The following is a 47,830-nucleotide window of genomic DNA, read 5'->3' as shown; positions in this document are numbered from 1 at the left end:
TGGTGCGTCCTAGTGGATTCGAACCACCGACCCCCACCATGTCAAGGTGATGCTCTAACCAGCTGAGCTAAGGACGCATAACAGCAATCTGTGATGGTGCGTCCTAGTGGATTCGAACCACCGACCCCCACCATGTCAAGGTGGTGCTCTAACCAGCTGAGCTAAGGACGCATCACAGAAAAAGTGGTGGGTTTAATTGGATTCGAACCAACGACCCCTACCATGTCAAGGTAGTGCTCTAACCAACTGAGCTATAAACCCACTTTCTCTTACTTCACTACGCCAGCGCTGCTGACGTGGTCGGCATACTACCCATGCCCCCCAAGGCTGTCAACAGGCCATATGCACAAAGGAGACTGTTTGCCCAGTTCTTGCGCAGCCTGTTGATTTTGCAGGCGAGTTGTCGCTCGCCAAGCCCTGTTACTGAGATCGCGACAGGGTAGTGCAGGCTTCCGGAGTGGCAAAACGGCCATAGATGTAGCGCAATCTCGCCCCCAGCATCAGGGCCGCACTGGTGAGGCCGACGATAAAGCCGATCCAGAAGCCCTGCGGCCCCATCCGCGGCACCAGCCAGTCGGTCAGACCCAGGATCATGCCGGTGGGCAGCCCCAGTCCCCAGTAGGCGACGATGGTGACGTAGAAAATCGCCTGGGTATCCTTGTAACCGCGTAGTGCGGCGGCCGCGACCACCTGCACCGAGTCGGAGATTTGATAAATGGCGGCGAAGAACAGCAAAATGGCCGCCAGGACGATCACCTGCTGATCATCGGTATAGATCGAGGCGATCTGCTCGCGCAGTAGCACCGTCATGGCGGCAGTGGCCGCGGCAATGGCCATCCCCAGCATCAAGCCGGTGCGAGCCGCTACCCGAGCGTGATGGGGCTGCCCTTCACCTATGCTGTGGCCAACCCGGATGGTGACACCCACCCCGATGGAGAGGGGTAGCATAAAGACCAGGCTGGAGAAGTTGAGCGCAATCTGGTGGCTCGCCACCGTCTCGGCACCGAAAGGAGCCAGCATCAGGGCTACCACGGTAAACAGGGTCACTTCGCAGAAGATCGCCATGGCGATGGGGAAGCCCAAGCGAAACAGTCGCCAGATCCGGCTGCCGTTGGGGCGAGCCAGCTGGGAGAAAAGCCGGATCTCGGTGAAGTGACGGGAGAGCTTCACATAGAGGATCATCGCCAGCAGCATGGCCCACAGCACGATGGCAGTAGCCACGCCACAACCCACACCGCCCAGTTTCGGCATGCCGAAGTGGCCGTGAATGAAGATGTAGTTGGCGGGAATATTGACCGCCAGCCCGACAAAGCCGATCACCATGGTAGGCATGGTGTGGGAGAGCCCCTCACTGAAGTTGCGCAGCACCTGGAACATCACGAAGGCAGGCAGGCCCCACAGGATGGCGTGCAGATAACCAGTGGTCTTGGCAGCCATCACCGATTCCACATCCATAAACTGCAACGCCAGCGGGCTGTAATAGAGGGCGATCATCGCCAGCGGGGTGACGATCAGTGCCAGCCAGAAACCCTGATGGACGGCCGGGCGAATGGCTTCGCGTTTACGGGCGCCATTGAGCTGGGAGACGATGGGGGTGAGCGCCATGATGATCCCCTGCACCAGCAGGATCACCGGTAGCCAGAAGCTGGACGCCACCGACACGGCTGCCAGATCGACTGCACTCACCTGACCCGCCATCACGGTATCGACGAAGTTCATGGCGACCTGGGCCACCTGGGCGACCAGAATGGGGCTGGCTAGACGGACGAGCTGCTTCGCCTCGGACCAATAACGTTGCACTGACACCTCCGAGTGGATCAGATAAGAGTAAAAAAGAGCGGAAATCGGGAAGAGCCTTTGCACTTTCGGACGAAAGTGCAAAGGGTGGGGGAGGCATTCTAGCCTGAAATTCAGCCAGGACGAAATAGTTGCCACCCCGGGGGGCAGGATCAGGCGTCTTCGTGATCGCTGATCAGCAGGTTGGCAGCGGCATAGGCAGCCTGCTCGCGCAGTTCGGCGGGTACCCGCTCATCGGCGGCGACCGCGTTGAGGGCTCGGATGGTGGCGGCGATGGCGTTTGGCACATAGCCCTGCTCGCCGGAGCCAATCTGGTTATAGGCGATACGGATCGCTTCACAACATTGATATACCTGCATTTCTTTTTCCTTGTTTACCCGGATGTGAACGGCGTCACTATAGCGATCGGGCGCAAGCTTGTCAGCCTGTACCCTTGTCTCACCCTCTGCCCGAGGTTAACCTGCCCTTTTTGCAGTAGCAGGAGACGAGAGATGTTCACTGGCATAGTGCAGGGGACCGCCGAACTGGTGGCCATCGAAGAGCAACCCAACTTCCGTACCCATGTGATCCGCATGCCCAGCCGGGAGTGGGGGGAAGGGTTGGCCCTCGGTGCCTCGGTCGCCCACAACGGCTGCTGTTTGACCGTCACCCGGGTCGAGGGTGAGCTCGTCAGCTTTGATCTGATGCAGGAGACCCTGCGTCTCACCAATCTCGGCTTGTTGCAGGTGGGGGACAAGGTCAATGTGGAGCGGGCCGCCCGCTTTGGTGACGAGATCGGCGGTCATGTCATGTCTGGCCACATCATTGGCATGGCAGAGGTTACCTCGGTGATCGACACACCCAACAACCGTCAGGTGTGGTATCGCCTTGCTCCCGAGCTGATGAAATATGTGCTGACCAAGGGATACATCGGCATCGACGGCATCAGCCTGACCATAGGTGAGGTGCGCGAGCGGGAGTTTTGCGTTCACTTGATCCCCGAGACCCTGGCCCGCACCAACCTGGGTTGGGTCAAGGCTGGCTGGCAGACCAATATCGAGATCGATCCCCAGACTCAGGCCATCGTCGATACGGTGGAGCGGGTACTGGCGGCGCGCGCGGGTAACTGAAGGCACTGTCCCAGTTATATGTTGAAAGGGAGCATTGTTGCCCAAATTGATGCAGCTTGAATGAAACTAACTGAGGACTCGGTGATCTGATCACCACTACCCTCTATCGAGTCTGCATCATGGGAGCGTCCCTGCCCCCCCATCACCAACGGGTTTGTAGTGGTCTAATCATCTTGGCCACCATCGTAGGGGGAGCAGTTATCACCATGGTCTGCTTAATGACCTGATGAGATCAGGTCGCTATCTCTATAACCTCCATCTACATAATTTCGATTCTATTAATGAAGCTGCTTTAATTTTCCATATTTTATTATTTTTATAATCAGAAATTTATTATTTGATTGTGCTAGTGGGGTCTCTTTTTTATATACTTCCATATGGTGCTGGTGTAATCGTTTACATCGATGTGTGTTACGTCACAATATCCATCGTAATTAGTTCGTAATCTTGTCATGAGGCGAGGGCAGTCTGAGGACATTCTCTCAAGTCAATGGTTTATTATGGACAATGGATGGATATTTGATGAGTATAGAAAGATTGTTTGGATTGAATAGGAATATGGTAATGTTCGGTGCCATATTTTTTCTTTACTTTTTTATAATGGGAGCTTATTTTCCATTTTTCCCGATTTGGCTGCATGATGTCAATGATATCAGCAAGGCTGAAACTGGAATTGTCTTCGGCACTATTTCTTTATTTGCACTTCTATTTCAGCCAGTATTTGGGCTGATTTCTGACAAGTTAGGGCTGAAAAAGCATTTGCTCTGGATAATCATTGGACTACTGGTATTCTTCGCGCCCTTCTTTCTTTATGTATTGGCACCATTGCTGAAATTGAACATCTATCTCGGTTCTATCGTAGGGGGCATGTACATCGGTTTTGTATTTGCAGGCGGGGCTCCAGCCATAGAGGCTTATGTTGAGAAGGTGAGTCGCTCCAGTCAGTTCGAGTTTGGCCGAGCAAGGATGTTTGGCGCAATAGGCTGGGCCCTTTGTGCCTCTATTGTAGGGATCATGTTTACCATCAACAATGAGTTCGTGTTCTGGGTGGGGTCTGCTTTTGCTGTTGTAATGGCGGTTTTATTCTATTTTATCAACCCTGGTCGTGGTAGCACCAGTGAAGTGCTAGATAGTATTGGCGCCAATCAGAAAGGGTTTAGCGTAAAACTGGCAATGGGATTGTTAAAACAACCAAAATTCTGGTTCTTCACCCTCTATGTCGTCGGGGTGGCATGTACCTATGACGTATTTGATCAGCAATTCGCGAATTTTTTTACCGCATTATTTGATACAAAAGAAGAAGGTACTCGTTACTTTGGTTATGTCACTACGATGGGGGAGTTACTGAACGCCAGCATCATGTTTTTTGCCCCACTGATTGTGAATCGAATTGGCGGAAAAAATGCCCTGCTAATCGCTGGGGCCATCATGTCTATTCGAATCATCGGCTCCTCATTCGCCGAGACAGTTAGCCATGTCATTTTGCTGAAAACTCTACATATGTTGGAAGTTCCATTCCTGTTGGTCGGTACATTCAAGTACATCACTAGTGAATTTGATGTTCGCTTTAGTGCGACTATCTGGTTGATTGGCTATCAGTTCTTCAAGCAGCTAGCAACCATGTTTATGTCTGTGTGGGCTGGATCTATGTATGAGGTGATGGGCTTTCGTGAAACCTACTTGGTATTGGGCATTATTGCCGCAACTTTCACCTTTATTTCTGTCTTTACCCTCTCGGGAATGGGAACACTTGGGCTGTTAAAGGGTAGAACGATGGTTTTAAAAAAAGCCGCTAGTTACTAACCGACCATTTTGTAATCAGAGATTTGAAAAAGGTTATAAAAGATGAATAACAGTATGGCGTTACACCAAATCATTTGTCGTGCCGATTGGCAAACACAGGCTGTGACCAGTGTTAATCGTTTACCCACTCATACCCCCATGTTCAGCTGGCGCAGCGAAGCGGATGCCAGGGGGGATCTGGCCTCTTCCTCCCGTCTCTTGCTCGATGGCGAGTGGCGCTTCTCCTTCTTTGCCGCTCCCGAATTGGTGCCCGAGAGCTGGCTGTCGCAGGATCTGGTGGATGCTTGCCCCATTACAGTGCCGGGCAACTGGCAGCTGGATGCCGCCTATCCAGCTGCGCGGCCGCTCACCGATGGCCCCATCTACACCAATATCAAGTACCCCTTTCCCTGCGATCCGCCCCGAGTGCCAGCAGAGAATCCTACTGGCTGCTACTCCCGCGAGTTCGAACTGCCCGCCAACTGGCTGGCAAGCGGACAGAGCCGGATCATCTTCGACGGGGTGAGCAGTGCCTTCCACCTCTTCTGCAACGGTCGCTGGGTCGGTTACTCCCAGGACAGCCGGCTGCCCGCCGAATTCGATCTGACCCCATATCTGCAGAGCGGTCGCAACCGGCTGGCGGTGCTGGTGCTGCGCTGGTCCGACGGATCCTATCTGGAAGATCAGGATATGTGGTGGCTGTCGGGGATCTTCCGCTCCGTCAGCCTGTTGCACAAACCGTCCCGCCATCTGATGGATATGCGGGTGACCCCCGAGCTGGATGCCTGCTATCGGGATGGTCGTCTCAAGATTGCCCTGCAAGTGGCTAATGGGGCCGGTCTGTCGGTGGAGGCCAATCTCTATGACGGTGGCGAGCGGGTCGCGACCCTGCGCCAGCCGATCGGCACCCAAGCCATTGATGAAAAAGGGGCGTATGACGATCGCGCCGAGTTCTGGCTCGATGTGGCTGCGCCGCGCAAGTGGAGCGCCGAGACGCCCCATCTCTATCGTCTGACCCTGACCCTGCTGGACGAACAGGGTCAGGCCATCGAGAGCGAGGCGTGCGATGTGGGCTTTAGGGTGGTGGAGATCTGTGGCGGCCTGCTGCGGGTCAACGGTCAGCCGCTGCTGATCCGTGGTGCCAACCGCCATGAACACCACCCCGCCAGGGGTTATGCCATCGATCGTGCCACCATGGAGCGGGATCTGCTGCTGATGAAGCGGCACAACTTCAATGCGGTGCGCTGCTCCCACTATCCCAACCACCCCGACTTCTATCGCCTCTGCGATCGGCTCGGTCTCTATGTGGTGGACGAGGCGAATCTGGAGACTCACGGCATGACCCCCATGGGGCGGCTGGCGCGGGATCCTGCCTGGAGCAACGCCTTTCTGGAGCGGGCGACCCGCATGGTGGCGCGGGATTTCAACCACCCCTCCATCATCATCTGGTCGCTGGGCAACGAGTCGGGTTACGGCCCGGCCCACGATGCCATGTATGGCTGGATCAAGCGCAGCGACCCGAGCCGTCCGGTGCAGTACGAGGGGGGCGGGGCCGATACCCCGGCCACCGACATCATCTGCCCCATGTATGCCAGAACCCATCAGGATCAACCCTTCCCGGCGGTGCCAAAGTGGGCGCTGGCCAAGTGGATCGGCCTGCCCGGCGAGCACCGGCCGTTGATCCTCTGCGAATATGCCCACGCCATGGGCAACAGTCTGGGGGGTTATGCCCACTATTGGCAGGCGTTTCGCGATCATCCACGTCTGCAAGGCGGGTTTGTCTGGGATTGGGTCGATCAGGGGCTCGACAAATACACCGCAGATGGCCGCCACTACTGGGGCTATGGCGGCGATTTTGGTGATGTGCAAAACGATCGCCAGTTCTGCTGCAACGGTCTGCTGTTCCCGGATCGCACCCCCCATCCCGCCCCGTGCGAGGCTAAGCGCGCCCAACAGCCGTTCCGCTTTGCCCTGCTCGAGCACACCCCGCTGCGGGTGCGGATCGAGAGCGAATACCTGTTTCGGGAAACCGACAACGAGCGGCTTTGCTGGCTGTTGTGTGAGAACGGCCATGTGCAGCAGCAGGGGGAGTTCTCCCTTGATCTGGCGCCACAGGGGGTGGTCGAGTTGACCCTGAGCGAGACACTGCCCGCCTTTGCGGCAGGCTCACTGGCCTGGCTCGATCTGGCCATCGTTCAGCCGCAGGCTACCCCCTGGTCGCAGGCGGATCACAAGGTCGCCCGTCAGCAGTTCACCCTGCCGACCCCCCTTGCTCTGCCTGCTCCCGCCGCTGCCGCCACCCTGAGCGAGCAGCCGGATAGCTGGCGGGTCACCACCGCAAACAGTCAGTGGCGGCTCGACAAGCAGAGCGGCCGCATCACCAGTTGGCAAAAATCGGGGCAGGAGCAGTTGCTGGCGCCGATCATGGATCATTTCTACCGGGCTCCGCTCGACAACGACATCGGCACCAGCGAAGCGGATCACGCTGACCCCAACTCCTGGATTGCCCGCTGGCAGGGCTGTGGTCTCGGTCAGTGGCAACATCGCTGTTTGGGGATTGCGGTCGCTGGAGGGGATATCCGGGTCAGCCATGGCTACTTCCACCGCGATGAGCTGCTGCTGGTGAGTCACTGGCATCACCGCTTTACCGACGATGGCGCCATGAGCCTGGAGATAGAGACCGAGCTGGCACAGGTGCTGCCGTCGCTGCCGCGGATTGGCCTGCTGCTTCATCTGGCCGAGGTGCCAGCGCGAGCCGAATGGCTGGGGCGTGGCCCGCACGAAAACTATCCGGATCGCCTGCTGGGCGCCGATCTGGGGCGCTGGAGTTTGCCGCTGGAGGCCATGCATACCCCTTACATCTTCCCGAGCGACAACGGCTTGCGCTGCGATACCCGCCAGTTGCAGCTGGGTAGCACGACAGTAAACGGCTGCTTCCATTTCAGTGCCAGCCGCTTCAGTCAGCAACAGCTGGCCGCTGCTCGTCACCAGAGCGATCTGGTGGCCGAAGAGGGGTTGTGGGTCTGTCTCGATGGCGCCCACATGGGGGTGGGCGGGGATGACTCCTGGAGCCAGAGCGTGCGTCCCGAGTATCAACTGCTTGAGCGTAGTTACCGTTGGGGCTGCACCCTTTATTAAGTGAAGCCTGCCAGACCATCATGATGAAGCGCCGGGTATCATCCGGCGCTTCTATTTTATGGCGTGTTATAAACATACTTTCTACACCAGGTTAGATTCATGGAGAAGATTCGAGTTCACCAAGCTGGATATCTCATCTGATGGAGATAACAAACTCGTTATTTTCTGGTGTAGAAGCTATCTCATAAAAATCAAGTTTGTAAAAAATGAGCCATGATGTTTCCCTTAGGGAAGTGTTGATTACTTAACCTCATCAGAACGGTTTTGCTATATTTTTATCGGAGGTTACCAAAAAATATTGCAGGCTTCCTCACAGAGAAATATTTATCACGCTCTTTATTAAAGATATTTATATAGAACTGTCACTATCGTGCAACCATGCCTATCAATAACATCAGTATGAGATATAGCCTAGAGGCACAGAGTTTTCGTAATGAATCATTGTAAACACGACTCAGGTATATGTCGTGTCACATACAGCCAACTAATAACAATGCCAGTCATATATAACTGACTGGCATTGTGCATAGATAACGCAATACTAGTATTTAGTATGGCGACATTTTTTAGTCAATATATTTACCACCATACTTCGATATTAAAGCCGAAAGTCGCTTCGTTTTGACTACCGGCTTTATCGCCAGTCAACTTAACAGGTTTGCCATACACATCGCCTTGACGACTCCACTCATTATCCAGTTCGGTGTAGGTGGCAAATAAACGCAGGGTTGGTCGAGCCCAGACAGAGCGGCCAGCTTGGAACATTTGTGCCAACGTTACCTTGGAGAAGTTGTTCACACCTGAACCATTTTGAGCCTTGACGCGCTCGTAACCAATTTCAAGAGCCGTTGCTGTAAAGTCATTCCAACTATATTGCGGACGCATACCAGCACTGAACCAGTCACTGCCGTACTCATTATCAAGCTCCAGGCTTTGATAAGCTATTGAATAAAGAGCACTCCACTTGTCATTAAAAAAGAGATCGCCATGGTTTATAACGCGGAAACTACTGCCATCATGGTCGACTCCAATCGCATATTTTACTGCTGAGGCTCCCTCGGCACTCATCAAACCGCCAGCCAATCCATCGATACCATACTGCATAGCGAGCGTATTACTACCTAGAGCCCACTTCTGCTGGTATAGCATGCTCAGCATTGCACCGCTATCCGTGATATCCTGATTTGGATAACCTTTGTTATCAAACTGTTCGAAATGATCATTCTGGGCGAATACATAGTTCAAACCGAGCGTTATATGAGCACCACTACTTATATTTATATCGGATAGTCGAACATCAAAATGGTGTAACGAACGGATCTCGTCATGGTAGGCCCCATTTTCACCAAGGGCATTATAACTGCTCTCCGGGGTGAAATAGGCGAGATGAAGCTTGGTGCCGCTAACGTCAATATTTTCAATACCAAAGCCCTTGTTAGAGACATCCCAATACTTGACATCGATCATGTGAACTTCATGGCGCTGATAGAATCGCTCCCCGGCCCAGACTACCGCGCCAGGCAAACTTGGCAATATATTATGAGCAGAAGACCAGACCTGTAATGTACCGACATCGCTCCACTTGTCGCCACTGCCAATATAATATGTGAAATCGAAGTAAGCCTCCTCTTGCCGCCACAAGTCAGCCTTGAAACCCAACTCCCACCAGTTCATCTCATTACCAAGACGATAGTTGCCATACCCCTCCTGGGCTCGTAGTACAGCATCCAGTTCTCCTTTACCCCCATTACGTTCATCGTTATTCGTGTTTATATTGCCCCACTTGGCATATCCAATAGTTGTGAAATTTTCAAATGCAGCCTGAGAAGACAAAGGCAGCATCGCTAATAAAAGCAGACTGAAGCAGTTTGATTTTTTTAGTTTCATGTATTTTCCTTACTTGTCAATATTAAATGGATTTTCTTTGCATCGTTAAGAGAATAAAAGGCACGACCTATTTCACCAGGTAACCTAGAGCTATTAATGTGAAAATGATGCGACTATCAGTGAGAACCTAAATGACGAACTCACTTATTTCTTGCAACTTGTTTTTCTCTATATTCAAACTCGACCCAGTGCGGCCAGTATCTCATCGTGAAATTTACCATTGAGCTTATAACTTGATTTATAAATCAGATAGCTCAGAAAAATTAGCAGACTCGGAATGCCTAACATCAAGACCTGCATTCCCAGCACAGTGCCTTCGCTTTGCAAAGTATTTGGGACATAGCCAACTATTGTTAGCCCAATACCAGTCAGGAAGCCGGCAAATGCACTGGCAGCTTTCACCAGCATGGTTTGCACCGAGAAGACGACACTTTCACTGCGCATGCCCATCTTGTATTCACCGTAATCAACCACATCTGCCAGCATAAGAGTTGACATCGCCAAGGCAAAGCCTGAGCCCAACTTCATTGCGGCTCCTGCCATTCCGATCAGTAGTGTATTCTCTGGCATAAAATGACCGGTAAGCAGCAAGATGACATAACTCATCAGTGGGAAAACACAAGCAAGGCGCCAAATCATGGGGCGAGATAGTTTGCTGACGATCAGTGGGAATAACACCAGTCCGATGATCTCGGCAGAGCCCGCAAATCCCATGAAGACGGCGAACATATCTTTATCGCCCATCGCATAAGTGAAGTAGTAGATAGCAAAACTACCGGCTAACTGCATTGCCAAGTTAAAGCACAACACAATACCTATCAAAGCCTTTAGTTGATCATTTTGGAAGATAATCGCTTTTACATCTTTAAAGTTGATCTTCTCAGACACCTTGGTCGCAATAGCGCTATCTTCTTTTACTTTCCATACGGTCAGCAAAGCACTCAAAATGAATATTAGCGCAATAATCATCGATACCTTGGCGAAGCCGGCACCACTATCGCCATCACCCAAAATATCGATAGCTTTCATGCCAAAGGCTCCCATAACAAACCAGGCAAAGCTTGCAAACAGGCGAGGGATCACCACAATCTGCTCTCGCTCTTTCTTATTGCTGGTTAGCGCGGGAATGAACGACCAGTAGGGAATATCCATGATTGTATATGTCATTCCCCAGAGGATATAACTGATAGCTGTATAAATGTATAGTGCGGTTCCTTCAAACTCATGGGTGAAGAAAACAGCTACCATCACGACTGAATTTATCAGGGTACCAATAACGATCCATGGTCTGAACTTACCATAGCGACTGCGAGTATTATCAACAATCATACCCATGATGGGGTCGTTGAACGTATCCCAAATTCTGGCGACTAAAAATAAAGTGCCTACGAATGCAGCTTCAAGGCCAACGACATCGGTATAGTAATACATTAAATAAATGTAAATTATCGAACATGCCAAATCTTTACCAAGGGCTCCTATACCATAGGAAAGTTTGGCGACATTGCTTATACTCATAAAGTTTCATCCTTATTGTGAGTGTCATGTGTGATTTTTCTTGATTAATACAATAACGTGAAATAATGAAGATTTAGTCTAAATATAATGAAAACCCAAAGGGTTATCTTGGCCGGTTTTTAATCATGTCGATGACATCGAGGACGGCCATAATTCAATGGCCGTTTCGCTCTGATTATTTGTGAATCGAGATAATTAAACTGTCAATTTATAACGCTGATATATCGATCAAGATGGCCGTAGTTGGATCAAGAATTGGCATTGCCAGACCTACTTGGCGCAGCCATTCGCCGCTTGATACGATACCAGCAAGGCTCCAGACGGGTTGCTTGTTAACCAGGCCATTATGAAAGTTATTCGGATGCGCGATGACGTTGACGCGATATTGTGTTTGCGCGATTAATCCCGGTATCCGTAAAGTGCCGCTGTGGGCATATGTAGGCATATCTAGCTGTGCAACCATCACTAATGCATGCTTGGCATCAGGAGTTATGACGGCATGGATTTTTTGAGCTTGTTGATCGTCGCTTTCAATACGGTAGGTGATTCCGCTATGAAGCAGGTTTCTATACTGCTTATGCAATGCGATGTATTTTGCAAAGCCAGCTTTCTCTTCGTCCGACTCTTTGACCGGATCGAGCTCTATTCCCATATGTCCAAACAAGGCTGTGATCCCGCGGAAGTCGATGTCGGATACTCTGCGAGTGGCATGGCAATGTCGAGCGCCAATATGAGAGCCCATCACTTCAGGCGGGAAAAAATAGCTAAACCCGCTCTGGATCTCCTGACGTTTGAGTGCGTCATTGTTATCAGATGGCCAGAAACGTTGCACTCGCTTTAGGATCTCATAATCGATACGGCCACCACCGGCAGCACATGATTCAATCTCGATATGTGGATGCCTTGTTTTAAGCTCGTCCATCAGTCGATAGACATTTTGTACCTGGCGTGTTTGGCAAGCTTGTCCGTGGTGAGCAGGCTGGACCGTTTCACGGTTCATGTCCCACTTGAGATAGGCAATATCATAGCGGCTCAGCAGGTCATCAAGACGTTCCAACAAGTAGGCAAAGGCATCAGGATTCTGCAGGTCGATCAGATATTGGTTGCGACCTGTTGGTTGCTCATAGCCATCGAGTTCCATCAGCCAGTCGGGGTGTTGGCGATATAGATCAGAATCTTTGCTGATCATTTCTGGTTCAACCCAGATGCCAAATTCCATGCCCATGGCTTTGACATGTTCGATAACCGGCTGCAAACCATCAGGATATTTCTGCTTATCCAGGTACCAGTCACCCAGTGCCGCCCTATCATTGCAGCGGCCCTTGAACCAGCCATCATCAATGATGAAGCGCTCCACCCCCATCTTGGCTGCCTCAGTGGCCATACACATGATGTAGTCTGGATCATGCTCAAAGTAGATACCTTCCCATGTGTTGAGATGTACCGGTCGGCATGTCTGATAGTTGCGTCGCTGCGGAAAGGTCAGGATGTGCTCACGCACAAACTGGTGAAATTGATGGCTCATGCCATTCAGGCCATCAGCACAATAGGTTGCATAGAGCCAGGGGGTCGTGATGCGTTCATCTTTTTGCAGGCAAATTTCCCCCGGGTAGTAGAGTGCTTCGGCCTGCAAGAAACGACGACCATCAGCCTTTACATCAACTCGCATTCGATGATTACCGCTCCAGGCCAGATGAGCTCCCCATACTTCTCCGTGCTGTTCATCAAATCCTTTGGTGCCGATGATGAGCGCCGGGTAGTGTTCGTGAGACGTACGACCACGGCGGTTCTCTTGCTGGAATCCACCGTGCATCAGGATATGTCGATGCTGTTGGAACTCATTAACCCAACGCCCGTAGAATGACAAACACTCAATGGCGCGCATGGGTAATGGCAATGTTGTCGCGAGCCTGTTTACCGTGAAGGGCTCCTCGCTTTCATTGTTCAGGGTATGGCGCACGGCGACAATGTCAGAAAGAGGATCTATGGTGAGTTCAGTCAAGAGACACAGGCGAGCGACAGGATCATGACTGACAAGGCGTAGGGAATGTTCGTCGTGCTCGACAGACTGAATAGTGAAGACCGGAGACCAATCCTGACCATTTCTATGCCCTTCCAATGCAGGGGAGCTAAAGACGCCCGAACCGGAGTCCGGAAACAAAGTTAACGGGACATCGCAATCCAGTCGGCCAAAAGGCACTGGCCGATCAAGGGATAGGCAGCGCTCCGGGGGCGTCAATGTTAACTTGTTGCCCCAATAGATAATTTCAGCTCCTTGCGTCAGGTTAACGAGCATTTCCGTGCGTCGACCACTTATCTTGCAGATCTTTTCCATTTCTCTACCTTTGGCCTCTGAAAGAGGGGAGTAATTAATGCTGACGGCAGACAGAACAATAAAATGCCGATTAATTAATGTGGTTGGCGCAACAGTAGTGTAAACGATTCCACTGGTGTGACTAAAAAAAATCAATAGCGCTACCTGACTCACAAAAATGGCTTTTTTTTAGCCTTAATTGAATTTTATGGAGGAGTGGTACTGTTTTTTTTAGCACTGATGTCGTAAATGAAGAAAGAAAATAACCAATTGGCATAACATTAATTTATTATTTTAATATGAAGAGGTGTCGACCTCTTTTCTATTTATGGCGATGCACTCTCTTTTCATAGGAGGCACGAAAATTATTCGTGCTTTGCTTATGAAGTTTCTGTTCCGCGAGTAAATCACAGCTGATGTACTGTTTAATCGGAAACGTTTGCCAGAGTGGAACAATGTTCGAGCGGTGGTGACACAGAAATATACCAAGGTGAAGTAGGATGCTGATAAAAATTAAGATTCTTTGTTGGTGGATGTTTTTTGAACTTTAAAATGTATTAGGGGAACAGGGGTGCTCATGGACTGACATCGCAGCAAACCTGAACTCAAGCTGTATTATAAATAGATTTAATTGTGATGCTTGTCACGTTTTCTGAATTCCAGTTAAATGAGCATGCCTGATGCAATAGAGCTCAATGAGGTCTGTTTTGTTTGTGTTTATGGCTGATATAAAGAGAAATGCTATATGTATCAAGCTGATACCAAGGTGGGTTATTTAAATTAATTACATTTATTATTTATTTATTGTGACTTTAAAATTTAATATATAGATCTCAAATGCAGCCCCTCATATATAGTCCTGCCGCTAAAGATATACTCAAGGGTCTATTTATGAGTTTCACACCAAGTAAAGTCCATCAAAGCGTCTGGACTTATCTCTTTTTAGGACAGCAGGCATTATTTCCTGTGGCTTATGCGGCTGGGCAACTCTCCATGCCCGCAGCCAAGCAACCTGAACTTATCCGCTATCAGATCGCAAAGGGAGATACGCTTGGTTCTGTCTCACGCCAGTTTGGCACAACACCTCACCAACTGTTGGCATTAAATGGCAACCTGGCGCTAAACGCCCCTCATTTGCCGGTAGGTGACACTATCAATTTACCGCGTGCGTCCGTTTTACCTGCGCTGTCAGGTGCCAATCCACTGCATTTGACGGCGCCTACGCCAACCCCTGTGGATGTCGAGCAGAAGGTTGCCGAGCAGGCTGCCCGCTTGGGGCAGCTGTTTTCACCTGCCGAGTCAGAGATGCCGGCAGATCAGGAAAACCACAGTGAATTGGTTAAGGGGTTTAAACGAAGTCTGCGGCATCTACCACCTTCCGCGCAGAGCGTTACACAGGATGCGACTGCACCGCATCATGGGTCAGAACAAGAGAAGCAGTATTGGCGTCAGCAACTGGTCACCCATTTTGAAGAGGAGGCCAATGCCTATGCAGCATCCTTGCTGGGGACGATGGGCACAGCCAGAACCCGGGTGACACTGGATGACGATTTCAATATGGTCACTGCCGAGGCGGATCTCTTGTTGCCGCTTGCGGAAGAGCAGCAGACCCTGCTGTTTACCCAGTTTGGTCTACGCCGAAATGGGCAGGCGCGCACCATTGCCAACCTGGGGGTGGGCCAGCGTCATTTCCTAGACCGCTGGATGCTGGGCTACAACCTGTTTGCTGATTATGACCTGACCAACCGGCACTGGCGTGCGGGAGTCGGGGCTGAGGCGTGGCGTGACTATCTCAAGTTGGGTGCCAACTTTTATACACCACTGAGCAGTTGGCGTGACTCCCCACGGTTTGAGGGTATGGAAGAGCGCGCAGCACGCGGTATGGATGTGCGTCTTGAGGCCTATCTGCCGGCCTATCCGCAATGGAGCGCATCGCTCACTGCCGAGCAGTATTTGGGGGAGCGGGTTGACTTGCTGGGCGCAGATCAGCTTGAGCGCGATCCGCATGCCATCACTGCCGGTCTGCACTATAACCCCTTCCCGTTACTCAAGATGGATGTCGAGCAAGTTGAAGCGAGCGGCAGGCAACATGACACCCGTTTTACGCTGGGGCTGGAGTGGAAGCTGGGGGCTACGCTCTCGGACATGCTGAATCCGTCCCGTGTCGACAAGTCGCTGGCAGGTATGCGCCACGATCTGGTTGAGCGTAACAATGACATGGTGCTCGAGTATCGCGACAAGGTACTCCTCAAGGCCTCTCTCAACGACCAGTATTCTGCGGGAGAGGGGCAAGCCCTGACCTTGACGCTCAACATTCAGCATTCCCGCCAGATAGCCTCCATCCAGTGGTTTGGCGAGATCCTGGGGCTCAGTGGACTTGGCCCTGCCGATACGGTTGGGCAGGACAAACGTTCCCTTACACTTCCGGTCTTGCCCATCTATCGCATTGGCCAATCCAATCAATATCCGATCGTTGCCATCGTCACCGACATTGATGGCCATGAAGCCATCGCGGAAGGGGTTGTTGTCGTCTCGGAAGACTCTGGGCTGCAACCCGCTATTCAGTTGGCAGAACACTTTGTTCAACTTCGCCCCGGTGCTCACTACCACGTTGACTGGGGGGTGGTTGACCCCCGTCAGAAGCCTGCCAAAGCGCGAAATGGGATCCCGATTGAGAGTATTGAGGGGGATGTAGAAGCGGACCGCGATGGTTACCAGTACCGCTATCGCCTGACATTTCAGGGGCCTGCACAGGTACTGACGGGGCGTGAGCTGGTTGCGCCTGGGCAACCCAACCCCGGCACTCGGTATCGCCTGGATGTAGAGGTCACCTTCCCGAGTGGGCATGTGGCGAATGACAGCATGGAGTTTGAGTTTATTGATGATGCAACTGTGCCGGGGGCCCCGACGTTGACAGTGACCGACAGCAATGGTGACGACAAGCCAGAGGCCACTGGTAAAGCGGAACCGGAATGTACGGTGACCATTACCTGGCCGGATGGCACGACCAGCACCACAACTGCAGATGAGGATGGCAACTACAGCCTGGAAGCCCCGACGGCGCAGGGTAGTGGCACCATCACCGCCACGGCTACAGACAAGCACGGCAACACGGGGCCGGCTACCAGCGTGAACTACACCGACTCAACGGCACCTGGCGCTCCGACCTTGGTTGCGACGGATCGCAATAGTGACAACAAGCCGGAGGTCAGTGGCAAGGCTGAACCGGGCAGCACGGTGACCATTACCTGGCCGGATGGCACGACCAGCACCACGACTGCAGATGAGGATGGCAACTACAGCCTGGAAGCCCCGACGGCGCAGGGGAGTGGCACCATCACCGCCACGGCTACAGACAAGCGCGGCAACACGGGGCCGGCTACCAGCGTGAACTACACCGACTCAACGGCACCTGGGGCTCCGACCTTGGTTGTGACGGATCGCAATAGCGACAACAAGCCGGAGGTCAGTGGCAAGGCTGAACCGGACAGCACGGTGACCATTACCTGGCCGGATGGCACGACCAGCACCACGACCGCGGACGTGGATGGCAACTACAGCCTGGAAGCCCCGACGGTGCAGGGGAGTGGCACCATTACTGCCACGGCTACCGACAAGAGCGGCAACACGGGGCCGGCTAGCAGTGTGAATTACCTCGCGAGCTTGATGGGAGTGACGATTACCGGGCTGGTTAACGGCTTTCCTGAGGTGGGGTCTGTACTGACGGCCGTGCCTGACTGCGGCTCGAGCGCGTGCCGCACAGGACTGACCTGGCAGTGGCAGATCGAGGAGGAGGTCGGTACTGGACGTTTTGTGGATATCGCTGGGGCGACCAGTGTGACCTATTTACCCGTGCGAGAGGATCAGAAGAAACGGGTGCGCGTCATTGTTGCGGCGCTGTGAGCATCTGGAGTGGCGTTTATCGACGCCATGTAAGTCATTTTTTGTAGCCAAAAGGAAGAGAGCAAGTGATGAGAAAGCAAAAAATCGCGGTATCGATCGCAATGGTAATGTGGGGCGTAGCCAGTGGCGCCAGCGCGCTGACATCGGCTCCAACCGATACTGTGAAGGGGCGACCCCCAACGTTGACTGGAGTGTCATTCAACTATGTCGATGTCAACAACAACGGTCGAGTGGATGTAGGTGACAGCCTCAAAATTGAAGAACAAGGTTTTGATGATCCGGATATGGATGCTCAAGCACCGAGTGAGTACAAGTGGTATCGCGATGGCATTGATATGGGGGTAACCGGTGATAGTTATTCCCTGACTTTGGCAGATCTTGGTACCCAAATCACAGCAGGAGTTATTCCGCAAACCGATGCAACCACGACAGACCCTTATCAGGGGAATGAAGTTGCGGCGGCGGGGGGTTCTCCTGATGGCGATGGTTCTGTTGATGTGGTTGATCCCAATGAGGTGGATGCCGTCGAGATCGTCATTGCGGCCACTGACGCTGCGCTTGCTGGCAATCCGATTGTCTCGACCGAACTCAGGGCCAAGGTCACTACCAGTGCCGGTGGGGTTGGGGTGGCGAGTGATTACAACTACACATGGCAAATTGAGGATGGTGCAGGTGGCAACTACATCAACATTCCTGGGGCTGTCAGTGAAACCTACACCCCAAGCAAGGATGATCAGAAGCGCAAGCTGCGGGTTGATGTCACCAAGAAGTAAAGCCATCACCAGCCCCGGCTGGATGGGCATGATATCCGGACCATCGCCCGCAGCAAGAGGTTGATGGTTATCGGATGGATAACGGGTTCTCCTGCCTTGCCAGGGAAGGTGAGGTGGGCACATCAATCAGTAATACAGGGCGCCCGCGGGCGCCCACCATTTTAATCAGCTTGGCCTGTAAAAATGGCGAGGCTGGCTAGTTACAGCAGGTGATGGTGCTGTCGTAAACCGGAGAGTGTTTGAATGAAGGTGATATCTCGTTATTTGTCATATCTGGCACTGTGGATGGTGCTGTGGCAAACGACAGGAGCAATGGCCGAAAGTGCCAACACCCTGTCGGTGCAGGGGCGTGCGCCAGTGGCATCTGGCGTGACACTGACTGGCCCGGCGGCGCCCTTGGTGGGGGATACCCTGCTGGGAACATATACCTTTAATGACCTAGATACCGACGAGGAACAGGGCAGTGTATTGCGCTGGCTGAATAATAGTGACATCGAACTCGCCAGAGGTGATCGCTATCTGTTGACCGATGCCGAGCGTGGCAAACAGCTTCGCTTTGCGGTCATCCCGGCCACCAATCCGGCGGTGACCGATCCGTCCGAGGGGGTCGAGACAAGCAGTTCGCTCTCTGCGGTGGTGCAGGGGCGGCCAGACCCCGCCAAATCCACCTTCAGTGTCGACAAGTCCACCATAGTGGCGGATGGGGTTGATAACGCAGTTTTGACGCTGACCCTCAAAGACGACAATCAAACACCGGTAATCGGCATCAGTGATCGGGTGGAGCTAGGTTATAGCGGTGTGGATACAGATGTTATCTCCCTGATGGAAAACGACCGGGGCAATGGCATCTATGAGTACATCCTGACGGGGACCAAGTCTGGCGTTGTCACCCTGACGCCACAGCTGGATGGCGCTCCCTTGACCACTCTTCCTCCATCACTGCAGGTGACTCTGGCCGCCAACCCTGCCACCGCGAGAGTGGCCCAGCTGGTGACCACCACTGACAATCAGCCTGCGGATAACGTCAGCGCTGACCTGCTGACTGCGACTGTGCATGATATCGAGGGGAACCCCATGCAGGGCGCTAGCGTGGTATGGTCGCATGGCAGCACCACGGCAACCTTGGGCGCAGCGACAAGTGTGACCGACAGTAATGGTCTGGCAACAGTGACCCTCATCAACACCCGGGCTGAGACGGTCGCCGTGACGGCAAGGGCTGAAGCCAATTCTGGTGACACGGGCATGACCAGTGATGCCAACTTCGCACTCTTTCCGGTGCTAGATACATTAGCCGTGGGGACCAATAATCAGCCCGCCAATAATAAGGCCTTGAACACAATAGTGGCCAAATTCAAAGACCTTGCTGGGTCGGTTCTGGCAAATGTGCCGATCACTGTGCAGTTCAGTGCTGACAAGGGCACCGCCACGTTCGATAACGAGTCGCCATGGACGACCACTACCAATGACGTTGGTGAGGTGATCGTGTCACTGCGCAACAGCGTGGTTGAGGATGTGGAGGTGACGCTATATGCGAAAAATAGCGATACCGTGCAAAAAGCGGCAACGGTCAGCTTTACAGAATTGATGATAACGAGATTCCTCAAGCCGGATCCGGCCACCATGAATTGGCTGGATGCCGACAACTACTGCAATAGCATCGGACGCCGTCTACCGACGGTAGCTGAATTGCAGGCATTGTTTGTCGAGATATCTCCTTCTTCTGGTGAGAATTATGCCTTGTGTCATGTTCATGGATGGCCACTGGCTAACAAGTGTGGTGGCTCTTTCGATGACTATTGGACGAGTGAGACGTACGACCCTCTTGCTGTTAGTGCACATGCCGCCGTCTATATGCACACAGGTCTCGTTGGTGGATTCGGTGACACACAGCCTAGCCAGGTAGCGTGCATACGTCGTTGAGGAGGCCTTGTTTCCCGGAACGATACCGATTGAATGGAACTAACTGGGGATAGTGGTGATGTGATCACCATTATCCCCTCAATTTTGCACTGTCGGTTATTCACGCCATCACTACTGAACAACAAGAGTAATATCCATATACTACAGCTCGTTGAGCTTGGAATGGTTATAAAACCACCCCCGTGCAGAAGTGCAAATATGAAAGCTATCAGAGGCTGGTTGCCGAGTTGTAATATATGTGGCTCTAAAAATAGAGCCTGACGAATTAAACTTCACGTTGTAAAAAGATCATTTTTGGAGATTTGGTCATTTGTAATGTTTATCCATAAAATCAAATTAAATCAATATGTTATGTTACCATCACCTGTCTTGATGAGTGGTTTTTTATTATTTTATTAATCATCATCTTTTTGATGGTTCAACTTAAAATCTCAATCTGCCAAATTTGAAACATCATAGACCGGTCAGATTGGGGATGAAATGGAACAGGATAACAGTTGGAACATCGGTGAGGATGATATTGAGTGGTGGAATAGCTATACTCGATTATTTGTACAAGATATTTATAGCAAAGACCCTAAAAAAAGAATGGCTGGTTTCTATTTTAGACCACTCAGTATGGAGGCAGCTTCATTCTATCATTCCTGTGATCACGATTTGCTTTTGATGATCACCTGTGTACAAATGTCACTTCTTGAAGAGTGTTGCAAGGCATATCATCAAGCTGGACGTCGGCCATGTCAGTTATTTTTTAAGGCTGAACCACGAGTATTACCAAAAATATCTAGCCAGCTAATAGCATTAATGGATAGTCTGCGCTCTCAAAAGATAGAGTTGATTCTTGACTTGAATTTACCATATCATAAAAATGATAAGGAGTGGCAAAAGTCACTATTTAAAATAGTCGATAGTGGCCATATGGTTTGTCTGGGTGGGTATAACTGGAAAGATAACGAACCCAGAGATTTTCAGGTGGTTAAAGAACTATTTAAATATGTCAGGTTAGGACCACCTCCATCTAATTTGGCGGAAGTTAATCACTTTATTGATACCTGCTTCTATGTTAAAGAAAAACTGGCAATGCAACTCATATTAGATAGAGTGCAAAGTCAGACAGATCTGGATATAGCTTGTCGGACACCATTTTTTGCATTGATGGGCGATTATATTTCAACTGCTCATTTAGCAAAAAATCTGGATGATGTCTCCTATAAGGTCATGTTATGAGTGCCATCAAGAATACTACACTTGTTATTGCATTGTGTACATTAACACTCTGTAATATGATTTATCAAGATGTATTCCATACATTGAAAAATGATGGGCATCATCATTCTGAATATAGCATTATCTGGGCACCTAATGCTTATCTGGTTTTTTTTCTATGGGCATTTGGTCGCTGCATAGATAAGACAATCTCACTAATATCAATTTTCATGACAGTAATAGGGTTCAACTTACTCTATTTTAGTAGCCAAAATTATCCTATGGGAATGGGGTCTTATTGGTCATCATTGATAATGTATGCCGTCAATAACACTGTATTTATCATTGGCTTTCTATTTGTGTTGAATTTTTGGCAATCATCAATATCTCTGTTTTCAAAAGACAATGAAGTGCTATCATTTTTATGGCTCCATTTTGGTGGAGCCTTATGTACTCTTATTGCAAGTGTATCTGTCCTGGTTTTCCCTAGTTCCTCAGAAAAATTGGTATATCAGCTGTTTTCCGCAAACCTAATGGCGTTTACCTTTTTTACATCATATCTTTTTTTGTCAGAGCAATTCATTCCTGACAACAAAAACCTGAAGATGATGAACTTTTGTTTATTGGTGTCACTGTCATCAATTGTTTTTTTTATAGTAAATGAGTTTTTTCATACCTTATCAAAGGAAACGTTCGCATTAATCTTGATGGCATCATTTATTTGTCTTTTTATTAAATCCAGACCCTATGTGAGAATTGTTATTGCGGCGTTGGTCTCAGCTTTTTGCGCTGCTGTAAATGTAGCTTTGGATTTATCTCTTTATGACTTCATTTTATTTTACAGTATATGCATTAGTACCAGCATTATCTTGATAATGCGGAAGAAAGAAACACACATTATACATGCGCTGCAGAAAACGGTAGATGAGCTTAGAAAAAGTAAGCTAATAGACCCTTTGACTGGCTTGCTTAACAGAGAGGGATTCAGGAGCGTATTAAGTGAAAAATGTAACACCAATGAAGAGTTTCTGGTCGCATATGCAGACCTTGATAAATTTAAAGAAATTAATGATTTTATGGGACACGCTGCCGGTGACCTTGTATTAAAGATATCTTCAGCAAGAATGTCATCAATCTTAGGTATGAATAGCCCTGTCGCACGCCTTGGTGGTGATGAGTTTGCTTTTGTTATTCCTGGTGAGAAAAGTGTAGCCCTGCCGCGTTGTCAGGAACTAATCGAAAAAATAACGCAGCCCATCGCACTAGGCGAGCGCACATTTTCAATTGGTATTTCTATTGGAGTTAGCGCTTATCCCCATCAAGCAGTTGCAGTAGAAGAGTTGCTTGATAAAGCGGATATGGCCATGTATGCAGCCAAATGCTCCCATGATCGTGCGCCAGTGTATTTTGAAGAAAAGATGGACTACCGAAAAAATCATGAGACATTTTATTTGCAAAGAAGATTTAATATAGAGTTAATGTTGGGGGAATGCTATGCGGTATTCCAGCCGCTACACGATATTGAGCAGGGGAGAATAAAGTCATTTGAAGCATTACTGCGACATCCTAATTTTAGCACGGTTGATATAATTCAGTGGGCTGAAGATTATGGCCATATGAATGCACTGTTTGAACTTATGGTACAATGCGCAGCAAATTTTATTCTAAAGTCAGGTTATCCCGTTACAGTCAACATATCTCCCTCTCAGATCATCTTCAATTGTGGGATAATTAGAAACTTAATGGAAAAGGTGCTCATAGAATGTAAATTGCCACGAGGTTCATTAAATTTAGAAGTTACTGAGTCGGTACCAATCGTTGAGCAGTCAGTGTTCATTAATGCGGTTGGCCAAATAAAAGAACTCGGAGTAGAAGTTTACCTTGATGACTTTGGTACTGGCTATGCCTTTTTTTCTACACTAAGTATGGGGGCTTTTGATGCAATCAAGATTGATAAGAATCTAGTGTCTGGCATTAATAACTCACTATCCATGCAGCGCCTTTTGAACTCCATATTAACTTATGCGAACGAAGCGGGTATGTACGTTATCGCTGAGGGTGTTGAAGAAGAAGACGAGCTTTGGGTGTTGAAAAACTTGGGGGTAAAATATGTGCAAGGGTACTATTTCTCAAAACCAATGAAAGAAGAGGCCATGTTAAGCTACATAAAAAATTGGCTCTAAGCCGATAAAGAAGGCGTCAATCGATATAAAATTAAAAACTATGCTACTTAATATTATTGGCTAGCAAGAATAGCATTACCAAAATCCCAACTTGCCAGCCATATTTACCTTGTAAACACGATACGATGGGTTTCTTAGAAGAACCCAATCGTATTGCCCCGCATGAATTTGCTTCGCCGAGTATATATGAGCATCGGTAAACCTTACATTTAGACCATCATCAAAATCGAATATAGGTTCGGATAGTTCTTTTGAATAAACTACAAAAAAAAACAAATCGTCTTTCTTTTTTGCCAAGATTCCTTTAAAAAGTTTTTTCTCTCCACTAATCTTGTTCCATGCGATTGTTTCTACAATGCCGAATCGACATGTGCTTATATATTTCATCTTTACATCATTTGCCTCTGAGTTATAATTGCACCCCATACCATTGATAACCGGAATAATAATATAAGTATGGAGGGCTATGAAACTAGTCAACGCTATGAACTTTAATGTCTTGATCATTGTTGTCATATCCATAAAGATAAAGACCAGATTTCTTTTGTATATTGTCAGATATTGACTTTTGCTTGCTTTTATTTAGCTCAAAAACGCCACATATCTTTGTTTTTTCACTTAACTGATAGCAGTAAAGCTCACCTGAAGAAAAGAAATACATGATACCTAATGACAGGATCGCTACGCAATACAGCGAGAATAGTGTTTTGAAAAATATTTTTTTAAAATAACTGGCATGATTTTCTTGCGCTATGATCTTTGCGTTAATTTTGGCCATATCAATAATGGCCTCATCTACTTCATCTGAACTTGATTCGGTTGCTTTATTCTCTGTATTTATCTCATTTTTATTTTTTGACGAGTCACAAGGAAGTTGCAGAGCAATCATGCTAGATTGGATCTTGTCTGCTGCGCCATGAAGTATATAACCTCTCCGGTGAACGGTTTCTATCGTAAAAGCCCCATCAGTTTCTTGTAGTACTTTTCTGATGTTTTTTATAGCAACTGCCAATGAATTGGGAGAGACAAACTTGTTAGGCCACCCTTCTTCAATCAGTTCCTCTTTACTGGAAAACTGATTTAATTTTTTTAGTAAAGCGGAAAAAATCAGTATCTCGCTTTTGCTTAATCGAGCAATCACTTCTGAGTTCCATGTGACGTCACCTGAGACGGGGTTGTAGTCCAGCATGCAAAACCACCAATGATTAAATTTTACGTTATAAACAAGGCTCTCATCCAGTGAAAGATAATCCTTAGACCTCTATCTACGGTAGCCGTACTTTTAGTGATTCTATAAGTAACATTACTATAGTTGCAATACTCTTATTCAAGCACCCTGTATATTATTTGTTCTCAATAGTGAGGCATCGCTCATCACAGCTTCAGCATTAATTAGTTTATCTAATCCATTAATTATAGAAAATTTTAAGTGAGGTGTCTCACTATAAACCTTGACACAAATCTTAACCGTTTATTAGTTGCGTAGTTTTAAAACAGATGGAGATGTTTATAAAGCAAAATAAGCAGGATGTAAGAAGTTGCTTTGATTGTCATCTGAATATTTATTGTTGTGGAATATTTCTTGGTTTTATATTCACTTGTTAGTGGTTGTTGATAATGCTGTTAAATATATGCCAGCTTGACAATAAATATCAAGTTATGTCTAGTTTAAATCTGGCTTGATACGTTATGGTAAATAAAGCTATCAAGTGACTGGTAGACATATCTAATGTCGGTTCCTGAGATAATCAGAGGCGGTAACGTAAAAATACAGTTATTAAAGTTGGTGACAACTCTCTGCGATGATCTGGCAAATAGCTACATAGCTATCGGATAATAGATTGATCTAAATTAACCCCCTATTAAATCATATCTTTTCATGTAAATTTGCGTCGAACCAGCATTATATTTAACCAGCATTGTATTCTTTATGTCATGTGAGGATACTCATGAACTCTTTTTATATAGCAGTGATATAAGATTAATTAAGTCGTTATTGCATGGTTTTGAGAATTGAATAATACAGGAGGTGGCCTTTGAAAAGGTTGCCTATTACTGAGCATTCGGAGTGATGAATGAACAATGAAATTACTATGACAGATGAGAGAGGGATGGTGCAACCGACTGAAAAGAAAGGCTTTTTTATTTTTATAAATTTATTATTTTAGCATCACTACATTTTGATTAAAACATAGGATTATTGCTGCTTAGTTATCAGGCATATGTGAATCTGTATTAGTCGAGGTGAAATGATATGTATATAAAAATGGTAAATAGAGATAAGGGAGTTACCTTTGATCTTCAAAATGGCATTGTCGAATACAAAGCATTGGGGGGATTGTTGGTACAGTCTAGACTGGGTAAAAAAGACAGGGATGTATTGATTTATTTGATAAATAACGTAGGGCGATTGATCTCAAAAGATGAAATTTTACATAGTGTATGGACTAATCGTATTGTCTGCGATAATACCGTTTCGGTTTCATTGTCAAATATTAGAAAGTTCTTGAGGAAAGCAGATGAAGATTGCTCATGCCTGACAAATGTCTCTGGGTCTGGTTATATATTCAATCCAGCCAAATCGGGATTTAGATTAGAAAAACAACTGAAAGTAAATGAGTTTGCTGTTTGATTATTGATATTTATTGTCAGTGCTGGTTATTAATTATATTGGTGAGGCCATTGCTGTAAGGGTTACTGTTAGTATGAAATAGTCGTGGCAAGCTACAGTAGCCCAACGCCATTTCACGAAAAATACTGAAGCATGATAAAGTTCAGGTATGAATACGCTGTCATGCCTTATTTTAACTATCTTGCCAATCAGGAATTATATTTTTCGGTTTGTGGAACGTGGAATATTATTGTTTTTATCTATGGATAACTGCAGAAAATTAATGCCTGGTTGTACAGCTCAAAGATGTGATATCAACATGCACGATCTCTATTTGTTCTCGCTGGTCACCAAGACAGAAAACCAGATTGATGAAGACAGCATAACCTCTCGCCTGCTTTTCATATCTGAAACCTCTTCAGCCATCCGAAGCACCGCGTGACTGCATTTAGCTGCAATAACGAGCTTTGTTTAACACCAGTGTGCGGAACCTTATGGTGTCGCGACTGCTCGCACATGCTGTGCGATGACCGCTTTTATCCTTCTACGCCGGTTGGGTGTATCCCGGCAATCCCATCGAGCAGCAGGTCTTGTTCGCGTGAAAGAGGCCCGGTTGAGCGGTAGTAGGGATACAAGGGCTCTATAAGCCTCTTTGCACTGCTTTTTGCAAAACCGTGATGAGGTAAACCATGGGATTAATGACTAGATTTATCAGTAGCAAGGAGTAAAACGACACCCTTGCATAATCACAAAAAAGCATGGGACAGGGATCATGAACAGAGCGCAGGAAGCCGGTTCGTGCTCGCTTCAGGTGGATCTCAGACAGGTCGTTTATGCCTTGTCTGCGTCACTGGATCTGGTAGGAATTGGCGATGTGGCCCATGGTAAACGGGTCGGGATCATGGCGGCCGAGTGTGGTCGGGTATTGGGGCTGGATACAGCTGAATGTTGTTTGTTGTTTGAGCTCGGCGTGCTGCACGATATTGGTGTCTCCTCGACCATCACCCATCACCATCTGGTTAGTGAGTTCGATTGGGAGTCCTCCCAGCGTCACTGCGAGGTAGGATATCAGCTGCTCAAGGATTTCCGCTTGCTGGCCCCGTTGGCACTGCCTATCCGTTATCATCATACCCACTGGCATCTCTTGCGCGAGATGGCCGATGTGGACCCCCGGGTTGCTCGTCAGGCCAACCTTATCTTTCTGGTGGATCGTTGCGATGCGCTGGCTGCCCCATTCTATGGTGATGGCTCATTGTTAATGCATACACACGAGATCCGTGCACGCCTGCAGGATTGCCGTGACGAGTTTTTTGCCACCGATCTGTTGGATGGTTTTCTCCAAGCCTCCCGCTCGGAGGCGTTCTGGTTGCAACTGGAGGTGCGAGCCATCAATGATTACATGCACGAGATGCTGAGGCAGCGGGAGTCCTGCATCACCGATAATGGTGAGCTAAAAGCGTTGGCCAGGATCTTCTCGGGTATCGTTGATGCCAAAAGTCCATTCACTATGACACACTCCCTCGGAGTTAGCCGTCTTTCGCGTGCCCTGGCTGAGCGGCTGGGGGTTAGTAGTGTCCATTGTGACATGCTCGAAATTGCAGGGCTGTTGCATGATCTCGGCAAGTTGAGGGTTCCTGATGAAATATTGGACAAACCTGCCGGCTTGACGCCGGAGGAGCGGGCAATCATCAATACCCACAGTTTCGAAACCTACCAGATCCTGCGTCATATCGAAGGGTTTGAGGAGATTGCCTGCTGGGCTGCCTATCACCATGAGGAGCCTGACGGGGAGGGCTATCCGTTCCATCTGCCGGCATCGGCGATGGCGCTCGAAGCGCGCATCCTGCGGGTAGCCGATATTTTCCAGGCCATGGTGCAGGACAGACCTTATCGACGTGGGCTGCCTGCTCGTGATGCTCTGGCCTTTATGCAACAACTGGCGGCTCAGGGTCGGGTAGATCCTGTCGTGGTGGCGACGTTAGCGGATCATCTGCCACAGATGATGGCTGCGGCCATGCCGGCCAATGAAAACAGATATGCAATCGGTTGATGGGGGAGGAGAGGCTGACCCATCCAGCAGTGAGCCAGCTATGCTTGGAGCAAGCCGTGCGTGGTGCCGGTACTGACGCGCAAGACGCCAGCCTGATTGGACTATGGATAGGGGAATTGATATGGAATCGCTAAAAGCCAGGGATTATATGCAGAGCAGACCTATAACCTTCACTGCAGACATGATGGTGCAGGCTGCGGTCGAGAAATTTTTGAACAGTCATCAGTTGGGAGGGCCAGTGGTGGATGGGCAGGGACACTTGATCGGCTGGATCTCCGAGCAGGATTGCATTGCAGTGATGCTCAAGGAAGCTTATCACTGTGAGCAGGTCGCTCAGGTCAAGGATGTGATGCGCAAGGAGGTACTGACTGTTGAGCCAGATACCAGCATCCTCACCCTGGCGGAGATGATGATGGGACAGAAACCCAAGATCTATCCGGTGGTGGAGGAGGGCAGGCTGCTCGGGGTAATCAATCGCCATAATGTGATGCAGGCTATCCATGCCCAGCTCACCACCTGTTTTGTACACAATCACGGCTAAGGGCTGACCGGATGCAACATGCAACAGAAGCAGGCCAATGGCCTGCTTCATTGTTTTGGGAGATGGTGCGTTCACCCATCCGTAGCCTGGTATGGAGGCTAATTTGCCTCTCCAGTGTCTCATGTTAAGGCTTGCACCTGCTGTCTGTGCTCTTTAGGATCTCCCCCAGCTATCGATATGGCCCCCTTGTCGGGCACTCTTTTAAGGAATTCGTACCTTGTCTCTCTCTATCGAGGCGCTGCGCCGCCGTCTCTCTGCCTGCATGAACCTCGACGCCCGCCGTCTCTCCAGCCGTCTGCACGGTGCCAAGAAGTTGCCCGAGGGCAAACAGGCTGCGGTACTCGAGACCATTGCCGCCGATCTGGATGCGGCGCAGGCGCGTTACCAGTCCCGTTTGGCGGGTGTACCCAAGGTCACCTATCCGGACAACTTGCCGGTCAGTCAGAAGCAGGCGGAGATCGCCAAAGCCATTGAAGAGCATCAAGTGGTGATCATCGCCGGCGAAACCGGCTCGGGCAAAACCACCCAGATCCCCAAGATCTGTCTGGCGCTGGGGCGCGGGGTGAAGGGCTTCATCGGCCACACCCAGCCGCGTCGTCTGGCGGCCCGCACTGTGGCGGCCCGTATTGCCGAGGAGATGGAGTCCGAACTCGGTCACTACGTGGGTTACAAGGTGCGCTTTACCGATCAGGTTAGCGAGCAGACCCATATCAAGCTGATGACCGATGGTATCCTGCTGGCCGAGATCCAGAACGACCGGATGCTCACCCAGTACGACACCATCATCATCGATGAGGCCCACGAGCGCAGCCTCAATATCGACTTCATCCTGGGCTATCTCAAGCAACTGCTGCCCAAGCGCCCGGATCTCAAGGTGATCATCACCTCGGCCACTATCGACCCGCAACGCTTCTCCCGCCATTTCAACAAGGCGCCGGTGATAGAGGTCTCTGGCCGCACCTATCCGGTAGAGGTGCGCTACCGCCCGCTCACCAGTGATAAAAGTGAAGGGCTGGAGGAGCGCGACGAACTGCAGGGGATCTTCGATGCAGTGGAAGAGCTGGCACGCGAGGGGCTCGGGGACATCCTTATCTTCATGAACGGCGAGCGGGAGATCCGCGATACCGCCGATGCCCTGCGCAAACTCAACCTGCGCGATACCGAGGTGCTGCCGCTCTACGCCCGCCTCTCCAACGCCGAGCAGAACAAGGTGTTCCAGCAACATGCCGGACGGCGCATCGTGCTCGCCACCAACGTGGCGGAGACCTCGCTGACGGTGCCGGGCATTCGCTACGTCATCGATCCGGGCACCGCCCGCATCAGCCGCTACTCCTGGCGCACCAAGGTGCAGCGCCTGCCCATAGAGCCGGTCTCCCAGGCCAGTGCCAACCAGCGTAAAGGGCGCTGCGGCCGGGTGGCAGATGGTATCTGTATCCGCCTCTACTCGGAGGAGGATTTTAACAGCCGTCCCGCCTTTACCGACCCCGAGATCCTGCGCACCAACCTGGCCTCCGTCATCCTGCAGATGCTGGCGCTCGGCCTTGGCAACATGGAGGCGTTTCCCTTCGTCGAGCCACCAGAGTCCCGCCATATCAAGGATGGCCTGACTCTCTTGAAAGAGCTGGAGGCGGTGCGCGAGCTGCCCGCCACCGGCGAGCGCGAAGCCAAGTTGCAGCTGACCGAGACCGGTCGCCAGCTCTCGCGCATCCCCCTTGATCCGCGTTTGGCGAAGATGGTGATCAGCGCGGCGCAAACTGGCTGCCTGAGCGAGGTGATGGTGATCACCGCGGCCCTCAGCATTCAGGATCCCCGCGAGCGGCCCATGGAGAAGAAGCAGGCCGCCGACGAGCAGCACAGACGCTTTGAAGACAAGGATTCCGACTTCCTCGCCTTCGTCAATCTGTGGAATTACCTGAAAGAGCAGCAGGATACCCTTGGCAGCAATCCGTTCCGCCGCATGTGCCAGAAGGAGTTTCTCTCCTACCTGCGGGTGCGCGAATGGCAGGATATCCATTTCCAGCTGCGTCAGACGGTGAAAGAGCTTGGTTTTAAAGCCAACCATGAACCGGCAGATTTCAAGACGGTGCATTGCGCGCTGTTGACCGGCCTCTTGAGTCATATCGGCAACAAGGATTTGGAAAAGCCCGAGTTCCTCGGTGCTCGCAATGGCCGTTTCCACCTCTTCCCGGCCTCGGGTCTGTTCAAGAAGCCGCCCAAGTGGGTGATGGCCGCAGAATTGGTGGAAACCTCGCGCCTCTACGCCCGTATCAACGCCAAGATTGAGCCCGAGTGGGTGGAGCCGCTGGCGGGCCATCTCATCAAGTTGCACCACAGCGACCCCCACTGGTCGAAGAAAAATGGCGCCGTGATGGCCAAGGAGAAGGTGACCCTCTATGGTCTGACTCTGGCCAATGAGCGCACCATCAACTTCAGCCGCATCGATCCGGCGCTGTGTCGTGAGCTGTTTATCCGCCGCGCGCTGGTGGAGGGAGATTTCGAGACCCGTCACCGTTTCTTCAGCGATAACCGCAAGCTCTTGGCCGAGGTGGAGGCGCTGGAGCACAAATCCCGTCGGCGCGACATCCTGGTGGATGACGAGGACTTGTTCCGCTTCTACGATGCCCGTTTGCCGGAGGAGGTGATCTCCGCTCGCCACTTCGACAAGTGGTGGAAAGAGGCGCAAAAGCAGGACCCCGAGCTGCTCAACTTCGAAAAAGAGATGCTGATGAAGGGGGATGCGGCCCACATCAGCGATCTCGACTACCCCAACTTCTGGCAACAGGGGCGCCTCAAGCTCAAGCTGACCTATCAGTTCGAGCCGGGGGAGGCCGCCGATGGCGTGACCCTGCATATTCCGCTGCCGCTCCTGAATCAGGTGGAGGTGAAGGGGTTCGAGTGGCTGATCCCCGGGCTGCGCCATGAGCTGTTGGTGGCCCTCATCAAGTCGATGCCCAAGCCGATGCGCAAGAACTTTGTGCCGGCGCCGAACTATGCCGATGCGCTGCTTGCCAGCATCAACCCCGAGCAGGGGCCGCTCTTGGACGAGATGGAGCGTCAACTGCGCCGCATGACCGGCGTCACCGTACCTCGCGAATCCTGGGACTGGGCTGCGGTGCCCGATCACCTGAAACTCACCTTCCGGGTGGTGGACGACAAGCACAAGAAGGTGGCTGAAGGGAAAGATCTGGAAGCCTTGAAAGAGTCGCTGCGTGGCAAGGTGCAGGAGACCCTGTCGCAAGTGGCGGATGATGACATCGAGCAGTCCGGCCTCACCCTGTGGAGCTTTGGCGAGTTGCCCCAGGAGTACAGCCAGAAGCGGGGCGGCTTCGAAGTGAAAGCCTATCCGGCGTTGGTGGACGAGAAGGATTCGGTCGCCATCCAGCTGGTGGAGAGCCCGGTGGTGCAGCAGCAGCTGATGTGGGCCGGTCAGCGCCGGCTGGTGCTGCTCAACGTGCCATCTCCCATCAAGTATCTGCAGGAGAAGCTGCCCAACAAGGCCAAGCTCGGGCTCTATTTCAACCCGTTTGGCAAGGTGGCGGAACTGATTGACGACTGCATCGCCTGCGGATGTGACAAGCTGATCGAGCAGCATGGCGGGTTGGCCTGGGATGAGGCCGGTTTCGAGGCGCTCAAGGAGTATGTTCGCGCCGAGCTCAACGATTCGGTGGTGGAGGTGGCCAAGCAGGTGGAAGCCGTGCTGACGCTGTCCCATGAGATCAAGAAGCGGCTCAAGGGCAAGATGCAGCTCGATACCGCCTTTGCCATGTCGGATATCCAGCAGCAGCTCGGCAACCTTATCCACAAGGGCTTTGTCACCGAGACCGGCTGGCAGCGGTTGCCTGATTTGCTGCGTTACCTGCGGGCCATCGAGCGTCGCCTGGAGAAGCTTGCCATCGATCCCAACCGGGATCGGGTCTACATGCTCAAGGTGCACAGTGTGGAGTCGGAGTACAAGGCGCTGCTGGCCAAGATCCCCAAATCCCAGCTTGTTCCCTCCGAGGTGGCCAATATCCGCTGGATGATCGAGGAGCTGCGGGTGTCGTTCTTTGCCCAGAATCTGGGGACCCCTTATCCGGTCTCCGATAAACGGGTGCTTAACGCCATCGCTCAGTGCTAAGCTGCTATCTAACTGTTTTAACAGCATGATAGCGCGTGATAAGAAGGGGTTGCCGGTCAGGTAGCCCCTTCAAACCGCAAGTCAGGGAGGCAAGGATGCTGGGGGTCTGGTTGAGTGTGGCGCAGGTGGTGATCAGCGGTTATCAACCCATTGCGGAACAAACCTGGGTGCAGTTGAACCCGGAATATTACCCGCTGGCGCGCACGCCACCAGCGATGTTTGTGGCCTGGCGTGGCAATCAGTTTCCGCCGCTGGCCCAAAAGCAGAAGCATGGTCGCTGGCAGATCCTCTTTCCCGCTCGGCTGGTCCCCCCTTTCGATCTGTTCGAGGGGGAGGCGCAGCTCTCCAAAACCTATCTGGCAAGACTGCGGCGCATCGACGAGATGGCTTACGGGGTCGCCCCCGGCCAGGTCGCTGCAACCGTGCAGCATGGCAGTGTTTCACCTTTTGAGCCATCGCAACCCATAGCGCCCTTTATCGCCGAGTTCAACGTTCCTCGTGCCATGCCGGTTCAGTTGGCGGTCGCCCCCCGCTACGAAGCAGAGCCATTGCTGGCGTTGCTTGGTGCCGCAGTTGGCGAGAGGGGGAGTCGCAGTGATGGTCTGCTGGCGGCCAGCGTGTCATCTGATAGCACCACACTGACACTCTCTGCGCCGGCGGTTGGCGAGGGGCGCTCAGTGTGCCATCGGGTCGCGGCGGGTGAGACGCTGTGGCGCATCGCCAATCAGCTATCCAGCAGGGTGGGGGCAGATACTTACAGCTATCTGCTGGCCTTGGCCGCAGAAAACAGGGCGGGCCTCGGTAACAGTATCCGGGTCAAAACCGGGGAGGGGCTCTACTGTCCTCGCGCCGAGACGCTTGCGCAGTTTGATGCGTTGAGTCCGGCCCAGCGGCAACAGCAATTTGCTCGTCTTGAGCAGGGGCATTAAAGCGCGGGATGAGCCTTGTATCCGCTATTGGCCCATGGTAGTATTCGCGCTCGTTTTGCGAGGTGCTGACCGGTCGCAGTTTGCACCATACATTCCTTTAAAAGAGATACATACTATGTCTTTCGTATTCCAAGCTGAAGTCCGTTCTGACCTGGGGAAAGGTGCGAGCCGCCGCCTGCGTCAAGCTGACCAAGTTCCTGCCATCGTTTACGGTGCAGGCAAAGAAGCCCAGTCCATCACTGTTGACCACAAGAAATTCATCCTGGCCCAAGAAAAGCCGGAATTCTATGAGTCCGTACTGACTCTGGTTATCAACGGCGAAGAAGTTAACGTGAAAGTGAAAGCTATCCAGCGTCACCCGGTACGTTACAAGCTGGTTCACCTGGACTTCGTTCGCGTTTAATCACGAACCGTCAGGTAGCAGAAAAGCCACTCTCAGGAGTGGCTTTTTGTTATCTGAAGCATGAGAAGGGGATCTCACGGCCCCCTTCTTTAACGACCCAGTTGCTGCAATGCCTGTTGACAGCGCCGCTCCGCGGCATCCAGCTCCAGCAGCACCATCCTGATATCTTCCATCTGCTGCTGCAGCGTCTCCCGCTTTTCGGTAACCAGCCCGAGCATGGTTTGCAGCTGGGTGCGGCTGCTCTTGTCGGCATCATAAAGATCAAACAACTCCCGGATCTCGGCCAGACTGAAACCGAGCCGCTTACCACGCAGGGTCAACTTGAGACGAACCCGATCCTGCTTGCTGTAGATGCGGGTCTGCCCTTCTCTGGCGGGATTGAGTAACCCTTGATCCTCATAGAAACGGATGCTACGCGTCGTAATATCAAATTCCCGAGCCAGTTCACTGATGCTGTAGCTCCGGGCTTCATCCTTGTTTTTGTTCATATAAACTTCTTGGCGAGCTAAATCCTGCTGGCACCTTACCTAAACGTAAACTGCACTGCAACTCTTGTTCCCATGGCATAGAAAACCTATGTTATGACCATGTAACTAAAAGAGGCGGGCAAATGGATATTGCAATTGTGGCGGCAAAACGTACGCCAATGGGGGCGTTTCAAGGGGCACTGGCAGAGGTGGCGGCCCCGGAGCTGGGGGCCTGTGCCATTGCCGCTGCGTTGGCACAGGGCGGGCTTGTTCCCGAGCAGATCGATGAAGTGTTTATGGGCAATGTGCTCTCGGCAGGTGTGGGACAAGCGCCGGCAAGGCAGGCGATGTTAAAAGCGGGATTGCCAGAGAGTGTGCCTGCTACCACGGTCAACAAGGTGTGTGGCTCCGGCATGAAGGCGGTGATGCTGGCGGCAGATTCCCTTCGTCTGGGCGATAACAAGGTTGTGGTGGCTGGGGGGATGGAGAGCATGAGCAGGGCCCCCTATCTGCTGGATAATGCCCGCAATGGTTTTCGGATGGGCCATCAACAGCTGTTTGATCACCTTTTCCTCGACGGATTGCAGGATGCCTATGATGGCCAGTTGATGGGAATACACGCCCAGCGCAGCGCTGATCATGCCAGTTTGACCCGCAGTGCCATGGATGAGTTTGCCCTTGCGTCGTTGCAGCGTGCCCGCGCTGCGCAGCAAGACGGCGCGTTTGCATCCGAGCTGGCAAGTGTCTATCGCGGTGATCGCTTGTTGCTGGCCGAAGACGAACAACCGGGCAAAGGGAGGCCGGAGAAGATCCCGACCCTGAAGCCTGCATTTGGTAAAGATGGCACCATTACGGCGGCCAATTCGAGCTCCATCTCGGACGGCGCGGCGGCGCTGATATTGATGGATGGTGCCACTGCGCAAGCTTGGCAGGTACCTGTACTGGCGCGGATCGTCGGTTATCAGAGCCATGCGGCATTGCCGGCCGAGTTCACTTCCGCTCCCGTTGGCGCAATATCCAGACTGCTGGCTCGTCTCGACTGGTCAGTGGATGAGGTTGACCTGTTCGAAGTCAACGAAGCCTTTGCCATGGTCACCATGCTGGCCATGAGCGGGTGCGGGATCCCCCATCACAAGGTGAATGTTCATGGTGGCGCCTGCGCATTGGGTCACCCGCTTGGCGCGAGTGGAGCACGTATTCTGGTGACGCTGATCTCGGCATTGAGGTTGCGGAGAGGGAGACGAGGCATTGCGTCTCTTTGTATCGGTGGCGGAGAGGCGACCGCTATTGCGGTAGAGATCCCTTAATCGCCGGTATCCATCGCTTGCAGTTGCTCGTTCACCCAGGTCGTTGCCGCGAGATAAAGGTGGCTTACCTTATCTTCATTCAACCCCAGGCGGGCTGTTCGGGCCGTGACTTTGGGCCAGTTGGCATTCTCGTAGTCTTCACAAAATGCGAGATAGAAACCGAGAGTGCCTTTGCGCTCGAGCAGCGCCAGCCGGATATCCTCGATCAGGGGGATAGTCCCCAGCAGCTTGTCCATCGGCTGCTCCATAAGCACATCCAGTAGCGAAAAGAGACCGGTGATAAACGCTTGCTGAGCCTGCAGGGTCGGCGCATGGGTATGCGCCAGCAACTCGCAGAAACGGGCACGGATCATCGACATCTGGTAGAGCTCGGCACTTTTCCCCTTGCCTGCACTGGTCGCAGCCACCAGTGAAACAAAACGCTTTAGCTGGGTATTGCCCAAGTATATCGCAGCCTGGCGAAACGAGGAGATGGGGTTGGCATGGCCTTTGAGATGATTGACATAGCGCAGCAACTTGAGTGACAGAGAGATATCCTGGCTGAGCAGTTGCTCGATCTTGTTGATATCGGGTTCTGTCTCGTTGACCACATTGAGCAACTGCATGACCACGACCTGGGCGGGCTCCATAGTGGCTTGTTTGACCATCTCGGGGCGGCTGAAGAAAAAGCCCTGAAACAGCTGGATCCCCAGCTTTTTGGCTCGTTCGAACTCAGCCTTGTCCTCAACTTTTTCTGCCAGATAGGTGAGTCCCAGCGCCTGATGGCGCTTGATGAACACCCTGATCTGCAACAGGGGCGTGTCACGCAGATCAAACTTGATGATGTGGATAAACGGGAGGAAGCGCTCCCAATCCGGCGACATGGTGAAGTCATCGAGTGCCAGCTGATAGCCCAGTTTGTGCAACTGCTTCACCTTTTCCAGCAGGGCATCATCCGGAGGGGCATCCTCCAGAATTTCGATCACCACCTTTTCGGGTGGCAGGCACTCGGCCAGTCCTTCCAGTAACAGTGAGTGGGGAAAATTGATAAAGCAGGGGCGGCCACCCAACAGCTGATCGATATTCTGTTGCAGAAACTGCTCGACCACCAACCGGGAGGTGGCTTGTTGTGAGGAGATGCTCGGGAAGACATTATTCAGGCTATCGCGAAAGAGCAGCTCATAGGCATGGGTATTGAGGTCTCTGTCGAGGATCGGCTGTCTGGCTACGTAGGAATACATGCCTTGCTCCAGTATGGGTACTGGGTTGATTTTATGGTGTTGCAGAACACTATGCCAGTTTTGACCCTGTTCGGTAAGGCAATAATTGGCATAGTGTTTTTCTGCAGGGAGGGAACTTAGAAGAGATAACTCATTTGGGCGCCAGCCAGCCAGGCATCTCCCTCGGAGGTGCCCTGGAAGGTGGAGGTGCTCTGCGGGTTGCCCGGTTGCAACTCCATTTTTTCAGTAACATCAACCTTCTTGCCATCGATCAGGGTTAACCCCAGATCCATGGTCAGGTTGGGGGTGAACTGATAACCCATCCCCAGGCTATACCAGATCCGGTCGGCATCAGGAATGGAGATAGTACGGCGATCCGCTGGTACCGGGCTCGCATCGTAAGCAACTCCCGAGCGCAGCTGCCACTGGGGAGTCAGTTGATAGGTCATCCCGATCGCATAGCGCCAGCTATCTTCCCAGTGTTCATCCTTGATATGCATGTTGGGCAGTGTATCCAGATCGGCTTCCAGCTGGACAAATTTGCTCCAGTTGGTCCAGTTCAGGCTGCCATGGATCGCCAGTTTTTCGGTCAGCTGGTGAAATGCAGCAAGCTCTGCCGTTGCGGGTAGCGGAAGATCCAGAGAACCTGTGTCTTTTAGCTCCTTGCCGTTGGGCAGGCCAAGAATGGCATCACCCGAGAGTGTCAAATTGACATCGTGGCGGTATGAGAGCCCAATCCGGGTTTGCTCCGACAACTCCAGCAAGGTGCCGACATTCCAGCCCCATGCCCAGCCATCCCCTTGCAGATGTTTTGCTATCAGATTGCGAGAGGGGAAGGTGCCACCGACTTCGCCCTCGCCCTGAATAGCAGAGATCCCTGCGCCAATTGACCACATCTCATTGATGCGATAGGCAAGAGAGGTTCCCAGATCCATGGTCTTGATATCGGAAACATTGCCAAAGTGGCCGGCACTGTAGTTATCCGGCATCTTGATGCCAAGACCATAGTAAGAGGTGGCCGAGAAGCCGAGGCGCCACTGCTCATTCAGCGGGATGATGAGATAGGCGTTGGGCACCCAGGCCGAGGCCGCGATATCGTGTGCACTCGCATCGGAGGTGACGATGCCGGCTTGCGTCGGCAAACGTGTGTGGCCTTCGATATTGACGTCAGGGCTGACATAGATGACTCCGCCAGAGAGCGCCATCTGATCGAAACGGGTCATGGCTGCGGCATTGCGGGAGAGTACGCTGGCGTTATCTGCAATGGCGGCTTCACCGGCAAAAGCGCGTCCCAGGCCCGTGGCGGATTGTTCAGCCAGCTGGAACCCGGCGGCATGGGTTTGACCCGCGATCACCAGCAGGGCGATGGCGGACGGTTTGATGATGGAATGCATGGGAAAATCCTTGCTGTTACCCGAGGTTTCAATAGGTCATATGGATGGAGGCAGGATTTTATATGGTATGACCAGTAAGGCAACGCTCATGGTGGTTATCCGGAGAAAACAAGATTTAATGCTGGGATGATGTAGTCTAATAGCTTGATTGAAAAAGAAAAATAAACACGTGTGTGCTACAGCTGTGCGCTGAAACTGTTTTTTCGGATAAAAAAAGAGCGCCTGTCGGCGCTCTTTTCGGTGGCGTTCTAATCAGAACTTCATATTGAACTGGGCAGAGGCCAGGAAGGCATTGCCGTGGGAGGAGCCTTTCCAACGCAGAGGGTCTGAGTGGTTACGCAGACCTTCGTTGACATCAACCTCTTTACCGTCCAGATAGGCCATACCAAAGTCAATGCTCATATCAGTATTGATATGGTAGGTCGCGCCAGCGCTATACCAGACACGGTCAGAATCCGGGATGCTCAGGCTGCGGTATTCGGGCTCGATTGGGCTGTTGTCATAAGCAAAGCCAATACGCGCTTCCCAAGCCGGGTTGATATACCAGGTACCGCCGATTGAGTAACGAGTAGAGTCTTTAAACTTCTCATCCTTTTGCAGACATACGCCGCCAGCGCATTGGCCGCTGGTTGCTTTCAGCTCCTGGAAGGCACTCCAGTCAGTCCAGTTGACAGAGTAGTGAACGGCGAATTGCTGATTCAAACGGTGATAACCGGCAAACTCGGCCTGAGCAGGGAGATCCAGTTTCAGATTGCCATCAACAGTGCGGTTCCCTGAAGTGAGCCCCTGGAAGTCACCATCAAAGCTCATATCGACCTGTGAACGGTAGGTCAGAGCAAAGCGATGGTTCTCATTGACTTCGTACAGAGTGCCAACGTTCCAGCCAAAGCCCCAGGTATCGCCTTTCAGGTGAGCCAAGCGAGTATCTGTTGCCAGCGGGCCACCCTGGCTCGGTGGGTTCAGCGGACCCAGCAGACCAGCATAGCGGTTGAGTTCGGCAGCACCGTAAACGGCGTTGATACCGGCACCCACACTGAAGTGCTCATTGATGCGATAGGCGATGTTCGGGTTGATATTGAGAGTCATCAGTTCAGTATCACCGGCACCGGCACCAGCCGGGAAGGTTTTGGAGTACTCGGTAGATAGCCCGTAATTTGAGAAGAGGCCGATACCCCAAGCCCACTGGTCATTCAGCGGCTGAATAAAATAAGCGGCAGGAACGAATGCTGACGGAGCAATACCTGATTCGCTGGCAGGAACTGTACCCAGAGGCGTAGCAACGCTGCCATTCACATCGACATCCGGCTTGATGTAGGTGCCGGAGACAGAAACCGCCATCTTGTCGAAGGTGGTCATGGCAGCCGGGTTACGGGCCAGCACGGAGGCGTTGTCGGCGATAGCCGCTTCACCGGCATAGGCGCGACCCAGACCGGAGGCCGAGTGCTCGTTCAACTGGAATGCCGCGGCATGGACTTGACCGGTGGCCAGCGCGATGGTGGCGGCAATCAGGCTCTTCTTGAAAATAGTTGTCGTCATGGTGTTCTCTCTTGTAGGCAGATTTTTTTGCCGATATTGGCTGCACGTTCAATGCAAACCTCGACAAAATCCGTTTTTATTTCAGCTTCTTCCCAATCAATTCTGGCGTGATTCTATGGATCTGGTAGGAGGTAAGAAATCAGACCAGTGACAGCAGAATACATAAAAGTGATCGATGTGTTAATCATTTGTTTTAACTTGCTGTTTAATTCATCATTTTCAGGGTCTAAAGGCGGAATATTGACCTGGATTGCCGATCTCCGTCACAAAAATAATTTTGTCAATTTTTCGAAATCTTGAGGCAAATGAGTGACAAAGGGGAGTAAACAGGGAGGGAACAGGCAGCGTCTCGTGACCGCCGCCTGCTATTGAGGATGGCTCTGAGGTTGTTAACCAGCGATGTTAAATGTCCCACTGCAGACGTGACTGCAGGGCGTTGGCAACAGGGGCAAGTGGCTCTTTCATCTCGCCAATCAGTACCATATTGGCGCCTTTGAGCTGGACTATCTCCCCTTTGAGGGTGCCATCATCAAAGGTGTCCTGTTGCAGGGTTAATGGCACATGTTTGGGCACTAAAAAGAGAGTGACTGGCCCCATCTTTCCCTGGATCACCATGTGCAAGGCCGGTCCCTGATAAAACGAGCAGTGATTGACATAGGTCACCTTAAGCCCATCCATCCCGCTTAAGGTGGCGCCATACTTCTCCATCTTGGCATTGATGCTATGCAGATTGACCTGCTCATCGACACCTTCAATAAAGGGTTCTTCGCCATAGACATGAGCCATCGCTACCTGTGCGAGGGAGAGGGCCGCAGGAGCCGTTTCTGGCAGCGTGATCCAGCGGGTGCTCATTCCCAGCAGGAAGGCGACCGAGGCAGCCAAGGCGATCTGGCGCCAGGATGTCGATGTCCGGAGCTTGACTGGCGCCGTGCCAAGGGGTCGGGATGGCGGCATCTCATCTGGCGCATCACTGTCTTGCAGCATGGCTTGCCTGAGCAGGATCCGCTCGGCCAGTCCGGCGGGAACCTCTACCTGCATGGCACGCTTGAGGCTTCTGTCGAACTGCTTCATCTCGTCGAGGTAGTTCCGATTAGCCTGGCTTGCTTCAGCGGTTTTGAGAAAGTCCGGTTGTTGATCGTTGGGCTGGATCATGGCGTTGCGGCGAAATTCGAGTTCATCCATGTCCGTGTCCTCTTGCTTGGTTCTTCTGCTCCATCGCCTCCTTGATCTGGTTGCGGGCGCGAAACAGTCGGGTCATGACGGTGTTTTTGTTGAGGCCGAGCATCTCGGCAATCTCCTCACCACTGAATCCTCCCACGACTTGCAGCAGCAGTGGCTCCTGATACTCCTCGGGCAACCGGGCGATGTGACGGTGCAACCACTCGTTCTCCATCTCCTGTTCGCTGTGCAGTGCATCGTGCTGGGGTTGAGGGTGATCGTCGAGATCAACCAGCTCCAGCTGTTTGCGTTCAAAGCGGCGGGCGTTTTCCCGTCTGAGGATGGTGATCAGCCACCCTTTGGCCGCCTTGTCATCCTGCAGGGTGTCGATAGCCTTCCAGGCACGCAGGAAGGTCTCTTGCACCAGATCTTCCGCTACGTTGGGATCCCGGGTCAGCCAGTAGGCATACCGGTAGAGATCGCCATGCAGCGCATGAACCAGTGCTTCAAATTTGGTTTGTTTGTCAGCCATGGGATCAGAGACCGGCGAAGTGGCCGGATCATTTCCACCAATATGCTGCTGAGCACGTTTTTTTCTAAAAAACAGCAGTGCCATTGGGCAATCCTTGTCAGGGGGCGTGGTGGCGGGAGCGGGAACTCCCGTGCGCCAGCAGGTAAATCAGGTACGCAATACCGGCCGTTTCATCAGCCCTGAGGGTACGCGCCAGAGCGCGCCACTCGATGGGCGGGCCAGAAGAGGGCCGTGCAAAACAGGCTCGCTCGAGTGCGGCTAGCCCGTTGCCGAGCCGATTATGCCCAGCGTCAGGCAACTGGCCTAATTGATAATAGGAGACCTGCCAGCGCATGGTCGCCCACTTGATCAGCGCCTTGCGACTGGCATCCGGCTGTTGTTGGGCAAGGGCACGTTGCAGTTGATAGAAGGCGCGCCAGCGGGGCCAGTGGCGCCATAGCGTACGCAGCGCCACGGCCAGCACGACCCACCAAAGGCTCTCTCGCAGTGCCATCTGCGATGTCTGCTGATCAGGTTGCCGATTTGTCGTTGCCTGAAACGTCAGCGTGATGGCAGGCAGGGTGGCCTGCTCAATCCGGCCACTTTGGGTATTAAACCAGGGCAGATCAATGGGGGGCAGCTGGTAGTCGCCGCTCTGCTCCGCGACCAGAGTCTGGCGCCACTGTCGCTCAAACAGCAGCTTGCCATCTCGGTAACGCTCCTGCTGTTGCTCGCCATCGGGATGTGCCTGTATGCCGCTTGGCAGTTGATGGGCCATCAGGGGGGCAAGCTGTATCTGGGCACTGTCACCATTTTCCATGGTCAGGGTGAGGATCCGGATCAGCGGTTCACCCACTTCCCCCTTGGTGGCTGGTTCAAACCGTTGACTCAGGGTCAGCCGGGTGGCCACCGGCGTGGCGGGGGCCTTGTCGACCCTTACCTCGAGCGGTGCCGCGCGGGCCGAGAGTTTTTGCGGCTTGCTCCCCTGCTGCGTGAGCTGCCCCTGCAAGCGGGGCGAGTCGAGGTGCCAGAGCCCAGGCGCTTTTGCCTGAACGAGCCAGCTGCGGGTGAGCCTGCCGGGCAGACCAGCCTGAGCGGGGGCGATCCACTCGTCGCTACCGAGGCGACGGATAGTGAAGTGGGCAGAGCTAAGCTCGCTCAGGGCCGGGTTTTGCATACTGGTGGGCAGCCACAGTGTCAGCCGGTAGATCACCGGCTGGCCGGGATAGAGCGGGCCCTGATGCTCAAGGCTGGCCTGCATCTCGAGGGGCGAGGGGGCTGCGGGTTGCGGCAGCGAGGCAGTTTTCGCCTCTCTCAATGGCAGGGTGAGCGAGGGGGTAAACTCATTTCCCAGCTTGAGCGGGGCAATCACCACCTCGGTATTTGCAGGTGAACCGCTCTGGTGCAGCGGGATCTGCCAGCGAGTCAGTTGTTGTACCGGGGTGGTGACCCGGCTCATGGTCACTCTGCCCACTGCAAACTGGCGCAGTAGGGGGGTGATCTCCAGTTCGCTGCTCTGGCGCTCGCCATCCGCTTCGATGATCAGCAGCCAATCGCTGGGGTCAGCCCCCGGTAGCAGCTCTGCCCGGGGGGGTAAGGCCCAGCAAAGTGGACTCGCCAGTGCGAGCAACAACCCCCATCCTGCCCGCGTCACCAGGGCTCCTCCACCTTGATAAGATCCCGGCGCAGCGCCTCTTTACGCAGTCGCTGCTCCAGTAGCAACACCGGGGGAGAGGAGGGCAAGGGCATTGCCGTCGCCTGCTGAGCTGCCGATGGTTCGGGCTGCTTACTGTTGCTGGTATCGGGAGCGGCTGCCGCAGCGCTCTGTAACAGAGAGAGGTTATAGAGCGCATCTTCATGGCCGGGTTCAAGCGCCAGAGCGGCCAGATAGGCCTCTTTGGCTGCGGCAAACTCCCCCAGTTGCAGCAGGGCATTGCCGCGGTTGTAGTGGGCAGTGGCGCTCGCCGCTTCCTGATAGGCTGAGATGGCTTGCCGGTAGGCACCAGCTCGATACCAGGCGTTGCCGCGCCAGACTGGATCGTTGAAGGTGCGGGCTGCCCGCTGAAAATCCCCCTCTTGATAAGCCTGCATCGCTTGCAGGTCTCCCCTCTCTGTTGCTTGCAGGTCTTGTGGCGCAAGCAGCTGAGCACCCACCATCAGCGCCATCATCAACCGGGCGCCGACTCTGGCCAGCAAGGCCAGTGGTAACAAGGGGATCAGCAGCCAGGGGCCAAGATCCAGTGGTGCCGGGGTGAGGGCCGAGGTCGTGGTGGGGAGGGAAGCAAAGCGGGGTGTGTTGCTGCCAAGCCACTGCAGCTCACCGCCGAGGCGATTGGCCAGTGCGGCAATGGCCTGACTATCGGGGGCGGGCAACTGCGCGGGCATGCGGGCGGCAAACCCCAACTCATTGGCCGGAATGGCGGGCATGGGGGCCGGTTGACCACTGCTGGCAAGCAGAATATCGAGGCGTGCCGACTGGGTGTCGCGGCAAAGAAGGCGTTGCTGGCAGGGCCACAGGGCGGCGATTTGGGTCATCTGATTCCGGGTGAGGTCGTCGGTGATCAGCAGCAGACGCGCTTGTTCTCCAGGGGCCAGCTGCTTCATGGCAAGTTCCACCGCCCGTGCCGGGTTGCTGCCCTGCAGCGGCATGATATCGGGGCGCAAGTCGGGCAGCAGCAGCGAAAGGGCTTGATGATCCCGGGTGGGCGGCATGGCGAGGTAGGCATCGCCTGCGTAGAGGATCAGCGCGATGCGCTCGCCCTGAGCACGGCTCAGCAGTTGCTGCAACTGCCACCTGACCCGGGTCGCCCGATCCGGTTTGAGGTCGGTGGCGGTCATCGAGCGTGACAAGTCCAGCAGCCAGATATCGAGCGGCGCTGCAGGCTGCTGTTGCAGCTCGCCGCGCAGTGCCGGTCCGCTCAGAGCCAAAATGACGGGCAGTGTCGCCAACCAAAGCCAGGGGCGTTGAGGGTGGGATGCTGGCAGCAGATAAGCCTGCATCGCAGGTGCGAGCAGCGTGGGCTTGCGACGACGGCGCCACCCTTGCCAGAGCCAGGGGATGAGTGCGATCAGCCACAGGGGGCGGAGCAAGATCAACTCCATCTGCGTGCGCCTCGTGTCAGCCAGCTACGCACCATGCGAAACTCCAGCCTGCCGTGCCCTGACGGCAGAAGCAACAAGCCACAAAGCAGTGCCAACGGCCAGGGGTATAGCTCGATCACCGGCTGGTACTGGGCAATCGGCATGGGGGCAGGTTCAAGGGCATTGATGGTCACGTTGATGGCATCGAGATCGCTCTGGGTGCGTGCCCGAAAGTAACGCCCCTGGCCTGTCTGTGCCAGCTCTTTCAGGAGCGGCTCGTCCAGTTCGCTGCTGGGATCGGCCTGACCGCTGCCCGCCTCATCGTAGGGTTGAATAAAGGTATCGGGATCGGCCCCGACCCCCAGCGTGTAGATCCGTATTCCCTGCGCTGCGGCGAGTTTTGCCTCCTGCAGCGGGTCGGCATTGCCTGCGGTATTGCGGCCATCAGTGACCAGCAGCAGGGCGGTGGGGCGACCCGGATCTCCATGCTGACGTGCCAGCTGGATGGCTTCGCCAAGGGCGGTGGTTCGGCCGACAAGATCAAAATCGAGCTCGTCGCTCAAGGTCAACAGCGCCGGGATCTCCTGAGTGAGGGGAGAGAGCAGGTAGGCGTGATCGGCAAAGACAATGAGGCCCACCCTGTCTCCGGCCCGTTTGGCGATCAGCGTCTTGATCTGCTGGCGCACCGCCGTTAGCCGTGCTTGCTGCTCGCCGTTATCGAGCATATCAGGGGTGCGCATGCTGTCTGACAGATCCACCGCCAGCAGCAGATCCCGACTCCCTTCATATTGAATAACCGGTTCTCCCCACCACTGGGGGCGGCAGAGGGCGAGGATAAGGGCGCACCAGAGCAGCATGGCGCGCCAGAGCGGTAATCCGGCCTGAGGACGCAGCAGCGCAAACCCGGGGTGAGCCAGATAGCCGCGGCGCAGGGGCGGCAAGCCGAAGCGCACCAGCAAGGGCAGTACCAGCGCCAGCGCAAACCAGGGCCAGGCCAGGATCATGAATGCCTCCGTGCGGTTTTACGCCCCGAGCGGGGAGAGCGTTGCAAGAAGAGGGTCTGACCCCAGCGGCGATAATGTTGCCGCAGTTGTTCGCTCTGCTCGCGAGTCGGGTTCTGGCTGCCATAGAGCCAACTGCTCCAGTGAGACGAAAACTGGCTAAAATTGCTGCCGCCGTGACGATCGACGAAGGCGAGCCACGCCTCTCCCTGCAATCGGCGCGCCTCGGGCCAGCGTTGCAGTGCTTCATGACGCAGGGCCTCCTGTATGCGTGCCACCAGCAGCGCCGGATCTCCCTCCAGCTGATGACACCAGCGGCGGTAACGTATCACTCTCCGGGCAATCAAGACGATCAGCAGCAGCAATAACGCTGTGATCAATAGCCACAGTAGCGCCTGCACTCTGGGATCAAAACTCTGTTCAATCAGATCAGGTCCCGGGTGGATGTCGCGCATCAGGGCGGCCAGCGGCGGAGTGATGGCGTCGGAGGCTGGACTGGCGCTGTCGAGTTCGGCGGGCGAGATCATCCCTGATGACATAGCCCCTCCTGCCACTGCTGTTGCAGCGTCTGGCTGTTATCGAGCAGATAGAGGCGCGGCACCAATGGCAACAGCAACTGCTTGCCGTGGGCCAGCTGCTGCTCGGCGGCATGCCGGTAGCGCTGGGAGAAACCGGCATGGCTCCCATCCAGCCAGCCCTGATAGTGCTGCCCTGGCCGATCGATAGCCACTGGCAGCTGGCCGTCAGGGGGAAGGGCTGCCTCGAGGGGGTCACGGATCTGCCAATAGTGAATATCGTGGCGGCGGGAGAGCAGTTGCAATTGCTGACAGAGCGCCGACTCGCAGGATCTGTGATCGGTGATGATCGTCAGCTTGGCACCGTGAGGCAGCTTCACGCCGGACAAGGTGTCGCCCAGTGAGTGAGAAAGCGCCCGGCGGGCCAGCCCTTGCTGATAGTGATGGCAGAGGGATTCGAGCAGGGGCAGCACGCTGCCGCGCTGGCTCTGGTGATTTGGGATAAGCCCGTGGCAAATCAGGGTGTTGTGCAGCTTCTCCCCTTGCCAGATCAGGGCTGCAGCCAGCTCGCACCCCAGTCGCGCCTTGAGCTGCAGTGTGGAGCCGAAATACATGGCGGGAGAGAGATCGAGCAGCAGCCAGTGCGCCTGATCCAGCTCCTCGCTATAGAGGCGGGTATAGGGACGACCGAGGCGTGCGGTCACTCGCCAGTCGATATGGCGTACCTCGTCACCAGCCTGATAGGCGCGCAGCTCCCGAAACGTGAGTCCGGGAGAGCGGCCCGGTTTGCCGCGTTCGCTGCTGCTTCTGCCTGCGTGAGGTGGCTTCCTGGCCTTGGCCCATAGCCGGATATTGAGCAGCCGTGGCAGCGACAGGGCGATATCGGGATGCAGACCGGGTTCTAGGGGCATGGCACCTGATCCAGCAGTTGAGCGATCAGGATATCGTTATCCAGATTGTCGGCCAGTGCCTGATAGCTGGGAATAAGGCGGTGGCGCATCACCGGATAGGCTTGCAGCTGGATATCTTCCGGTAGCACATAATCTCGTCCGGCAAGCCAGGCTCGGGCGCGGGCGGAGCGAGCCAGCCCCAGCGTAGCCCGAGGGCTGGCCCCCACGGCAATCAATGGCTCAAGGGCAGGGCAAAGGCCGCTGCCCGGGCGAGTGGCGCAGACCAGCTCCACCAGATAGTGCTCCAGTCGGCTTTGCATGGTTACCGCCAGCACTTCGCTGCGGGCACGCTGCAAGCTGGTCTGACTCAGGGTCACTGGTGCCGCGCCAAGCTGTTCGCCGCTGGCGTTGAGCTGCAAGATGGCGAGCTCCATGGTGGGGCTCGGGTAATCCACCATCAACTTGAGCAGAAAGCGGTCGAGCTGCGCCTCCGGCAGGGGATAGGTTCCCTCCTGCTCGATGGGGTTCTGGGTGGCGGCGACCATAAAGAGAGGTGGCAGCCGCCAGCTCTTTTTGCCCACGGTGATCTG

General features: G+C 53.0%; 34 protein-coding genes, 3 tRNA genes and 1 pseudogene. 15 read left to right on the top strand and 23 right to left on the bottom strand.

Features of this window, described 5'->3' with window-relative positions; genetic code table 11:
- From G5253_RS16430 to G5253_RS16410, 5 genes are all read right to left on the bottom strand, one after another.
- A tRNA-Val gene (locus G5253_RS16430) sits at positions 1–77 on the bottom strand.
- 17 nt (positions 78–94) lie between these two features.
- Positions 95–171, bottom strand: a tRNA-Val gene (locus tag G5253_RS16425).
- A 13-nt stretch (positions 172–184) separates the two neighbouring features.
- Positions 185–261, bottom strand: a tRNA-Val gene (locus G5253_RS16420).
- 159 nt (positions 262–420) lie between these two features.
- Positions 421–1,800: an MATE family efflux transporter gene (locus G5253_RS16415; protein WP_266135060.1), complete on the bottom strand. Its 1,380-nt coding sequence runs from the start codon at positions 1,798–1,800 to the stop codon at positions 421–423.
- A gap of 149 nt (positions 1,801–1,949) precedes the next feature.
- Complete coding sequence (locus G5253_RS16410; protein WP_005345813.1) at positions 1,950–2,156, bottom strand: YaeP family protein; 207 nt, start codon at positions 2,154–2,156, stop codon at positions 1,950–1,952.
- 132 nt (positions 2,157–2,288) lie between these two features.
- On the opposite strand from G5253_RS16410, the gene G5253_RS16405 reads away from it, so the two are divergent.
- The 3 genes from G5253_RS16405 (at position 2,289) to G5253_RS16395 (ending at position 7,826) form a co-directional block, all read left to right on the top strand.
- Positions 2,289–2,906 (top strand): riboflavin synthase subunit alpha, encoded by a 618-nt coding sequence (locus tag G5253_RS16405; protein ID WP_266135059.1) that lies wholly within the window; start codon positions 2,289–2,291, stop codon positions 2,904–2,906.
- Positions 2,907–3,428: 522 nt separating this feature from the next.
- Positions 3,429–4,709 carry an MFS transporter gene (locus tag G5253_RS16400; RefSeq protein WP_323137692.1) on the top strand — a complete coding sequence of 427 codons (1,281 nt, stop codon included), beginning with the start codon at positions 3,429–3,431 and terminating at the stop codon, positions 4,707–4,709.
- A 54-nt stretch (positions 4,710–4,763) separates the two neighbouring features.
- Entirely contained in the window at positions 4,764–7,826 is a 3,063-nt protein-coding gene (locus tag G5253_RS16395; RefSeq protein WP_266135058.1) for a beta-galactosidase, read from the top strand.
- A gap of 579 nt (positions 7,827–8,405) precedes the next feature.
- Here the strand turns inward: G5253_RS16395 and G5253_RS16390 are convergent.
- From G5253_RS16390 to G5253_RS16380, 3 genes are all read right to left on the bottom strand, one after another.
- Positions 8,406–9,713: a carbohydrate porin gene (locus G5253_RS16390; RefSeq protein WP_266135057.1), complete on the bottom strand. Its 1,308-nt coding sequence runs from the start codon at positions 9,711–9,713 to the stop codon at positions 8,406–8,408.
- Positions 9,714–9,887: 174 nt separating this feature from the next.
- Entirely contained in the window at positions 9,888–11,231 is a 1,344-nt protein-coding gene (gene melB / locus G5253_RS16385; protein ID WP_227342782.1) for a melibiose:sodium transporter MelB, read from the bottom strand.
- 208 nt (positions 11,232–11,439) lie between these two features.
- Complete coding sequence (locus G5253_RS16380) at positions 11,440–13,566, bottom strand: alpha-galactosidase (protein ID WP_227342784.1); 2,127 nt, start codon at positions 13,564–13,566, stop codon at positions 11,440–11,442.
- A gap of 816 nt (positions 13,567–14,382) precedes the next feature.
- Between G5253_RS16380 and G5253_RS16375 the strand changes: the two genes are divergently transcribed.
- The 5 genes from G5253_RS16375 to G5253_RS16355 all read left to right on the top strand — a co-directional run bounded on the left by G5253_RS16375 (position 14,383) and on the right by G5253_RS16355 (position 23,530).
- A complete protein-coding gene (locus tag G5253_RS16375) occupies positions 14,383–17,448 on the top strand; it encodes an inverse autotransporter beta domain-containing protein (protein ID WP_323137691.1) in 3,066 nt (1,021 codons plus the stop codon).
- A gap of 68 nt (positions 17,449–17,516) precedes the next feature.
- Positions 17,517–18,221 carry a ZirU family protein gene (locus tag G5253_RS16370; protein WP_227342788.1) on the top strand — a complete coding sequence of 235 codons (705 nt, stop codon included), beginning with the start codon at positions 17,517–17,519 and terminating at the stop codon, positions 18,219–18,221.
- A 243-nt stretch (positions 18,222–18,464) separates the two neighbouring features.
- Positions 18,465–20,141 (top strand): Ig-like domain-containing protein, encoded by a 1,677-nt coding sequence (locus tag G5253_RS16365; RefSeq protein ID WP_266135056.1) that lies wholly within the window; start codon positions 18,465–18,467, stop codon positions 20,139–20,141.
- Positions 20,142–20,621: 480 nt separating this feature from the next.
- Positions 20,622–21,368 carry a hypothetical protein gene (locus G5253_RS16360; RefSeq protein WP_266135055.1) on the top strand — a complete coding sequence of 249 codons (747 nt, stop codon included), beginning with the start codon at positions 20,622–20,624 and terminating at the stop codon, positions 21,366–21,368.
- The gene (locus G5253_RS16355; protein ID WP_266135054.1) at positions 21,365–23,530 is read left to right on the top strand and encodes a putative bifunctional diguanylate cyclase/phosphodiesterase; all 2,166 of its coding nucleotides are present in this window, start codon (positions 21,365–21,367) and stop codon (positions 23,528–23,530) included. Before G5253_RS16360 ends, G5253_RS16355 begins: the two co-directional genes overlap by 4 nt.
- A 75-nt stretch (positions 23,531–23,605) precedes the next feature.
- On the opposite strand, the gene G5253_RS16350 is transcribed toward G5253_RS16355, so the two are convergent.
- Both G5253_RS16350 and G5253_RS16345 read right to left on the bottom strand, forming a co-directional pair.
- Positions 23,606–23,917 carry a hypothetical protein gene (locus G5253_RS16350; protein WP_266135053.1) on the bottom strand — a complete coding sequence of 104 codons (312 nt, stop codon included), beginning with the start codon at positions 23,915–23,917 and terminating at the stop codon, positions 23,606–23,608.
- Positions 23,918–24,002: 85 nt separating this feature from the next.
- On the bottom strand, positions 24,003–24,719 hold the full coding sequence (locus G5253_RS16345; RefSeq protein ID WP_266135052.1) for a winged helix-turn-helix domain-containing protein: 717 nt from the start codon (positions 24,717–24,719) through the stop codon (positions 24,003–24,005).
- A gap of 1,065 nt (positions 24,720–25,784) precedes the next feature.
- Here G5253_RS16345 and G5253_RS16340 point away from each other — a divergent pair.
- On the top strand, positions 25,785–26,162 hold the full coding sequence (locus G5253_RS16340) for a winged helix-turn-helix domain-containing protein (RefSeq protein WP_216953524.1): 378 nt from the start codon (positions 25,785–25,787) through the stop codon (positions 26,160–26,162).
- A 259-nt stretch (positions 26,163–26,421) separates the two neighbouring features.
- Here the strand turns inward: G5253_RS16340 and G5253_RS16335 are convergent.
- Positions 26,422–26,693 (bottom strand): annotated as a pseudogene (locus G5253_RS16335) (hypothetical protein); the annotation flags it as partial.
- Between the two features lie 220 nt (positions 26,694–26,913).
- On the opposite strand from G5253_RS16335, the gene G5253_RS16330 reads away from it, so the two are divergent.
- From G5253_RS16330 to rplY, 5 genes are all read left to right on the top strand, one after another.
- Positions 26,914–28,191 (top strand): HD domain-containing phosphohydrolase, encoded by a 1,278-nt coding sequence (locus tag G5253_RS16330; RefSeq protein WP_266135051.1) that lies wholly within the window; start codon positions 26,914–26,916, stop codon positions 28,189–28,191.
- Positions 28,192–28,312: 121 nt separating this feature from the next.
- Complete coding sequence (locus G5253_RS16325) at positions 28,313–28,732, top strand: CBS domain-containing protein (RefSeq protein ID WP_227342797.1); 420 nt, start codon at positions 28,313–28,315, stop codon at positions 28,730–28,732.
- 217 nt (positions 28,733–28,949) lie between these two features.
- Positions 28,950–32,849 carry an ATP-dependent RNA helicase HrpA gene (gene hrpA, locus G5253_RS16320; RefSeq protein ID WP_266135050.1) on the top strand — a complete coding sequence of 1,300 codons (3,900 nt, stop codon included), beginning with the start codon at positions 28,950–28,952 and terminating at the stop codon, positions 32,847–32,849.
- A 95-nt stretch (positions 32,850–32,944) separates the two neighbouring features.
- Entirely contained in the window at positions 32,945–33,778 is an 834-nt protein-coding gene (locus G5253_RS16315; RefSeq protein ID WP_266135049.1) for a hypothetical protein, read from the top strand.
- A 115-nt stretch (positions 33,779–33,893) separates the two neighbouring features.
- The gene (gene rplY / locus G5253_RS16310) at positions 33,894–34,181 is read left to right on the top strand and encodes a 50S ribosomal protein L25 (RefSeq protein ID WP_005345280.1); all 288 of its coding nucleotides are present in this window, start codon (positions 33,894–33,896) and stop codon (positions 34,179–34,181) included.
- A gap of 89 nt (positions 34,182–34,270) precedes the next feature.
- Here the strand turns inward: rplY and G5253_RS16305 are convergent, their stop codons facing one another.
- Entirely contained in the window at positions 34,271–34,669 is a 399-nt protein-coding gene (locus G5253_RS16305) for a MerR family transcriptional regulator (protein ID WP_216953528.1), read from the bottom strand.
- A gap of 122 nt (positions 34,670–34,791) precedes the next feature.
- Here G5253_RS16305 and G5253_RS16300 point away from each other — a divergent pair, with 122 nt between their 5' ends.
- Positions 34,792–35,955: a thiolase family protein gene (locus tag G5253_RS16300; RefSeq protein WP_266135048.1), complete on the top strand. Its 1,164-nt coding sequence runs from the start codon at positions 34,792–34,794 to the stop codon at positions 35,953–35,955.
- On the opposite strand, the gene G5253_RS16295 is transcribed toward G5253_RS16300, so the two are convergent.
- The 11 genes from G5253_RS16295 to G5253_RS16245 form a co-directional block, all read right to left on the bottom strand.
- On the bottom strand, positions 35,952–37,175 hold the full coding sequence (locus tag G5253_RS16295; protein WP_216953530.1) for an EAL and HDOD domain-containing protein: 1,224 nt from the start codon (positions 37,173–37,175) through the stop codon (positions 35,952–35,954). The genes G5253_RS16300 and G5253_RS16295 overlap by 4 nt on opposite strands.
- Before the next feature lie 116 nt (positions 37,176–37,291).
- Positions 37,292–38,548, bottom strand: coding sequence for an OmpP1/FadL family transporter (locus G5253_RS16290; protein ID WP_266135047.1), 1,257 nt, complete (start codon positions 38,546–38,548; stop codon positions 37,292–37,294).
- 252 nt (positions 38,549–38,800) lie between these two features.
- Entirely contained in the window at positions 38,801–40,084 is a 1,284-nt protein-coding gene (locus tag G5253_RS16285) for an outer membrane protein transport protein (RefSeq protein WP_227342806.1), read from the bottom strand.
- A gap of 402 nt (positions 40,085–40,486) precedes the next feature.
- Positions 40,487–41,266, bottom strand: a complete 780-nt coding sequence (locus G5253_RS16280) for a DUF3379 domain-containing protein (protein WP_266135046.1) — start codon at positions 41,264–41,266, stop codon at positions 40,487–40,489.
- A complete protein-coding gene (locus G5253_RS16275) occupies positions 41,259–41,858 on the bottom strand; it encodes a sigma-70 family RNA polymerase sigma factor (protein ID WP_005333245.1) in 600 nt (199 codons plus the stop codon). The genes G5253_RS16280 and G5253_RS16275 overlap by 8 nt, the downstream gene beginning before the upstream one ends.
- A gap of 13 nt (positions 41,859–41,871) precedes the next feature.
- Positions 41,872–43,383 carry a hypothetical protein gene (locus G5253_RS16270; RefSeq protein WP_323137693.1) on the bottom strand — a complete coding sequence of 504 codons (1,512 nt, stop codon included), beginning with the start codon at positions 43,381–43,383 and terminating at the stop codon, positions 41,872–41,874.
- A 20-nt stretch (positions 43,384–43,403) separates the two neighbouring features.
- Positions 43,404–44,855 (bottom strand): VWA domain-containing protein, encoded by a 1,452-nt coding sequence (locus G5253_RS16265; protein WP_266135044.1) that lies wholly within the window; start codon positions 44,853–44,855, stop codon positions 43,404–43,406.
- Entirely contained in the window at positions 44,846–45,838 is a 993-nt protein-coding gene (locus G5253_RS16260; RefSeq protein ID WP_204479202.1) for a VWA domain-containing protein, read from the bottom strand. Before G5253_RS16260 ends, G5253_RS16265 begins: the two co-directional genes overlap by 10 nt.
- Positions 45,835–46,374: a DUF4381 domain-containing protein gene (locus G5253_RS16255; protein ID WP_266135043.1), complete on the bottom strand. Its 540-nt coding sequence runs from the start codon at positions 46,372–46,374 to the stop codon at positions 45,835–45,837. The genes G5253_RS16260 and G5253_RS16255 overlap by 4 nt, the downstream gene beginning before the upstream one ends.
- Positions 46,359–47,261 (bottom strand): DUF58 domain-containing protein, encoded by a 903-nt coding sequence (locus tag G5253_RS16250; protein WP_266135042.1) that lies wholly within the window; start codon positions 47,259–47,261, stop codon positions 46,359–46,361. Before G5253_RS16250 ends, G5253_RS16255 begins: the two co-directional genes overlap by 16 nt.
- On the bottom strand, positions 47,252–47,830 hold a 579-nt coding region (locus G5253_RS16245), incomplete at its 5' end, for an AAA family ATPase (RefSeq protein WP_421203739.1). The genes G5253_RS16245 and G5253_RS16250, both read right to left, overlap by 10 nt.

Origin of the sequence: Aeromonas sp. 602658, assembly GCF_049173005.1 — a bacterium.
Classification (GTDB): domain Bacteria; phylum Pseudomonadota; class Gammaproteobacteria; order Enterobacterales; family Aeromonadaceae; genus Aeromonas; species Aeromonas veronii_A.
Note: the sequence above shows the minus strand (reverse complement) of the source record. Positions and strands in the feature narration are given on the sequence as shown.

Bases quoted from the DNA above. Each gene is read 5' to 3' on its own strand.
- G5253_RS16295 (WP_216953530.1), bottom strand. From the start codon at position 37,175: ATGTATTCCTACGTAGCCAGACAGCCGATCCTCGACAGAGACCTCAAT.
- G5253_RS16345 (WP_266135052.1), bottom strand. From the start codon at position 24,719: ATGCTGGACTACAACCCCGTCTCAGGTGACGTCACATGGAACTCAGAA.
- G5253_RS16315 (WP_266135049.1), top strand. From the start codon at position 32,945: ATGCTGGGGGTCTGGTTGAGTGTGGCGCAGGTGGTGATCAGCGGTTAT.
- G5253_RS16300 (WP_266135048.1), top strand. From the start codon at position 34,792: ATGGATATTGCAATTGTGGCGGCAAAACGTACGCCAATGGGGGCGTTT.
- G5253_RS16365 (WP_266135056.1), top strand. From the start codon at position 18,465: ATGAAGGTGATATCTCGTTATTTGTCATATCTGGCACTGTGGATGGTG.
- G5253_RS16350 (WP_266135053.1), bottom strand. From the start codon at position 23,917: ATGAAATATATAAGCACATGTCGATTCGGCATTGTAGAAACAATCGCA.
- G5253_RS16400 (WP_323137692.1), top strand. From the start codon at position 3,429: ATGAGTATAGAAAGATTGTTTGGATTGAATAGGAATATGGTAATGTTC.
- G5253_RS16390 (WP_266135057.1), bottom strand. From the start codon at position 9,713: ATGAAACTAAAAAAATCAAACTGCTTCAGTCTGCTTTTATTAGCGATG.
- G5253_RS16375 (WP_323137691.1), top strand. From the start codon at position 14,383: ATGCAGCCCCTCATATATAGTCCTGCCGCTAAAGATATACTCAAGGGT.
- G5253_RS16380 (WP_227342784.1), bottom strand. From the start codon at position 13,566: ATGGAAAAGATCTGCAAGATAAGTGGTCGACGCACGGAAATGCTCGTT.
- G5253_RS16355 (WP_266135054.1), top strand. From the start codon at position 21,365: ATGAGTGCCATCAAGAATACTACACTTGTTATTGCATTGTGTACATTA.
- G5253_RS16330 (WP_266135051.1), top strand. From the start codon at position 26,914: ATGAACAGAGCGCAGGAAGCCGGTTCGTGCTCGCTTCAGGTGGATCTC.
- G5253_RS16290 (WP_266135047.1), bottom strand. From the start codon at position 38,548: ATGCATTCCATCATCAAACCGTCCGCCATCGCCCTGCTGGTGATCGCG.
- G5253_RS16275 (WP_005333245.1), bottom strand. From the start codon at position 41,858: ATGGCACTGCTGTTTTTTAGAAAAAAACGTGCTCAGCAGCATATTGGT.
- G5253_RS16340 (WP_216953524.1), top strand. From the start codon at position 25,785: ATGTATATAAAAATGGTAAATAGAGATAAGGGAGTTACCTTTGATCTT.
- G5253_RS16410 (WP_005345813.1), bottom strand. From the start codon at position 2,156: ATGCAGGTATATCAATGTTGTGAAGCGATCCGTATCGCCTATAACCAG.
- melB (WP_227342782.1), bottom strand. From the start codon at position 11,231: ATGAGTATAAGCAATGTCGCCAAACTTTCCTATGGTATAGGAGCCCTT.
- G5253_RS16285 (WP_227342806.1), bottom strand. From the start codon at position 40,084: ATGACGACAACTATTTTCAAGAAGAGCCTGATTGCCGCCACCATCGCG.
- G5253_RS16395 (WP_266135058.1), top strand. From the start codon at position 4,764: ATGGCGTTACACCAAATCATTTGTCGTGCCGATTGGCAAACACAGGCT.
- G5253_RS16255 (WP_266135043.1), bottom strand. From the start codon at position 46,374: ATGTCATCAGGGATGATCTCGCCCGCCGAACTCGACAGCGCCAGTCCA.
- G5253_RS16360 (WP_266135055.1), top strand. From the start codon at position 20,622: ATGGAACAGGATAACAGTTGGAACATCGGTGAGGATGATATTGAGTGG.
- G5253_RS16370 (WP_227342788.1), top strand. From the start codon at position 17,517: ATGAGAAAGCAAAAAATCGCGGTATCGATCGCAATGGTAATGTGGGGC.
- rplY (WP_005345280.1), top strand. From the start codon at position 33,894: ATGTCTTTCGTATTCCAAGCTGAAGTCCGTTCTGACCTGGGGAAAGGT.
- G5253_RS16250 (WP_266135042.1), bottom strand. From the start codon at position 47,261: ATGCCCCTAGAACCCGGTCTGCATCCCGATATCGCCCTGTCGCTGCCA.
- G5253_RS16405 (WP_266135059.1), top strand. From the start codon at position 2,289: ATGTTCACTGGCATAGTGCAGGGGACCGCCGAACTGGTGGCCATCGAA.
- G5253_RS16260 (WP_204479202.1), bottom strand. From the start codon at position 45,838: ATGATCCTGGCCTGGCCCTGGTTTGCGCTGGCGCTGGTACTGCCCTTG.
- G5253_RS16305 (WP_216953528.1), bottom strand. From the start codon at position 34,669: ATGAACAAAAACAAGGATGAAGCCCGGAGCTACAGCATCAGTGAACTG.
- G5253_RS16265 (WP_266135044.1), bottom strand. From the start codon at position 44,855: ATGGAGTTGATCTTGCTCCGCCCCCTGTGGCTGATCGCACTCATCCCC.
- G5253_RS16325 (WP_227342797.1), top strand. From the start codon at position 28,313: ATGGAATCGCTAAAAGCCAGGGATTATATGCAGAGCAGACCTATAACC.
- G5253_RS16280 (WP_266135046.1), bottom strand. From the start codon at position 41,266: ATGGATGAACTCGAATTTCGCCGCAACGCCATGATCCAGCCCAACGAT.